The 55288-nt window shown below is 67.0% G+C and carries 54 protein-coding genes (1 of these 54 cut by a window edge); 32 read left to right on the top strand and 22 right to left on the bottom strand.

Annotation, left to right across the window (positions count from 1 at the left end; genetic code table 11):
* The 3 genes in view from DSX2_RS02890 to DSX2_RS02880 are tightly spaced (at most 11 nt apart) and all read left to right on the top strand, a layout consistent with a single transcriptional unit that may run on beyond the window.
* A protein-coding gene (locus DSX2_RS02890) for a chemotaxis protein CheA (protein WP_020879537.1) crosses the window boundary here: on the top strand, positions 1-1157 show its 3' portion. It extends 937 nt beyond the left edge of the window; the window shows 1157 of its 2094 coding nt (coding positions 938-2094); its start codon lies beyond the left edge, outside the window; its stop codon occupies positions 1155-1157.
* 11 nt (positions 1158-1168) lie between these two features.
* Entirely contained in the window at positions 1169-2053 is an 885-nt protein-coding gene (locus tag DSX2_RS02885) for a protein-glutamate O-methyltransferase CheR (protein ID WP_020879536.1), read from the top strand.
* Positions 2050-3126: a chemotaxis response regulator protein-glutamate methylesterase gene (locus DSX2_RS02880; RefSeq protein ID WP_020879535.1), complete on the top strand. Its 1077-nt coding sequence runs from the start codon at positions 2050-2052 to the stop codon at positions 3124-3126. The genes DSX2_RS02885 and DSX2_RS02880 overlap by 4 nt, the downstream gene beginning before the upstream one ends.
* Positions 3127-3135: 9 nt before the next feature.
* Here DSX2_RS02880 and DSX2_RS02875 read toward each other — a convergent pair whose 3' ends face one another.
* Together DSX2_RS02875 and crcB are read right to left on the bottom strand one after the other, a co-directional pair.
* Complete coding sequence (locus DSX2_RS02875; RefSeq protein ID WP_020879534.1) at positions 3136-3483, bottom strand: DUF190 domain-containing protein; 348 nt, start codon at positions 3481-3483, stop codon at positions 3136-3138.
* A gap of 19 nt (positions 3484-3502) precedes the next feature.
* Positions 3503-3877 (bottom strand): fluoride efflux transporter CrcB, encoded by a 375-nt coding sequence (gene crcB / locus DSX2_RS02870; protein WP_020879533.1) that lies wholly within the window; start codon positions 3875-3877, stop codon positions 3503-3505.
* A 50-nt stretch (positions 3878-3927) separates the two neighbouring features.
* Here crcB and DSX2_RS02865 point away from each other — a divergent pair, with 50 nt between their 5' ends.
* The 5 genes from DSX2_RS02865 (at position 3928) to DSX2_RS02845 (ending at position 8833) form a co-directional block, all read left to right on the top strand.
* The gene (locus DSX2_RS02865) at positions 3928-4554 is read left to right on the top strand and encodes a class IV adenylate cyclase (RefSeq protein ID WP_020879532.1); all 627 of its coding nucleotides are present in this window, start codon (positions 3928-3930) and stop codon (positions 4552-4554) included.
* Between the two features lie 136 nt (positions 4555-4690).
* Complete coding sequence (gene clpS, locus DSX2_RS02860) at positions 4691-5005, top strand: ATP-dependent Clp protease adapter ClpS (RefSeq protein WP_020879531.1); 315 nt, start codon at positions 4691-4693, stop codon at positions 5003-5005.
* 3 nt (positions 5006-5008) lie between these two features.
* Complete coding sequence (gene clpA / locus DSX2_RS02855; protein WP_020879530.1) at positions 5009-7342, top strand: ATP-dependent Clp protease ATP-binding subunit ClpA; 2334 nt, start codon at positions 5009-5011, stop codon at positions 7340-7342.
* Positions 7343-7346: 4 nt separating this feature from the next.
* Positions 7347-8057: a leucyl/phenylalanyl-tRNA--protein transferase gene (gene aat, locus DSX2_RS02850; RefSeq protein ID WP_020879529.1), complete on the top strand. Its 711-nt coding sequence runs from the start codon at positions 7347-7349 to the stop codon at positions 8055-8057.
* A 56-nt stretch (positions 8058-8113) separates the two neighbouring features.
* The gene (locus DSX2_RS02845; RefSeq protein ID WP_020879528.1) at positions 8114-8833 is read left to right on the top strand and encodes a hypothetical protein; all 720 of its coding nucleotides are present in this window, start codon (positions 8114-8116) and stop codon (positions 8831-8833) included.
* Here DSX2_RS02845 and DSX2_RS02840 read toward each other — a convergent pair.
* Both DSX2_RS02840 and DSX2_RS02835 read right to left on the bottom strand, forming a co-directional pair.
* Positions 8830-9882, bottom strand: coding sequence for a glycosyltransferase family 9 protein (locus tag DSX2_RS02840; RefSeq protein ID WP_020879527.1), 1053 nt, complete (start codon positions 9880-9882; stop codon positions 8830-8832). The two genes, DSX2_RS02845 and DSX2_RS02840, sit on opposite strands and share 4 nt — an antisense overlap.
* Before the next feature lie 28 nt (positions 9883-9910).
* A complete protein-coding gene (locus DSX2_RS02835) occupies positions 9911-10384 on the bottom strand; it encodes a hypothetical protein (RefSeq protein WP_020879526.1) in 474 nt (157 codons plus the stop codon).
* Between the two features lie 113 nt (positions 10385-10497).
* Between DSX2_RS02835 and uvrB the strand changes: the two genes are divergently transcribed.
* The 5 genes from uvrB (at position 10498) to DSX2_RS02810 (ending at position 19175) form a co-directional block, all read left to right on the top strand.
* Positions 10498-12507, top strand: coding sequence for an excinuclease ABC subunit UvrB (gene uvrB, locus DSX2_RS02830; protein WP_020879525.1), 2010 nt, complete (start codon positions 10498-10500; stop codon positions 12505-12507).
* A gap of 3 nt (positions 12508-12510) precedes the next feature.
* A complete protein-coding gene (locus DSX2_RS02825; RefSeq protein WP_020879524.1) occupies positions 12511-13551 on the top strand; it encodes a TrkA family potassium uptake protein in 1041 nt (346 codons plus the stop codon).
* Positions 13552-13559: 8 nt separating this feature from the next.
* The gene (gene ligA, locus DSX2_RS02820) at positions 13560-15950 is read left to right on the top strand and encodes an NAD-dependent DNA ligase LigA (protein WP_020879523.1); all 2391 of its coding nucleotides are present in this window, start codon (positions 13560-13562) and stop codon (positions 15948-15950) included.
* A 22-nt stretch (positions 15951-15972) separates the two neighbouring features.
* On the top strand, positions 15973-16755 hold the full coding sequence (dapB, locus tag DSX2_RS02815) for a 4-hydroxy-tetrahydrodipicolinate reductase (RefSeq protein ID WP_020879522.1): 783 nt from the start codon (positions 15973-15975) through the stop codon (positions 16753-16755).
* A gap of 176 nt (positions 16756-16931) precedes the next feature.
* Entirely contained in the window at positions 16932-19175 is a 2244-nt protein-coding gene (locus DSX2_RS02810) for a methyl-accepting chemotaxis protein (RefSeq protein ID WP_020879521.1), read from the top strand.
* A gap of 178 nt (positions 19176-19353) precedes the next feature.
* Here DSX2_RS02810 and DSX2_RS02805 read toward each other — a convergent pair whose 3' ends face one another.
* The 4 genes from DSX2_RS02805 to DSX2_RS02790 all read right to left on the bottom strand — a co-directional run bounded on the left by DSX2_RS02805 (position 19354) and on the right by DSX2_RS02790 (position 25094).
* Positions 19354-21669: a response regulator gene (locus DSX2_RS02805; protein ID WP_020879520.1), complete on the bottom strand. Its 2316-nt coding sequence runs from the start codon at positions 21667-21669 to the stop codon at positions 19354-19356.
* Positions 21670-21753: 84 nt separating this feature from the next.
* A complete protein-coding gene (locus DSX2_RS02800) occupies positions 21754-23226 on the bottom strand; it encodes an RtcB family protein (protein WP_020879519.1) in 1473 nt (490 codons plus the stop codon).
* Positions 23227-23298: 72 nt separating this feature from the next.
* On the bottom strand, positions 23299-23730 hold the full coding sequence (locus DSX2_RS02795) for an ACT domain-containing protein (protein WP_020879518.1): 432 nt from the start codon (positions 23728-23730) through the stop codon (positions 23299-23301).
* Between the two features lie 53 nt (positions 23731-23783).
* A complete protein-coding gene (locus tag DSX2_RS02790) occupies positions 23784-25094 on the bottom strand; it encodes a phenylacetate--CoA ligase family protein (protein ID WP_020879517.1) in 1311 nt (436 codons plus the stop codon).
* A gap of 582 nt (positions 25095-25676) precedes the next feature.
* Here DSX2_RS02790 and DSX2_RS02780 point away from each other — a divergent pair.
* Genes DSX2_RS02780 through pgl form a run of 4 tightly spaced genes read left to right on the top strand, consistent with a single transcriptional unit; the run spans position 25677 to position 29663 of the window.
* The gene (locus DSX2_RS02780) at positions 25677-26429 is read left to right on the top strand and encodes a DUF547 domain-containing protein (protein ID WP_020879515.1); all 753 of its coding nucleotides are present in this window, start codon (positions 25677-25679) and stop codon (positions 26427-26429) included.
* Between the two features lie 11 nt (positions 26430-26440).
* Positions 26441-27358 (top strand): phosphogluconate dehydrogenase (NAD(+)-dependent, decarboxylating), encoded by a 918-nt coding sequence (gene gnd, locus DSX2_RS02775; protein ID WP_020879514.1) that lies wholly within the window; start codon positions 26441-26443, stop codon positions 27356-27358.
* Positions 27358-28935: a glucose-6-phosphate dehydrogenase gene (zwf, locus tag DSX2_RS02770; RefSeq protein ID WP_020879513.1), complete on the top strand. Its 1578-nt coding sequence runs from the start codon at positions 27358-27360 to the stop codon at positions 28933-28935. The genes gnd and zwf overlap by 1 nt, the downstream gene beginning before the upstream one ends.
* Positions 28932-29663, top strand: coding sequence for a 6-phosphogluconolactonase (gene pgl, locus DSX2_RS02765; RefSeq protein WP_020879512.1), 732 nt, complete (start codon positions 28932-28934; stop codon positions 29661-29663). Before zwf ends, pgl begins: the two co-directional genes overlap by 4 nt.
* A gap of 96 nt (positions 29664-29759) precedes the next feature.
* On the opposite strand, the gene serB is transcribed toward pgl, so the two are convergent.
* Complete coding sequence (serB, locus tag DSX2_RS02760) at positions 29760-30974, bottom strand: phosphoserine phosphatase SerB (protein WP_020879511.1); 1215 nt, start codon at positions 30972-30974, stop codon at positions 29760-29762.
* 192 nt (positions 30975-31166) lie between these two features.
* On the opposite strand from serB, the gene DSX2_RS02755 reads away from it, so the two are divergent.
* From DSX2_RS02755 to kdsB, 7 genes are read left to right on the top strand one after another with little or no spacing between them, the layout of a single operon-like run.
* Positions 31167-31760 (top strand): nitroreductase family protein, encoded by a 594-nt coding sequence (locus DSX2_RS02755; protein WP_020879510.1) that lies wholly within the window; start codon positions 31167-31169, stop codon positions 31758-31760.
* A 53-nt stretch (positions 31761-31813) separates the two neighbouring features.
* Complete coding sequence (gene rsfS, locus DSX2_RS02750) at positions 31814-32149, top strand: ribosome silencing factor (RefSeq protein ID WP_236615065.1); 336 nt, start codon at positions 31814-31816, stop codon at positions 32147-32149.
* Entirely contained in the window at positions 32133-33671 is a 1539-nt protein-coding gene (gpmI, locus tag DSX2_RS02745) for a 2,3-bisphosphoglycerate-independent phosphoglycerate mutase (protein WP_020879508.1), read from the top strand. Before rsfS ends, gpmI begins: the two co-directional genes overlap by 17 nt.
* Before the next feature lie 7 nt (positions 33672-33678).
* Positions 33679-33924, top strand: a complete 246-nt coding sequence (locus DSX2_RS02740) for a hypothetical protein (RefSeq protein ID WP_020879507.1) — start codon at positions 33679-33681, stop codon at positions 33922-33924.
* A 19-nt stretch (positions 33925-33943) separates the two neighbouring features.
* The gene (locus tag DSX2_RS02735; RefSeq protein ID WP_020879506.1) at positions 33944-34942 is read left to right on the top strand and encodes a glycosyltransferase family 4 protein; all 999 of its coding nucleotides are present in this window, start codon (positions 33944-33946) and stop codon (positions 34940-34942) included.
* Positions 34943-34946: 4 nt separating this feature from the next.
* On the top strand, positions 34947-35717 hold the full coding sequence (locus DSX2_RS02730) for an HpcH/HpaI aldolase/citrate lyase family protein (protein WP_020879505.1): 771 nt from the start codon (positions 34947-34949) through the stop codon (positions 35715-35717).
* 15 nt (positions 35718-35732) lie between these two features.
* A complete protein-coding gene (kdsB, locus tag DSX2_RS02725) occupies positions 35733-36503 on the top strand; it encodes a 3-deoxy-manno-octulosonate cytidylyltransferase (RefSeq protein WP_020879504.1) in 771 nt (256 codons plus the stop codon).
* Positions 36504-36596: 93 nt separating this feature from the next.
* On the opposite strand, the gene DSX2_RS02720 is transcribed toward kdsB, so the two are convergent.
* Genes DSX2_RS02720 through DSX2_RS02705 form a run of 4 tightly spaced genes read right to left on the bottom strand, consistent with a single transcriptional unit; the run spans position 36597 to position 39780 of the window.
* Positions 36597-37241, bottom strand: a complete 645-nt coding sequence (locus DSX2_RS02720) for an HAD family hydrolase (protein ID WP_020879503.1) — start codon at positions 37239-37241, stop codon at positions 36597-36599.
* Entirely contained in the window at positions 37238-38167 is a 930-nt protein-coding gene (locus tag DSX2_RS02715) for a phosphoglycerate dehydrogenase (protein WP_020879502.1), read from the bottom strand. The genes DSX2_RS02720 and DSX2_RS02715 overlap by 4 nt, the downstream gene beginning before the upstream one ends.
* Positions 38168-38219: 52 nt before the next feature.
* On the bottom strand, positions 38220-39107 hold the full coding sequence (locus tag DSX2_RS02710) for a DMT family transporter (protein ID WP_020879501.1): 888 nt from the start codon (positions 39105-39107) through the stop codon (positions 38220-38222).
* A 13-nt stretch (positions 39108-39120) separates the two neighbouring features.
* The gene (locus DSX2_RS02705) at positions 39121-39780 is read right to left on the bottom strand and encodes a TIGR00730 family Rossman fold protein (protein ID WP_020879500.1); all 660 of its coding nucleotides are present in this window, start codon (positions 39778-39780) and stop codon (positions 39121-39123) included.
* Positions 39781-39990: 210 nt separating this feature from the next.
* Here DSX2_RS02705 and DSX2_RS02700 point away from each other — a divergent pair, with 210 nt between their 5' ends.
* From DSX2_RS02700 to miaA, 4 genes are read left to right on the top strand one after another with little or no spacing between them, the layout of a single operon-like run.
* Positions 39991-41598: an MBL fold metallo-hydrolase RNA specificity domain-containing protein gene (locus DSX2_RS02700; protein WP_020879499.1), complete on the top strand. Its 1608-nt coding sequence runs from the start codon at positions 39991-39993 to the stop codon at positions 41596-41598.
* 41 nt (positions 41599-41639) lie between these two features.
* Positions 41640-42212, top strand: coding sequence for a 16S rRNA (guanine(966)-N(2))-methyltransferase RsmD (rsmD, locus tag DSX2_RS02695; RefSeq protein WP_020879498.1), 573 nt, complete (start codon positions 41640-41642; stop codon positions 42210-42212).
* A complete protein-coding gene (gene coaD / locus DSX2_RS02690; RefSeq protein WP_020879497.1) occupies positions 42209-42709 on the top strand; it encodes a pantetheine-phosphate adenylyltransferase in 501 nt (166 codons plus the stop codon). The genes rsmD and coaD overlap by 4 nt, the downstream gene beginning before the upstream one ends.
* Positions 42706-43674, top strand: coding sequence for a tRNA (adenosine(37)-N6)-dimethylallyltransferase MiaA (miaA, locus tag DSX2_RS02685; protein WP_020879496.1), 969 nt, complete (start codon positions 42706-42708; stop codon positions 43672-43674). Before coaD ends, miaA begins: the two co-directional genes overlap by 4 nt.
* A 33-nt stretch (positions 43675-43707) precedes the next feature.
* Here miaA and DSX2_RS02680 read toward each other — a convergent pair whose 3' ends face one another.
* The 9 genes from DSX2_RS02680 to sixA all read right to left on the bottom strand — a co-directional run bounded on the left by DSX2_RS02680 (position 43708) and on the right by sixA (position 50954).
* A complete protein-coding gene (locus DSX2_RS02680; protein WP_020879495.1) occupies positions 43708-44094 on the bottom strand; it encodes a hypothetical protein in 387 nt (128 codons plus the stop codon).
* 121 nt (positions 44095-44215) lie between these two features.
* Complete coding sequence (locus DSX2_RS02675) at positions 44216-44923, bottom strand: tetratricopeptide repeat protein (protein WP_020879494.1); 708 nt, start codon at positions 44921-44923, stop codon at positions 44216-44218.
* A gap of 175 nt (positions 44924-45098) precedes the next feature.
* Complete coding sequence (locus DSX2_RS02670) at positions 45099-45536, bottom strand: 4Fe-4S binding protein (protein ID WP_020879493.1); 438 nt, start codon at positions 45534-45536, stop codon at positions 45099-45101.
* A gap of 13 nt (positions 45537-45549) precedes the next feature.
* Positions 45550-46626 carry a nickel-dependent hydrogenase large subunit gene (locus DSX2_RS02665; RefSeq protein WP_020879492.1) on the bottom strand — a complete coding sequence of 359 codons (1077 nt, stop codon included), beginning with the start codon at positions 46624-46626 and terminating at the stop codon, positions 45550-45552.
* A gap of 17 nt (positions 46627-46643) precedes the next feature.
* On the bottom strand, positions 46644-47009 hold the full coding sequence (locus tag DSX2_RS02660) for an NADH-quinone oxidoreductase subunit C (RefSeq protein WP_020879491.1): 366 nt from the start codon (positions 47007-47009) through the stop codon (positions 46644-46646).
* 12 nt (positions 47010-47021) lie between these two features.
* Positions 47022-47468, bottom strand: a complete 447-nt coding sequence (locus DSX2_RS02655; protein WP_020879490.1) for an NADH-quinone oxidoreductase subunit B family protein — start codon at positions 47466-47468, stop codon at positions 47022-47024.
* 1 nt (position 47469) lies between these two features.
* Positions 47470-48324 (bottom strand): respiratory chain complex I subunit 1 family protein, encoded by an 855-nt coding sequence (locus DSX2_RS02650; protein ID WP_020879489.1) that lies wholly within the window; start codon positions 48322-48324, stop codon positions 47470-47472.
* Positions 48324-50222, bottom strand: a complete 1899-nt coding sequence (locus DSX2_RS02645) for an NADH-quinone oxidoreductase subunit L (RefSeq protein WP_020879488.1) — start codon at positions 50220-50222, stop codon at positions 48324-48326. Before DSX2_RS02645 ends, DSX2_RS02650 begins: the two co-directional genes overlap by 1 nt.
* Before the next feature lie 246 nt (positions 50223-50468).
* Entirely contained in the window at positions 50469-50954 is a 486-nt protein-coding gene (sixA, locus tag DSX2_RS02640) for a phosphohistidine phosphatase SixA (protein WP_020879487.1), read from the bottom strand.
* 26 nt (positions 50955-50980) lie between these two features.
* On the opposite strand from sixA, the gene DSX2_RS02635 reads away from it, so the two are divergent.
* The 4 genes from DSX2_RS02635 (at position 50981) to DSX2_RS02620 (ending at position 55223) form a co-directional block, all read left to right on the top strand.
* Positions 50981-52159, top strand: coding sequence for a tetratricopeptide repeat protein (locus tag DSX2_RS02635; protein ID WP_084486388.1), 1179 nt, complete (start codon positions 50981-50983; stop codon positions 52157-52159).
* Positions 52159-52974, top strand: coding sequence for a lipopolysaccharide assembly protein LapB (locus DSX2_RS02630; RefSeq protein WP_020879485.1), 816 nt, complete (start codon positions 52159-52161; stop codon positions 52972-52974). Before DSX2_RS02635 ends, DSX2_RS02630 begins: the two co-directional genes overlap by 1 nt.
* Before the next feature lie 44 nt (positions 52975-53018).
* Positions 53019-54179, top strand: coding sequence for a hypothetical protein (locus DSX2_RS02625; protein ID WP_020879484.1), 1161 nt, complete (start codon positions 53019-53021; stop codon positions 54177-54179).
* Between the two features lie 138 nt (positions 54180-54317).
* A complete protein-coding gene (locus DSX2_RS02620) occupies positions 54318-55223 on the top strand; it encodes a hypothetical protein (protein ID WP_020879483.1) in 906 nt (301 codons plus the stop codon).
* The last annotated feature ends 65 nt before the right edge of the window (positions 55224-55288 follow it).

Here is a 55288-nt window from a genome sequence, read left to right as displayed (position 1 = left end):
TGCAGGCCGCCAGCATCCGTGTGGCCGCGGAAAAGCTCGACCATCTCGTCGATCTCGTCGGAGAGCTGGTCACGGTCCAGGCCAGGCTCTCCCAGGTGGCGAGCGGCCGGGAAGACCCGGTTCTGACCGCGCTCACCGAGGAGCTCGAACGCCTGTCCGACGAACTGCGCGACTCCACCCTGGGCATCCGCATGCTGCCCATCGGCACGACCTTCAGCAAGTTCAGCCGCCTCGTGCGCGATCTTTCCGGCGAGCTCGGCAAGGACATCGAGCTGCGCACCGAGGGGGCGGAGACCGAGCTGGACAAGACGGTCATCGAGCGGCTGGGCGATCCCCTGGTGCACCTCTTGCGCAACAGCATCGACCACGGCATCGAAACCCCGGATACCCGTGCGGCCGCGGGCAAGCCCTCGACCGGGACGATCCGGCTCGTGGCCGAGCACTCCGGCGGCGAGGTCGTCATCCGCGTGGAAGACGACGGCCGGGGCATGGATCCGGCCAAGATCAAGGCCAAGGCCGTGCAGAAGGGCATCGTCTCCCCGGACGCGGACCTCACGGACAAGGAGTGCTACGCCCTGATCTTCGAGCCCGGCTTCTCGACCGCCGAAACCGTGACCGCTGTGTCCGGCAGGGGCGTGGGCATGGACGTGGTCAAGCGGGCCATGGAGGAGCTTCGCGCCAGCATCGACATCGAGAGCGCCGTGGGCCGGGGAACGGTGATCACCATCAAGCTGCCCCTGACGCTCGCCATCATCGACGGGCTGCAGGTCAGGGTGGAGCAGGAATTCTACATCATCCCGCTCTCGGTGGTCGAGGAATGCGTCGAGCTGGCACGGAGCCAGGTCCGCGAATCCAACGGCAGGCAGATCGTCAATCTGCGCGGGGAGACCGTTCCCTACGTGCGCCTGCGCGAGTGGTTCCAGTGCGGGGGGGACGCGCCGTCCATCGAGCAGATCGTGGTCACGCACACCGGAGAGAACCGCACCGGCATCGTGGTCGACGAGGTCATCGGCGAGCACCAGACCGTGATCAAGTCGCTCGGCAGGGTCTACCGCGACGTGGAGGGCATCTCCGGGGCCACGATCAAGGGCGACGGAAGCCTGGCGCTGATCCTCGACATCCCGCGGCTGCTCCGCGATGTCATGGCCCACAGGTAGGCGGAGAAGGCATGGTGACGACCGCCTCCAGTGCAGCCGAACCCGGCGATTCCCAGTCCTACCGCATCGGGAGCATGACCGAACGCGACTTCAAGCGGTTCAGCGAGTTCATCCACCGCGAGTGCGGCATCAAGATGCCGCCGGGCAAGAAGACCATGCTCGAGGCAAGGCTGCAGAAACGGCTGCGGGCCCTGGAGCTCGAGAGCTACGCCCAATACTGCGACTACATCTTCAGCCCGGGGGGGATGGAGACCGAGCTCATTCACATGCTCGACGTGGTGACCACCAACACCACGGACTTCTTCCGCGAGCCCCGGCACTTCGATCTCCTGCGCGATTCCGTCCTGCCCGCATGGCACGGCCGTTTCGGCAACAGCCGCGAGATGCGCTTCTGGAGCGCGGGCTGCTCCACGGGCGAGGAGCCCTATACCCTGGCCATGGTCCTCTCCGAGTACGCGGCCGCGAGCTCGGGCTTCCACTTCTCCGTGCTGGCCACGGACATCTCCACGCGCGTCCTGCAACACGCCCTGCGGGCCGTCTACAGCATGGACAAGGTCGAGCCCGTGCCCATGCCCCTCAAGAAGAAGTACCTCCTGCGCAGCAAGGACAAGTCCAAGGCCCTCGTGCGCATCGTGGGCGAACTGCGGAGCAAGATTTCCTTCGGGCGTCTCAATTTCATGGAGTCCTTCAGTTTCGACCAGCCCATGGACGTCATCTTCTGCCGCAACGTGATGATCTACTTCGAGCGCTCCACCCAGGAGGAGCTGTTGACCAAGTTCTGCGCCAACCTCCGCGCAGGCGGGCACCTGTTCATCGGCCATTCGGAGAGCCTCACCGGCATGAACCTGCCGCTGCGGCAGATAGCGCCAACCGTCTATGAACGGGAGAAGCGATGAGCAGGGGTGGAAAGCTGCGCGTGCTGGTGGTCGACGATTCGGCCCTGGTGCGCAAGACCATGGTGGAGATCCTGACCAGCGATCCCGACATCGAGGTCATGGGGGCTGCCTCCGATCCCTATGCCGCGGCGGGAATGATGGAGCAGGAGGTCCCGGACGTCGTCACGCTGGATATCGAGATGCCGCGCATGGATGGCCTGACTTTCCTGCGCAAGATCATGTCCCAGCATCCGCTGCCCGTGATCATCTGCTCCACGCTGGCGGAGAAGGGGGGCGACGCCTGGCTCAAGGCCCTGGAATACGGGGCCGTGGACATCATGACCAAGCCCAAGGTGGGGACGCGCCAGTTCTTCGAGGAGTCGCGCATCCGCATCTGTGACGCCGTCAGGGCGGCGGCCAAGGCCAACCTCAAGCGCCTCACCCTCAAGCCGCGCGGAGTTGGTCCGGCTCTGTCCGCGGACGCAGTCATCGCCAAGGCCACACGCCCCGTGCTCACCGAGACCACGGACAAGGTCGTGGCCGTGGGCGCGAGCACGGGCGGCACCGAGGCCCTGCGGGTCTTCCTGGAGGCCTTGCCCGAGGACAGCCCGGGCGTGGTCGTGGTGCAGCACATGCCGGAGAAGTTCACCGCGGCCTTCGCCAAGCGGCTCGACTCCATCTGCCGGGTCACCGTCAAGGAAGCCGCGGACGGGGATTCCGTGCTGCGCGGGCAGGCGCTCATCGCGCCGGGCAACAGGCACATGCTGCTCAAGCGCAGCGGTGCCCGTTACCACGTGGAGGTCAAGGACGGCCCCCTCGTGCGCCGCCACCGCCCCTCGGTGGACGTGCTCTTCCGCTCCACGGCGCGTTACGCGGGCCAGAACGGAGTTGGGGTGATCATGACCGGCATGGGCGACGACGGCGCGAGCGGCCTTCTGGAGATGAAGGAGGCCGGAGCCTACACCATCGCCCAGGACGCCGAGACCTCCGTGGTCTGGGGCATGCCGGGCGAGGCCGTGAAGCTCGGCGCAGCGCAGAAGATCATGCCGCTCGATCGCATCGCGGCAGAGGTCGTGCGCGCCTGCAAGGCCTGAGACGCCGGGCTAGTGCTTCTCGCCGTCCTTGTGGCGGTAGGCGAAGACCTCGACGTTCTCGACGGTCACGAGTCCCTCGCGGACCACGCCGTCGAGCCATTCGAGAAACGGCTTTATCTTCTCTTCCGTATCCACGATCTCGATGACCATGGGCAGGTCCTGGGAAAGGACCAGGATCTTGTCCGACTTGACCCGGCTGTTGGCTCCGTAGCCGGACATGCCGCGCAGCACCGTGGCGCCCGCCAGGTGCCGTCGGGCGGCCTCCTCCACGATGAGATCGGAAAGGGCCTGGGAGCCGTGGCGGTCCATCTCGCCCGTGTAGATGCGAAGCCTCTTGGCGTTGCTCGGTAGAATCATTGCTCCTCCGCAGACCGGGTTAGATCGCCCGGGCGATGTTCAGACCGATGAACACGGCCGCAAGGCCCACGACCACCTGCCCGGCGATGTTCACCGCGGCGTAGAGCCACTGGCCCTCGCGCAGCAGCATGCTGCTCTCGAAGGCGTAGGTGGAGAAGGTGGTGTAGGCCCCGAGGAAGCCCGTCATGACGGCGAAGCGCAGCTCGGGCGGGAGTCCTAGGCGGCCTTCGAAGAGGCCCGTCATGAGCCCGAAGAGAAAGCAGCCGCAGATGTTGACCACGAAAGTGCCCAGGGGGAAGCCTATTCCCGCGATGCGCTGCACTGCCGAGGCCATGCCGTAGCGGCAAAGCGCGCCGGCGGCTCCGCCCGTGGCGATGAGGGCGAGTTTTTGCATTCCGGTCCCCCTTGGCGTAATCTGCCCAAATGGGCGAAAATTCATCAGACATGAAATACGAGATCGAGGTCAAGTTCAAAAATGCGGACTTGGCTTCGGTCAGGCGGAGGCTTGCCGCGGCAGGCGGCGTGCGCCTCGGACGCCGCTTCGAGCGCAACGAGGTCTTCGACGACGCGGCGCGTTCCCTGCGCGGACGGGGGGTGCTGCTCAGGCTGCGCGACGACGGACGGGCGCTGCTCACGATCAAGGCGCCGGTCCCCGCAGGGGAGGGCGGCCTTCTCTCCGCCGCGGGCACGGGCGGAGGGCTCAAGATCCGCCAGGAGTATGAGAGCGGGGTCACGGACCTCGCCGCGGTGCGAGCGGGCCTTCTGGCGCTCGGCTACGAGGAGGCCCTGGCCTACGAGAAGGTGCGCGAGGAGTGGTCCTTCATGGACTGCCACGTCTGCCTCGACCGCCTCTCCTTCGGCGACTTCCTGGAGGTCGAGGGCGAGGAGGAGGCCATCCGCGCCTGCGCCGCGGCGCTCGAGCTCGACCCGGCGCAGGCGAGCGCCGAGAACTACCACACCCTTCATGCGCGCTGGCGCGCCGCCCAGGGCCTTTCACCGCAGGACTCCTTCGTCTTCGTCGGGGCGGCCCGCGAGGAGGCCCTGGCCCTCTTTCGGGAAGATTTCACCTGAGCGCCACTTTACCTCGCCCCCTGAGCAGGGTTACTCTGTGACAGACGAAAAAAGGCGTCCCGATGCGCCCTCCCTCTTCACATTCCAGCGGCCGGACTTAGGTTGATGTCCGGACATCGGTAAACGAGGATACGAAATGTCGGAGAAGCTTCCCCAGGAACGCCACGATACCACGACGTTCGTCGAAGACGAGGTGCAGGAGCCCAGACGCTACAAGGTCCTGCTCCACAACGACGACTACACGACCATGGAATTCGTGGTGAAGGTCCTCAAGGAGGTCTTCCACAAGACCGAGGCCGAGGCAACGCGCATCATGCTCAACGTGCACAACAGCGGCAAGGGCGTGTGCGGCGTGTACACCGTCGAGGTGGCCGAGACCAAGGTGACCATGGTGCACAACCTGGCCCGCCAGGCCGGATATCCGCTGCGCAGCAGCATGGAAGAGGTTTGATAGATGCTCAGCAAGAGACTGGAGAACGTCCTCACCACAGCCGTGCGTGAAGTGAAGCGCCGCAACCACGAGTTCCTGACCCTGGAGCACCTGCTCTACGCCATGGCTCAGGACGATTCCGGCCAGGACATCCTGTCCGGATGCGGCGCGGATACGAAGAAGCTCAGGCACCAGCTCGAGCGATTCTTCATCGATCATATGGAAGTACTGCCCGAGTCGCACCCCACCGAGGTCGTGCAGACGCTGGGCGTGCAGCGCGTGCTGCAGCGCTCGATCATGCACATGCAGTCCGCGGGCAAGGAGAAGGTCGAGGTCGGCGACGTGCTGGCCGCGCTCTTCGACGAGGAGGATTCCTACGCGGTCTACTTTCTCAAGTCGCAGGGCGTGAGCCGTCTCGACGTCCTCGAGTTCATCTCCCACACCATCACCGAGAGCCTGGACGACGAGGCGGAACAGAAGACCGGACCGGCCAAGGAGGCCGAGAAGGAGGACAAGTTCCTCGAGCAGTACACGGTCAACCTGACCGAGAAGGCCAAGCGCGGTGAGATCGACCCGCTCATCGGCCGCGACGAGGAGATGAAGCGGACCATCCAGGTCCTGGCCCGGCGCCGCAAGAACAACCCCATTTACGTGGGCGACGCGGGCGTGGGCAAGACCGCCATGGCCGAGGGGCTGGCGCTGAAGATCGTCTCGGGCGAGGTGCCCGAGTCCTTCGCAGACGTCTCCATCTACGCCCTGGACATGGGCGCGCTGCTCGCGGGCACCAAGTACCGCGGCGATTTCGAGCAGCGCCTGAAGGGCGTGGTCGGGGCCATCAAGAACCGGCCGAGCGCCATCCTCTTCGTCGACGAGATCCACACCATCATCGGCGCGGGCGCCACCAGCGGCGGCACGCTCGACGCCTCGAACATCCTGAAGCCGCTTCTGGCCTCGGGCGAGATCCGCTGCATCGGCTCGACCACCTACGAGGAGTACAAGAGCGTCTTCGAGAAAGACCGCGCCCTGTCGCGCCGGTTCCAGAAGATCGAGGTCGCGGAGCCGACCGTGGAGCAGACCGTGGACATCCTCAAGGGCCTGAAGCCCTACTACGAGGACCACCACGGCGTGCGCTACACCGTCTCGGCCATCAAGGCCGCTGCCGAGCTCGCGGCGCGCTACATCAACGACCGCTTCCTGCCGGACAAGGCCATCGACGTCATCGACGAGACCGGCGCGCTCTGCAAGCTCGAGCGCAGCTCCTGCAAGGACAAGGTCATCTCCGTGCGCGACGTGGAGCAGGTCATCGCCCGCATGGCACGCATCCCGGCCCGCCGCGTGAGCATGGCCGACCGCAGCAAGCTGCAGGACCTCGAGGGCGAGCTCAAGAAGCGCGTCTTCGGCCAGGACAAGGCCGTGGAGATCATCTCCCGGGCCATCAAGCGCTCGCGCGCAGGGCTCGGCAACGAGACCAGGCCGCTCGGCAACTTCCTGCTCATGGGCCCCACGGGCGTGGGCAAGACCGAGCTTGCCAAGCAGCTCGCAGGCGTGCTCGGCGTCTCCTTCATGCGCTACGACATGAGCGAGTACATGGAGAAGCACGCCGTGGCGCGGCTCATCGGCTCGCCTCCGGGCTACGTGGGCTTCGAGCAGGGCGGGCTCCTGGTCGACGACGTGCGCAAGAATCCCTACAGCGAGCTTCTGCTGGACGAGATCGAGAAGGCGCATCCCGACGTCTTCAACATCCTGCTGCAGATCATGGACTACGCCACCCTGACCGACAACAACGGCCGCAAGGCGGACTTCCGCCATGTGGTCATCCTCATGACCTCCAACGCGGGCGCGCGGGAGATGTCCAAGTCGAACCTCGGCTTCGGACAGAAGGGCGCGGCGAGCACGGACGTGGAGAAGGGCATGAAGGAGGTCGAGCGCCTCTTCAGCCCCGAGTTCCGCAACCGCCTCGACGCGGTGGTCCAGTTCGGTCCGCTGTCCCAGGAGATCATGGAGATGATCGTGGACAAGTTCATGGCCGAGCTGAACACCCAGATGCAGGCCAAGAAGATCGAGGTCCGCCTGGATCCCGAGGCGCGCGTCTATCTGGCCGACAAGGGCTTCGATCCGGCCTTCGGCGCCCGCCCGCTCTCGCGGGTCATCCAAACCGAGATCAAGGATTCCCTGGCCGACCAGATCCTCTTCGGCGATCTCAAGGCGGGCGGCACGGCCCTCATCGCCGTGGGCGAGGACGAGAAGGGCGAAAAGAAGCCGGTCATCCGCGTGCTTTCCGCTGCAGAGGCCGCAGGCAAGGCCACCGGCAAGCCGGGCGGCAAGAAAAAGCGCGCAGCGGAGAAGGAGCCCGCGTAGCAGCATGGCCGTATTCATGCTGGGCGACGAGCCCTGCTTTCCGGACCCCGCCCTGGCCGAGCCCGACGGGCTTCTGGCCGTGGGCGGGGATCTCGGCATAGAGCGGCTGGTCTGCGCCTACGCCCAGGGCATCTTCCCCTGGTACGGGCCGGACACCCCCATCCTCTGGTGGTCGCCGGACCCGCGTCCCCTGATCGAGCCCGCGCATGTCCACGTTTCCCGCAGCCTGCGCCGCCAGCTCAACCGCGGCGAGTTCCAGGTGACCTTCGATCAGGAGTTCGAGGCGGTGATCGGCGCCTGCGCCCGCTCGCCCCGGCCCCAGGGAGAGGGCACCTGGCTCGTCTGGGACATGATCGAGGCCTACTGCGAGCTGCACGAGCACGGCCTGGCGCACAGCGTGGAGGCCTGGAAGGACGGGCGGCTGGTCGGCGGGCTCTACGGCGTGGCGCTCGGGCGGGCCTTTTTCGGAGAATCCATGTTCCACAAGGAGTCCGGCGCCTCCAAGACGGCCTTCGTGACGCTCTGCCGCGTGCTCGCGCGTTGGGGCTTCGACTTCGTGGACTGCCAGCAGGTCACCCCGCACATGACGGCGCTGGGCGCCGTGCCCACGCCGCGCCGGGAGTTCCTTTCCCGCCTGCGCGCGGCCATCGACCATCCCACGCGCAAGGGCTCGTGGAGCGACGCGGGCGGAGAACTCTGCGCCTGCAGCGCCTGATTCTTTCGAGTATTCCAAACCGGATATCCCAACAATAAGATTGCAAGGACATCGCCATGCGTGACTGCCTTCGCATATTCCTGCTCGTCCTCATCCTCACGGCGGCCGCGACGCACGCCGTGGCCGCCGATGCTCCCGACGCCGCCTCCGACGCGCCCGATACGGGAGACGGCGCGGCCGTCCAGAGCCAAAGCAGCGGCGGCTCCGTGCTCTCCTCCCTGCTCGCGGCGAAGCTCTATGCCCAGGCCGCCCTGGATGTGCAGAACCTCTCGCAGCAGTACGAGGGAGAGCTGGACAAGGCGGGCTTCTACAAGCTCCTGAACCCCCAGCGCCTGAGCAGTGACCCCGACCTTTCCAAGGGCAAGGCCATCGTCGCCCGCTCGCGCAGCCTGGCCAGGACCTACCGCGGAAAGAGCTACGACCTCCTGGCCCAGGGACAGTCGCAGATCACCGCCCTGGACACGGACGAGGAGACCCGCGCGCGCCTCTCCGCCGCCTGGGAGCGCCGCCGTCCGGAGGCCAAGGCCCAGGTGGCCGAGGCCTGGAAGCTCGAGGACGCGGTCATCGACCGCATGGCCGACCTGGTGGATTTCCTGGCAGACCGCAAGGGCGCGTGGCACGTCAGGGGACAGACCCTGTCCTTCGACAGGAGCGCGGACGTGGACACTTACCGTCGCCTGTGCGACGCCTCGAACAAGGCCATGCAGGCCGAGGACGACTTCCAGGCCGAGGCCCGCAGCAAGGCCTTCAAGCAGTTACTGGAACTGGCCCGCTAGGTTTCGGGAGGCAGGTGCGGGAGCAGGGCGAGCAGCTCCGGGGCCACCCGCTCGGGCGTGAGGCCCGTCAGGCACTCGTTGGTGCCCTTGGGGCAGACGTTTTCGTTGCAGGGCTGGCATTCGAGCCCGGCCTTGATGCTCACGTGCTCGGGCGAGGGGAAGCGCCAGGCGTCCGAGGTGGAGCCGCGCACGATGAGCGAGGGCGTGTCCACGGCCACGGCCATGTGGCTCGGGGCCGAACAGTTGCCCGCGTGCAGGGCCGCGGCGTCGATGACCGCGGCCAGCTCGCGCAGCGAGAGTATCCTGTTCGGCACGACCAGATTCTCCGGACGGCGCACGCGGCCCGCGAGGTCGCGGGCGACGTCCTCCTCGCCGGGCCCCACCAGGACCACGAAGCGAAGCTCCGGCCGGGCCTCGGACGCGATGTCCACGAGCCTGGCCCAGTGCTTTGCGGGCCAGCGCCGCGTCTCGCGGCGGTGCGTGGGGTCCAGGGTCACGACCAGATGCTCGTCGGTGAGCCCGTGCTGCTGGAAGAAATGGCCCGCCCAGGCGCGCTCCAGCTTGCTCAGGTACAGGCGCGGCCGTTCGCCGTTCCATTCGATGCCGAGCGGAGCGAGCACCGAGGCCTTGCACATGGCGGCGTAGCCCGGCAGCATGGGGGCGGTGTGGGTGTAGAGCCAGCGCGTGTACCACGGCGCGGTGTAGCTGAGCCGCACCTTGGCGTGCGAGAAGCCCACCACCCAGCGGATGCGCGGCAGCTGCTGGAAGTCCACCACCAGGTCGTAGCCCTCGGACGCCACGCGGCGGTAGAAGGCGATCTCGCGCCGAAGGCTCGTGAGCTCCTTCTTGTCCACCTGCCAGACGCGCGCCAGGTGGGGATTGTTGGCCAGCATGGGAGCGCACTTCTTCTCGGTGAAGAAGTGTATCTCGGCGTCCGGATAGCGCCGTCTGAGCAGCTCCACCGACGGGGTCGCCAGAAGCACGTCCCCGATCTGGCGGAGCTGACAGACGAGTATCTTCCTGAAGTCCAGGGGCAGGAGGGCGCTCAAGCGTTTCCTCTGTCTGGTCCGTAGCGGGCTAGGCCATGGGCTCGTGCTGCGAGAGGTCGTAGAGGCCGTGCAGCGGGATGCCCAGGTCGTAGCTCGGGATCTTCTCGAAGCGGATGATCCCGATATCCTTGCCCTCGGGCACCGAGGACAGCGGCACGAGGCCGAGGGGGATGGGGAAGGACAGCGGGGCGGAGTAGATGGCCACCAGCTTGTCCTCGTAGGTCTTCTTCAGGAATTCGATGATCGCGTCGCGTTCGCCCGGGCCGAAGCTCTCCATGAAGACCTGCTTGCTGCCGACCGGATCGGGCGGCACGTTCGGGGCCACAGGGCCGCCGAGCATCAGCTCCCAGCGGTAGTTCTCCTGCTCCTCGGCGGTCCACTCGGGGCGGAAGAGGTGGACTTCCACGTTGCGGCGCCCCTTGAAGCTCTTGATGACCATGGAGAGGGAAAAGCCCCGGTCGATATCGGGCGAAAAATCATGTTCAATGATGTTCAATTCCATGCTACACCTCCAAAACGCTGTGCTCGGGTTGGACACGGACCTGCCGTCGGCTGTCCGCCGCCGGATTGGGGCCTCATAAGCGCCCGGGCTCGCGGCCACCCCTGCATACGTGTATGAGCGATACATTTCAACTCGTCAGCGAGTTCAACCCCACCGGCGATCAGCCCCAGGCCATAGCCGCCCTCGCCGAGGGCGTGCTCTCCGGGCAGCGCGACCAGGTCCTGCTCGGCGTCACCGGCTCGGGCAAGACCTTCACCATGGCCCAGGTCATCGCGGCCACGGGCAGGCCGTCGCTGGTGCTCGCGCCCAACAAGACCCTGGCCGCCCAGCTCTACAACGAGTTCCGGGCCCTCTTCCCGCACAATGCGGTCGAGTACTTCGTCAGCTATTACGACTACTACCAGCCCGAGGCCTATCTCCCGCACTCGGACACCTACATCGAGAAGGACTCGCAGATAAACGAGGACATCGACAAGCTGCGCCACGCGGCCACGCACGCGCTGCTCACGCGGCGCGACGTGCTCATCGTGGCCTCGGTGTCCTGCATCTACGGCCTGGGTTCGCCGGAATACTACGCGCAGATGACCGTGCCCGTGGAGGTCGGCCAGCGCATGACGCGCGACCGGCTCGTGCAGCGGCTGGTGGAGATCCACTACGAGCGCAACGAGTACGACTTCGCGCGCGGCACGTTCCGCGTGCGCGGCGACGTGCTCGAGATCATCCCGGCCTACACCCAGGAGCGCGCCCTGCGCGTGGAATTCTTCGGCGACGAGATCGACGCCGTGCACGAGCTCGATCCCCTGACCGGGGAGATCACGGCGAAGATGCACAAGACGCTCATCTTCCCGGCCAGCCACTACGTCTCGGACCGCACGAACCTCGAGCGCGCCATGGAGGCCGTACGCGGGGAGCTGGCCGAGCGGCTGCGTTGGTTCCACGAGCGCAACATGCTCGTGGAGGCGCAGCGCCTGGAGCAGCGGACCATGCTCGACCTCGAGATGATCGAGGAGGTCGGCACCTGCAAGGGCATCGAGAACTACTCCCGCCACCTCGACGGGCGCCCGGCGGGCTCGCCGCCCTCCACGCTCCTCGACTACTTCCCGGACGACTTCCTGCTCTTCGTGGACGAGTCGCACATCACCATCCCCCAGGTGGGCGGCATGTTCAACGGCGATCGCTCGCGCAAGACCACGCTCGTGGACTACGGCTTCCGCCTGCCCTCGGCCCTGGACAACCGCCCGCTCAGCTTCGCGGAGTTCGAGGAGCGGGTGCATCAGTCCGTCTACGTCTCGGCCACGCCCGGGCCGTGGGAGATGGAGCGCGCGCAGGGCAGGGTGGTGGAGCAGATCATCCGGCCCACCGGACTCATCGACCCCGAGGTGGACATCCGTCCCGTGAAGGGCCAGATGGACGACCTGCTCGGCGAGTGCAAGGCGCGCCAGGCGAAGAACGAGCGCGTCCTGGTGACCACGCTCACCAAGCGCATGGCCGAGGACCTGACCGAGTATTTGAACCAGATGGGCGTGAGCGCCCGCTACCTGCATTCGGACATCGACACGCTCGAGCGCATGGCCATCATCCAGGCGCTTCGGCGCGGCGACTTCTCCGTGCTCGTGGGCATCAACCTGCTGCGCGAGGGGCTCGACATCCCCGAGGTCGCGCTCGTGGCCATCCTGGACGCGGACAAGGAGGGCTTTCTGCGCTCCACGCGCTCGCTCATCCAGACCTTCGGCCGCGCGGCGCGCAACGTGGGCGGCAGGGTGGTGCTCTACGCCGACCGCATCACCGAATCCATGCGCGAGGCCGTGCAGGAGACCGAGCGCCGCCGCATGGTGCAGGACGAGTTTAACAAGGCGCACGGGATCACCCCGAAAAGCGTCAGGAAAAGCCTGGAAAACGTCCTGGAAAAACTGTACCCCGGAGCGGACGAAGGCGCGCAGAGCCTGCTTCTGGCGGCCGAGGAGGCTTCCCGTTACGGACACGACCCCAAGGACGTGGGCCGGGAGATCAAGAAGCTCGAGCGGGAGATGCGCAAGGCGGCGGAGGCGCTGGAATTCGAGCGGGCCGCGGAATTGCGCGACCGCATCGCCAGGTTGCGCGAAATTCTCCTGGAACTGGGCTGAGCCATGAAGACCAGCGCATCGCTCCTGCGCCTGAAGACCAAGTACGGGCCCCTCTGGCAGCTGCTCGTCGGCTTCGGCGTGCTCTTCCTGCTGTTCCTGGGCGGAATCAGCTTCTACATGTTCCACGAGGGCTGGCCGCTGCTCGACAGCTTCTACATGGTGGTCATCACCCTTTCCACCGTGGGCTATACGGAGGTCAACCCGCTGACCCCCGTCGGGCGCGTCGGCACCGCCTGTCTCATCCTGGGCGGGGTCAGCGCCTTCCTGTACATCGCGGGCAACTTCACGCAGCTCGTGGCCGAGGGCCAGCTGCATCGCTTCATGGCGCACCGGAGGGTCAAACGCATGATCGACTCCCTGAGCGATCACTTCATCGTCTGCGGGTACGGCCGCATCGGCAGCGTGGTCGTGGACCAGATCACGCGCGAAGGGCACCCCCTGGTGGTCATCGAGAAGGACCCGGAGATTTTGGGCAAGCTCCAGGACCAGGGCATTCTCCATCTCTCCGGGGACGCCACCTCGGACGACGTGCTGGAGGCCGCGGGCATACGCCGCGCGCGCTCGCTGATCACGGCCCTGACCCAGGAGGCGGCCAACGTCTACGTGACCCTCACCGCGCGCCAGCTGAACCCGGGCATGATGATCGTGGCCCGGGCGGACAACACGAGCAACATCGCCCGGCTCGAGCGCGCGGGCGCGGACCGCGTGGTCATGCCCCACGTCATCGGCGGCGTGCGCATGGCGCAGAGCGTGCTCAGGCCCTCGGTGACGAACCTCTTCGATCTCGCCATGCGCGGCGTGAACCTCCAGATGGAGGAGCACGCCGTGGCCTCGAATTCCGAACTCGCGGGCAAGAACCTCATCGATTCCAACATCCGGCCGCGCTTCAACGTGATCATCGTGGCCATCAAGAAGCCCGACGGCGACATGCTCTTCAACCCCGGCTCCGATTCGGTCATCGAGGCGGGCGACACCCTGGTCACCGTGGGCAAGCCCGAGAACATGAGGCGTCTGCGCGAAGTCTGCCTGGGCAACGGCGCGTAGGAGCGGCCATGAGCGACTGGCCTCTCGTGCCCTCGCCGGACGCCCCGTCCGGCCCATCCGCTACCGATTCCGGCGATGCCGCGGCGCGCGTGAGCGAGCTGCGTCGGCTGCTCGAGTACCACAGCCGCCGCTACTACGTCCTCGACGACCCGGAGATCTCGGACGCCGAGTACGACACGCTGTTTCGCGAGCTGCAGGCCCTGGAGAAGGCGCATCCCGAGCTCGACGATCCCAACTCGCCGACCCGGCGCGTGGGCGCGCCGCCGCTCGAGGGCTTCGAGGAGTATGTCCACGCCCTGCCCATGTACTCCCTGGACAACGCCATGTTGCTCGACGAGTGGCGGGAGTTCGCGGCGCGCGCGCCACGCTTCTTCGCGGACGAGGCCGCGCGCTCCGTGACCCTGGACGTGCGCCGCATCGTCGGCCGGGAGCTGGACGAGAAGGCCGAGGACAAGTGCCGCAAGAGCGTGAAGAAGGCCGTGGAGGAGCTTCTTTCCGCCGCGCCGGGGACGGAGTACGCGAAACGCTTCGCCGAGGCCGCGCGCCTGGGCGCGCGCGAACTGCTCGGCAACTCCGCGCCGCTGTTCATGAACGATTTCGCCCCCTCCCTGCTCGCGCAGATTCCGGCCGATGCCTGGGCGGAGCTGCCCGAGGCGCTCGGACGCTATTGGGCCGACCCCAAGATGGACGGGCTGGCCATCGAGATCATCTACGAGGACGGCCGCTTCGTGCGCGCTGCCACGCGCGGAGACGGCGTGCGCGGCGAGGACGTGACCGCCAACGTGCGCACCATCCGCACCCTGCCCATGCGGCTCGCCTCCGCGGACGGAGCTCCCGTGCCGCGCCTGCTCGAGGTGCGCGGCGAAGTGATCATGACCAAGAAGGATTTCCATGCCCTGAACGAGCGGCAGGCGGAGCGGGGCGAGAAAGTCTTCGCCAACCCGCGCAACGCCGCGGCGGGCTCGCTGCGCCAGCTCGACTCCTCGGTCACGGCCCGGCGGCCGCTGCGCTTCATGGCTTACGGTGTGGGGCGTGTCGAGTGGCCGGACGGCGCCGAAGCGAGGTCGGAACGCTGGGCCAGCCAGGCCCAGCTCATGGAAGGGCTCGCCGCCATGGGCCTCCCCATCCCGCCGGAGGTCAAGCTCTGCGCTTCCCCGGAGAAGGTCGCAGAGCGCTTCACGCTGCTCGGCGAGGAGCGCGACTCGCTTCCCTTCGAGATCGACGGGCTTGTGGCCAAGCTCGACTCCCTGGCGCTGCAGCGGGTGCTCGGCTTCACGGCCCGCGCGCCGCGCTGGGCCCTGGCGCTCAAGTTTCCCGCGCACCAGGCCGAGACCGTGCTCGAGCGCATCGAGATCCAGGTCGGCCGCACCGGCGTGCTCACCCCGGTGGCCAAGCTCACGCCCGTCGAGGTCGGCGGCGTGGTGGTCTCGAGCGCGACCCTGCACAACGAGGGACTGATCCGCGAGAAGGACCTGCGCGAGGGTGACCACGTGCTGGTGCAGCGCGCGGGCGACGTCATCCCCGAGGTCGTGCGGCCGCTCGTCGAGAAGCGCTCCGGGAAGGAAGAGCCCTACGAGTTTCCCTCGACCTGCCCGAAATGCCACAGCCAGGCGGAGCTCGAGGAGAACGAGAAGACCGGCACGCGCATCTGGCGCTGCATCAATCTCGCCTGCCCGGCCACGCGGCTGCGCGGCCTGGCGCACTTCGTCTCCAAGGCGGGGCTGGACATCGAGGGCCTGGGCGGGAAGTGGATCGAAACCCTGGTGGACAAAGGGCTTCTCACCTCTCCCGCGGACCTCTTCACCTTGCGCGAGAAGGATCTTTTGGAGCTCGACCGCATGGGCGAGAAGCTGGCCTCCAACTTCGTCGCGAGCATCGAGGACGCAAGGAAGCAGGCTGCGCTCGACCGTCTCGTGGCCGCGCTCGGCATCCGCCACGTGGGCGAGGAGATCGCCCGCCTCCTGGCCGAGCGCTTCGATTCCCTGGATGCCATGGCCGAGGCCACGACCGAGGAACTGTCCGAGGTGCCCAAGGTGGGGCCGGAGATCGCGGCCTCGGTGGCGGACTTCTTCGCCAACGAGGAGAACAGGAAGCTTCTGGCCCGGTTCAGGGAGCTCGGGCTCTGGCCGACGGCCGGGGAGACGGAATCTACGGGCCCTCGCACCGCCTTGAGCGACAGGAAGGTGCTCTTCACCGGCTCTCTGCCGGACATGCCCCGCTCCGAGGCGGAGCGCAGGGCGCGGGAAGCCGGGGCCGTGATAGCTTCGGGCGTGAGCAAATCCCTCGACTACCTGGTGGTGGGCGAGAAACCCGGCTCCAAGCTCGCCAAGGCCCAGACCGCGGGCGTGCGGATCATAGATCTTTCCGAATTTCTCGAACTATGCCGTCCGATCGCCTGAGGACGGCGCCAAGGAGGTCGTCATGAGCGTTCCCGTCATCATCATCCACGGCGCAGCCGGACGCATGGGCCAGACCCTGTGCGCTGCGGCGCAGGCCGATCCCGCCCTCGAACTCGCCGGCGTGGTCGACCGCCCCGGCAACGAGGCCAAACTCGCCGCCTGGGGTTGCCAGATGAGCCACAGCCTGGTCGAAATGCTGGACAAGGTGCCGAACGGCGTGGTCATCGACTTCAGCGCGCCGGAAGCGAGCGTCGCAGTGGCTCGTACCGTGGCCGAGAAGGGCGCCTGCGCGGTCATCGGCACCACGGGCCTCAAGGAAGAGCAGGTCGCCGCGCTGCGCGACGCCGCGAAGAAGGCCCGGATCTTCTGGTCGCCGAACATGAGCGTGGGCGTCAACGTCCTGCTCAAGATCCTGCCCGATCTGGTGCAGAAGCTCGGCCCGGCCTACGACATTGAGCTCACCGAGATCCATCACAACAAGAAGGCCGACGCGCCGAGCGGCACGGCCATCAAGCTCGGCCAGGCCCTGGCCGAGGCGCGTGGCTGGAAACTCGAGGAGAAGGGCAATTTCGCGCGCCACGGCATCATCGGCCCGCGTCCCAAGGAAGAGATCGGCGTGATGACCGTGCGCGGCGGCGACGTGGTCGGCGACCACACAATCTATCTGCTCGGCCCGGGCGAGCGCATCGAGGTCACCCACCGCGCCCATTCCCGCGAGACTTTCGCTCAGGGGGCGCTGCGAGCGGCCAAGTGGCTCGTGGGGCAGAAGCCCGGCAGGCTCTACACCATGGCCGACATCTTCTAGGTCGCGGCGGGGCCTGCCGCCCCGCTTGCCGCAGTGCGGGATCGCGCCGGGAGGAATCCCGGCGCGACTTTTTTTTCTTTCATCTCCGTGGGACACGAGCCAGGCATTATTTTCTGAATGCCAGGCGTTTACAGGGCGCAGGCGAATGCGGATACTGGTTCCCTTAAGGGGGAACCATGAAGAAAGGTCTGTCGTTCAAGCTGCTGCTCCTCGTCGGGGGCGCCCTGACGCTCACCATCGCCTCGGCCCTGACGGTGCTCTATCTTGGGTCGGACGCCTTTTCCCGCCGCGAGGTCTCGCAACTGCGCGAAGACATGGTGCAGCGCGAACGCGAGTGCCTGCGCGACCATGTGCAGCTCGCCTACACGGCGGTGCAGGGATACTACGAACGTTCGCAGGATATCGCGCGGCTCAAGGAATACAAGGCGGCGGACTTGAGGCGCGTCGTGGACGCGGTCGTCTCCCAGGCCGAGGCCTTCTACCGTGCCAACAAGGGCGTCATGCCCCGGGAGGAGATCGAGCAGGCCATCAAGGCCATGGTCGCGGGCGTGCGCTTCGACGACGGCAACTACGTCTGGATCAACGACACGCGGCCGGTCATGGTCATGCATCCCATCAAGCCCGACCTGGACGGCAAGGACCTCTCGGGCTTCGCGGACAAGAACGGCACCAAGCTCTTCATGAAGATGGTCGAGGCAGTGCGGAAGGACGGCTCGGGCGTCGTGGACTACATGTGGCCCAAGCCCGGGGAGACCCAGGAGAAGCTCAAGGTTTCCTACGTGAAGCTGATGCCCGAGCTCGGCTGGATCTTCGGCTCCGGCGCCTGGGTCGAGGACATCGAGTCCGCCATGAAGGCAGAGGCCCTGCGCGAGGTCGGCAGGATGCGCCTCACGGACGGCAACTATTTCTTCGTCACCGACCTCGAGCCGCGTATGGTCATGCACCCCTTGTCGCCCGAGCTCGACGGGAAATCCCTCAAGGACTTCAAGGACAAGAAGGGCGACCTGCTCTTCGTGGAAATGGCCAAAAAGGCCGCCGAGGACGGCTCGGGCTACGTTGAATACCTCTGGGGCAAGCCGGGCCAGGACGGGGACTTCCCCAAGCTCTCCTTCGTCAAGCTCTTCAAGCCCTGGGGCTGGGTCATCGGCACGGGCGTCTACGTGGACGACATCGACGCGCAGCTCGCGCGCCAGCGCGAGAAGTTCACCGCAGCCCTGGGAGTCATGACCCGCGAGGCCGCGTATGCCTCCCTGGCCGTGCTTGTCCTGACCCTGGTCGTGGTGGTGCTCTACTTCCGGCGTAACCTGAGCGCGCCTCTGCAGGGGCTCGTGAACTTCGCCTCGCGTGTCGCGGCGGGCGACCTCGAGGCAAGGCCCACGGGACGATACGGCGACGAGATGCTCGTGCTCAAGGACTCCATCGCCTCCATGGTCGGGTCGCTCGAAAGGAGCCTCTCCGAGGCCAACGAGAAGACGCACCGGGCCGACAAGGAGGCCGAGCGTGCCCGCGAAAGCATGCAGGCTGCGGAAGAGGCACGGAGCGCCGCGGAAAACGCCAGGCGCGAGGGAATGCTCGAGGCGGCCGGAATGCTCGACGAACTGGTCGAGCGGCTGGTGGTGGCCTCGCGCGACCTCGAATCCGTGGCCCGCGTCTCGCGTGAGGGCGCGCAACGCCAGCACGACCGCACTGTCGAGACGGCCACGGCCATGGAAGAGATGAACGCCACGGTCCTCGAGGTGGCGGGCAACGCCTCGAGCGCGGCCGAGAACTCGGATCAGGCCCGCGACAAGGCCCTCAAGGGCAGCTCGGTCGTGGCCGACGCCGTGGCCGCCATAGCCAAGGTGGAGGAGCATGCCGCGGGGCTCTCGAGGATCATGGACGACCTCGGCTCCCAGGCGGAGGGCATCGGCCGCATCATCACGGTCATCGAGGACATCGCGGACCAGACCAACCTGCTCGCCCTGAACGCGGCCATCGAGGCCGCCCGAGCCGGCGATGCCGGACGGGGATTCGCCGTGGTGGCCGACGAGGTGCGCAAGCTCGCCGAGAAGACCATGGTCGCCACCAAGGAGGTCGTCGGGGCCATCCAGAGCATCCAGAACGGCACCCGGGCGAGCCTCGTCGCCGTGAAGTCCGCCTCGGAAGCCGTGGCCAGCAGCACCGGCCTGGCGCAGGAGTCGGGCAAGGCCCTGTCCGAGATCGTCACCTTCGTCGACGACTCCGCAGACCGGGTGCGCTCCATCGCCACGGCCAGCGAAGAGCAGTCCGCGGCCAGCGAAGAGATCAACCGCGCCGTCGAGGACATCCGCTCCATATCCTCCCAGACCGCATCGCAGATGGAGGATGCCGAACAGGCCGTGTCCGCCCTGAAGGACTTGGCCGAAAGCCTGCAGCGGGTCATCGCCCGCATGCGCACCTGATGAAGCTGTCCGCGCGATAGATGAATGGATCAGATGAAGCGTGCCTTGTGGAGCGCGCCGCACGGCCGGGAGAGTGGAACGCTTTCCCGGCCGCCGCGTTTGCAGCGGCGGCAGGGGAGATGGTCCGAAAGGGGCGGTGGAAAGGCCGAGCGGGGACGGTGGGCGGAGAGGGAGGCTGCTAGGGCGCGCTCACGAAGGCCTGCATGAACTCCAGGAGTCGGTCCATCTCCGTTTTCAACGACTGATGGTAGCGGCGGCAGGCTTCGATGTCGCCCGACTTGGCCGCCAGGTCGAGGGCCGCGGCCTGCTCCCTGGCTGCTCCCGCGCCGAGCGTGGAGGTCGCTCCCTTGAGGGAATGGGCCAGAAAGCTGATGCGCTTGAGATTCCCCTCCTTCACCGCCTCCTCGAGCGCTCTGAGGCGCGCGGGCTCTTCGCGCACGAAGACGTCGAACATGCGTTTGAGGAAATCGTGCCGCGTGGTGGACATCTTCTCGAACCACGCCTTGTCCATGACCTCCATGACGTCCGGAATCTTGGGGGCGTCCACCGGGGCTTGGGCAGGCGCCTCGGTGGCCTCGGGCGGGGTGCCGCCGCGCCTGAGGGCGCGGACCATGGCCGCGTGGACCTCCTCCGTGTTCATGGGCTTGGAGACGTAGTCGTCCATGCCCGCTTCCAGGAAGCGCTCGCGGTCCCCCTGCATGGCGTGGGCGGTCATGGCGATGATCGGGACCCTGGGGTTTCTCGCCTTTCCTTCTCCATTGCGCACGAGCCTGGTCACCTCCAGGCCGTCCATGTCCGGCATCTGGATGTCCATGAAGACCACGTCGAAATCCGAGCTCGCGAGCAGAGCGATGGCCGTGCGTCCGTTGTTTACCGGCACGACGGTGTGCCCAGCCTGCTGCAGGATCTCCGTGGCGTAGATCTGGTTCACGGCGTTGTCCTCCACCAGCAGAACCCGGACCGGCTTCAGCTCGGTCGTGTCCGGCATTTTGTCGTCCGTCAGGGGAGGGGGGGCGGAGAGGGGGCTCGCGACGCTCAGCATGGCCGTGAATACGAAGGTGCTTCCCTCGCCGCGCACGGAGCTCACGCGGATGTCTCCGTCCATGAGATGCACGAGCTGCTTGGAGATGGACAGGCCGAGACCCGTGCCCGCCTCGGGCCGCTCACGGCCGTTGTCGAGTTGCGAGAAGGAGTCGAAGATGAGCCCCTGCTTGTCCGCGGGGATGCCGACACCCGAGTCCCGCACGGAGAATTCCAGGCGCACTGCGGTTCCCGGTTCGAGGTCTTCCGGAAGGCCGTGTTCTGGCTCCACCAGACGGACGGAGAGGACCACTTCCCCGTGGTCCGTGAACTTGATGGCGTTGGAGAGCAGGTTGTTGATGACCTGGCGCAGCCGACCGGCGTCGCCTACCAGATGGCGGGGCACGAAGCCCTCGACCCGGCTGATGAGCTTCAGCCCCTTCTTCCGCGAAAGGTTCTTGAAGATCTGGATGGAGAGGTCGAGCGTGCGGTAGAGGTCGAAGGGCTTTTTCTCGAGCTCCAGCCGTCCGGCCTCTATCTTGGAGAAATCGAGGATGTCGTTCAGGATCGAGAGCAGCGAGTTGGCCGATTGGCGGACCATTTCCAGGTATTCCCGCTGCTGCGGCGTCAGCGTGGTGGCCAGGGCCAGCTCGGTCATGCCCACGACGCCGGTCATGGGGGTGCGCACCTCGTGGCTCATCTTGGCCAGGAAGTCGCTTTTGGCCCGGTTGGCCGTCTCCGCGTCCTCCTTGGCCTTGGCCAGCTCCATCTCCATGTGCTTGCGCCCGGTGATGTCGCGCAGGGAGGCGAGGTAGGCCAGCATGCCGTCCCACTCGATCTCCACGACGCGCATCTCCACGACCTTGGTGCCGTGCTGCGTCAGGATGTCGAGTTCGGTGGACTCGCCGTCCGTGACCGGGAAGCCGAAGTTCTGCCCCACCAGTTCCTCGGCCTTCAGGCCGAAGATGTCCTCGGCCGCCGGGTTGGCGAAGAGGAGGCGCCCGTCGCTGTCCATGATCAGGATGCCGTCGGCGTTGTGGGCGATGATCTTCTCGACCCAGTGGTCGCTGTTGCCGAAGACGCCGTCGATGCGCCCCTTCTCGGCGCGCGAGAGGATGAGGTGGATGGAGCGCAGGAGCTCAGTCGGCATGGATTCGTCCTTGGCGATGACCTGGGTCACGCCCATGGAGCGGGCCAGCGCCGAGATGCGCTCGTCGCCCGGTGCCGCGAGGACCAGGACCGGCAGGGCCGGGGGCAGGGCGAAGAGCCGCTGCAGCAGGGCGGTGGCTTCGGAAAAATCGAGAGGCAGGCCGACGACGAGGGCGACATAAGGCTGTTTCGGGGCCGTGGCGAAGCACTGCTCGAGCCCCTCGACATGGCGCAGCCGCAGCCCTTCCACGGATTTGAGCGCCGTGGTCGCGGTTGCGGCGACCTTTGTGTCGGGTTCGACGAAGAGGATCGAGCGGGATGGCATTTTTGCGGCGTCTCCGGATAGGCCTTCAGTGTTAGTCTCGAATCGTCCGTTTTGCAATGCCGGTATGAAAAAACTCCGTTCTTTCTACCCCTTCACGCAACACAGGGGACGCAGCCTGGCCACGGCTGCGGCGAGACCTGCCCCGGTAGTGGCCCGGATCACCGCCTCGATGTCCTTGTAGGCGCCCGGGGCCTCCTCGGCCACGCCGGAGAGCGAGCCGCTGCGCACCACGATGCCTCGGCTGCGCAGGGAGGAGACCACGTCCTTTCCCTTGAAGCCGGCCCTGGCCTGGCCGCGCGACATGAGACGGCCCGCGCCGTGGCAGGCGGAGCCCCAGGAGAGGGCCAGCGCCCCCGGAATGCCCGCCAGTACGTAGGACGCCGTGCCCATGCTGCCGCCCACGGGAATGGGCTGGCCGTGGGGCGCAAGCTCGGGCGGCAGGCTCGGATGGCCTGGCGGGAAGGCCCTGGTGGCTCCCTTGCGGTGCACCCAGAGGCGCATGGAACGGCCGTCGACCATGTGCTCCTCGACCTTGCAGGTGTTGTGGCTGACGTCCCAGAGAAGCGGCATCGCTCCCACCCTCCGGAAGAGTCCCTGGACCACGTTGCGCACGCGCTGGCCGATGATCTGGCGGTTGGCCATGGCGAAGTTGGCCGCGGCCTGCATGGCCCCGAAATAGGCCTGACCGAGCTCGGATCCGATGGGCGCGCAGGCCAGGTTCCTGTCCGCGAGCACGAGGCCGTGCTCCGGCGCCTGGGCGTTCATGCGCGCCACGAAGTCCGTGGCCACCTGATGCCCCAGGCCGCGCGAGCCGCAGTGGATGCTGACCACCACCCGGCCCCGGCGCAGCCCGAAACCGTCCGCCAGCTTTTCGTCCAAGACCTCCTCCACCTCCTGCACCTCGAGGTAGTGGTTGCCCGAGCCGAGCGTGCCGAGCTGGCCTCGTCCCCGCTTCAATGCCTCGGCCGAGACCTGGGCCGGATCGGCGTCGCGAAGCGTTCCCCGCTCCTCGATGCGCAGAAGGTCCTCTTCGCTCCCATGCCCTGCCCGTACGGCGTATGCCGCGCCCTCGGCCAGGGCATCGTGCAAGGACTGCGGCCCCGAGGGCCCGGCGCTGCTTCCTACGCCCGAAGGCACGGCGGCATAGAGCGCCTCGGCCAGTTCCGCGAGGCGCGGCGTGATGTCCTCGGCCGCAAGATCCGTGAGGTGGGTGCGCACCCCGCAGGCCATGTCGAAGCCCACGCCGCCTGCCGAGATCACGCCGTCTTTCGGGCGGAAGGCGGCCACGCCGCCGATGGGAAATCCGTAGCCGGAATGGGCGTCGGGCATGGCGCAGACGCGCCCGGCCAGGCCTGGCATGCAGGCCACGTTGTAGAGCTGGGTCAGGGTCTGGGGGTCGAGGCGGTCTGCGATTTCCGGGCCTCCGAAGACCACTGCCTCGGCGCGCATGGGCATGGAGGCCCCGGGCGGCAGATCGAGCCGCCATTGGAAGGCGGACATCCGGGTAAGAGAAAGGGCGAGGGGAGGGGATTTGGGGGCCACGGTCTTTTTTTTCATAGCTGCGGCTCCCTGCCGCGGCGCCTCCTTCTGAGAGGCGCCGCGGCGCGCGGCTTTCGGATCGGAAGGAGCCTACATGGCGTAGAGCTTGTCGCCCGGGATGATGGGAATCCCGTTCTGCTGCAGGATCTCGATGGCCTGGTCGATGCGGTCGAAGCGGAAGATGATGACCGCGTTCTTTCCGCTCTGCTGCACGAAGGCGTACATGTATTCCACGTTCACGTTGTGCTTGCCGAGCATTTCGAGCAGGCGATGCAGCCCGCCGGGGGTGTCGTCCACCACCACGGCGACCACGGAGGTGCGGCCCACGGTGAAGCCGTTCTCCTTGAGCTTGGCGCGGGCCTTCTCGAAGTCGCTGACGATCAGCCGCAGGATGCCGAAATCCGAGGTGTCCGCCAGGGACAAGGCGCGGATGTTGATGCCGTTGTCGCTTAAGACCTTGGTCACCTCGGCCAGGCGCCCGGCCCTGTTTTCCAGGAAGATGGAGAGTTGATCGACCTTCATAGCGTCCTCGCTTTCATGTTGCCGCGGGGCGTGTGTCGCCGCCGTGCCTGACGTCAGTTCTTGCAGTCCTTGCGTTTGTCCAGGATGCGTTTGGCCTTGCCTTCGCTGCGCGCTATGCCCTTGGGCTCCACCAGCTTCACCTTCGCCGAGACGCCCAGGAATTCCTTGATGTTCTTTTGTATCTGCTGTTCCAGGCGTTGTAAATTCTTGATCTCGTCGGAGAAGAGCTTCTCGTCCACCTCCACCTGCACCTCCAGGGTGTCCAGGGGGCCGTCGCGATCGACGATGAGCAGGTAGTGCGGGGTGAGGCCCTGGGTTTCGAGCAGGATGGATTCGATCTGGGAGGGGAAGACGTTGACGCCGCGGATGATGAGCATGTCGTCGGAGCGGCCCATGATCCGGCTCATGCGCGCGAAGGTGCGGCCGCACGTGCAGGGCTCGAAGGAGAGCGAGGTCAGGTCGCGCGTGCGGTAGCGGATGAGCGGGATGCCTTCCTTGGTCAGGGTGGTGATGACCAGTTCGCCCACGCTGCCTTCAGGCAGGCTCTCGCCGGTCAGCGGGTCGATGATCTCGCAGAAGAAGTGGTCCTCCTGCATGTGCAGGCCGTTTTGGGCCTCCACGCATTCGATGCCCACGCCGGGGCCCATGATCTCCGAGAGGCCGTAGATGTCCAGGGCCTTGATGCCCAGCTTGCCCTCGATGTCGCGGCGCATCTCGTCGGTCCAGGGCTCGGCCCCGAAGATGCCGATGCGCAGGGGCAGCTTCTTGATGTCGATGCCGACCTCGAGGGCCGCCTCGTGCAGGTGAAGGGCGTAGGAGGGGGTGCAGCAGATGACGTCGGAGGCGAAGTCGCGCAGGAGCATTGCCTGGCGCTTGGTGCCGCCGCCCGAGACCGGGACGACCGTGGCGCCCAGGCGCTCGACGCCGTAGTGCGCGCCCAGGCCTCCTGTGAACAGCCCGTAGCCGTATGCGTTGTGGATGGTGTCGCCGCGCTTGGCCCCGGCCGTCATGAAGCAGCGGGCCATGCACTCTGCCCAGGTCTCGATGTCGCGCTGCGTGTAGCCCACGACCGTGGCCTTGCCCGTGGTGCCGGAGGAGGCGTGCAGGCGCACGATGTTCTCCCTGGGCACGGCGAAAAGGCCGAATGGGTAGTGGTTGCGCAGGTCCTGCTTCTCGGTGAAGGGCAGCAGGCTCAGATCCTTCAAGGTCTTGACGTCGCTCGGCTTGATTCCCAGCTCGTCGAATTTCTTGCGATAGAAGGGGACCGTGGCGTAGACGCGCTCGACCTGCGTCTTGAGCCGCACGAGCTGCAGCTCCCGCAGCTCCTCGCGCGGCATGGTCTCCTTTTTGATGTCGAAGATCATGATTCCTGCCTCCTTGCCGTATGCATGGCCGTTCGAACGCTTCGGCACGCCTGCCGGACGCTTGGCGATGTTCCTGTGGAAGGTGGCGGGCCCGTCCTCGGACGCATGCGACCTGTCGGCCGCGAATCGGGCTCGACCGCTGCTGTTCAAGTGCCTGAAGCGGGAGGGACGCGTCAATAGCTTTCCCCCTCCCCGCCTTCTGCCGTGCGCCAGGCCGGGGGCCTTTGCATCGCTCCCGGCGGGGCAGGGGGGTTGCGCACGCCGTGGAAAAAGATCATACAATCGTCGGTAAGTCCCTTGCCGCGCCTTTTCCCGGCGTCAGCCCGGCCCTGGCCGCTAACCTTGCAGGGAGTCAGGAGTTTGAGCAGGAGAGAGCCCATGCCCAGCCCGTGTCGCGCCGCCTTCCGCTCCCCGTTTCCGGGGATGGCGCGAGCCATGGCCATGGCTCTTGTCCTGGCCCTGGGCCTTCTCGCTGCGCCCGCCGTGCAGGCCCGGACAGAACAGACAGGGCAGGAGGGACAGGGCGCCCGGCCGTCCGATGCGGCTCCTCCTTCGCCTGCTGCCCCGTCCCCGGCGGCCTCTGTGAATGAACACGCCCCCGAGGCCTCGGCGGCGACTGGGAAAGAGGCGGTCCAGCCTGCTCCGCGAATCGACGACACGCTCTATGCCGGGCTGCTCGCGCGCAACGTCAGCCACGGACTGGTGGACTACCCGGGACTGCTGCGGGAGGAGAAGACGCTCGACACCTATCTGGACGCCCTGGCCCGGGTGAATCCGGAAGCCCTCGACCGGGCCGGACAGATGGCCTACTGGATCAACGCCTACAATGCCTGGACCCTGAAGCTCGTCCTGGACCACTATCCCGTTTCTTCCATCAAGAAGATCGGACCGTTCTGGTCCACGCCGTGGAAGATCGAGTTCGTGCGCATCAGGGGAAACGGCGGCAAGGAGCGCACGGTGGCGCTCGACTACATCGAGCACAGCATCCTGCGACCCAGGTTCAAGGACCCGCGCGTCCACTTCGCGGTCAACTGCGCGTCGAGGAGTTGCCCTCCGCTCAGGGCGGAGCCCTACGAGCCGGACCGCCTGGACGAGCAGCTCGACGATCAGGCCTCACGCTTCCTCAATTCGCCGGACGGCGCCCGGCTCGTGGACGACGAGCTGTACGTCTCGAAGATATTCGATTGGTTCGGCGGGGATTTCGGCGGCGAGGAGGGAGTGCTCGGGTTCGTGCGGCGCTACGCGCAAGGAGATTTCCGGACGAGACTTATAGCTCTGGGCGAAAAAGTCCGTCTGCGGTATATGGACTACGATTGGTCCCTCAACAGCAAATAAGGGAGACACGTATGCGCATCGGCATGATCGGTCTTGGACGCATGGGTTTGAACATGGCCCGCCGTCTGCTCAGGAACGGCATCGAGGTGGCGGCCTACAACCGCAGCCCCGAAAAGACGAAAGAGCTGGCCGCTGACGACGGCGCGGTGGCCTGTTTCTCCCTCAAGGAACTCGTCGAGGCGCTGCCCGCGCCGAGGGTCCTTTGGGTGATGCTGCCCGCGGGCAAGGTGGTGGACGAGCATCTGGACGAGCTCTTTCCGCTGCTCTCGCCCAAGGATCTGGTCATCGACGGCGGCAACTCCTGGTACAAGGACGACATCCGCCATGCGTCCAAGGCCGCCGACCTCGGCCTGCGCTACATGGACGTGGGCACGAGCGGCGGCATCTGGGGCCTCGAGAAGGGCTACTGCCTGATGGCCGGCGGCGGCGAAGACTCCTTCGCCCTGGTCGAGCCCGCCCTCAAGGTGCTCGCGCCCAAGGACGGCTACATGCACTGCGGTCCCGTGGGCTCGGGCCATTTCGTGAAGATGGTCCACAACGGCATCGAATACGGCATGATGCAGGCCTATGCCGAGGGATTCAGCATCATCGAGCGTTCACCCTTCGGCGAGGGGCTCGACTATTCCGCGCTTTCCCATCTCTGGAACCAGGGCAGCGTGATCCGCTCCTGGCTGCTCGAACTGGCCGAGCAGGCTTTTGCCGACGACTCCCGCCTGACGTCCATTAGGGGCTACGTGGAGGACTCGGGCGAGGGACGCTGGACCGTGCAGCAGGCCGTGGAGAGCGGCGCCAGCGCGCCGGTCATCACCCTGGCGCTCATGGAGCGCTTCCGCTCGCGTGATGAGGACGCCTTTGGCGACCGTGTTCTGGCCGCCTTGCGCCACGCGTTCGGCGGCCATGCCGTGAAGCACAGCGGGGAGGGCGAGTGATGGCTGCGAAGACGGAGGACTTCTGGACGCACATACAGGCCGAGGTGATGGACAAGGCAAAAGGGGCCTCCGGGGAAGCGACCAGCTGCGGCATCGAGCACGCCGAGAATCCCTGCGCCATCGTCATCTTCGGGGCCACGGGCGACCTCACGGCGCGCATGCTCCTGCCCGCCATGTGTCGACTGATGCGCTATGGCGCCATGCCGGACAACTTCGCGATCATCGGCGCGAGCCGCACCGAGCTTTCGAGCGAGGCCTTCCGCGAGCGCATGCGCGGGGCGCTTACCGAGGAGGGGCAGGAGTACGAATACCTCGAGACCTTCGGCGATCTCGCCAAACGCCTCTTCTACTGTCATGTGCAGTTCGACGACCCGTCCTCGTTCAAGGGATTGGCCGACTGTCTGCAGGAGAAGGACAAGGAGTTCGGCCTGGGAGGCAATCGCGTCTTCTACCTGGCCGTGCCGCCCGAGGCCTACGAGGACATCTCGAGGGGACTCGGCGAGGCCGGTCTTTCGCGCTCCGAGGGCAACGGGAGCTTCGCGCGCATGGTCGTGGAAAAACCCTTCGGCCATGATCTGGCCTCGGCCCAGAAGCTCGACCGGGTCCTGCACAAGTCCTTCGACGAGGACCAGATATTCCGCATCGACCACTACCTGGCCAAGGAGACGGTCCAGAACATCATGATCTTCCGGTTCGCCAACTCGATCTTCGAGCCCATGTGGAACCGGGACTTCATCGAGTCCGTGCGCATCACCGCCGTGGAGAGCCTCGGCGTGGAGCACCGGGCCGGCTACTACGACCACGCGGGCGTGTTGCGCGACATGTTCCAGAACCACATGATGCAGCTCCTCTCCCTCTCGGCCATGGAGCCGCCCTCGGCCTTCGAGGGCAACATGATCCGGGACGAGAAGTCCAAGGTCTTCCGCTCGCTCAGGCCCTTCTCCGAGGAGACCCTGGCCCGCCATCTCGTGCTCGGGCAGTACACCTCCGGCTCCATCGAGGGGCACAAGGTGCCCGCCTATCTCGACGAGCCCGGCGTGGCGGCCGATTCCAGGACCCCGACCTTCGCGGCCATGAAGGTCTTCATCGACAACTGGCGCTGGCACGGCGTGCCCTTCTACGTGACCTCGGGAAAGAGGCTCGCGGCAAAACGCACCGAGATAGTGGTCAAGTTCCGGGAGGTGCCGTGCTCCATGTTCGGCCGTCAACTCGGCGACCAGATCTCGGGCAACACCCTGACGCTGGGCATCCAGCCGCGCGAGGAGATAAGCCTGACGTTCCAGACCAAGATGCCCGGCCCCAAGGTCTGCCTGCGCTCCGTGCTCATGAACTTCGACTACAACCAGGGCGTCACCGGGCCCTTCCTCGAGGCCTACGACAAGGTTCTGCTCGACTGCATGCTCGGCGACCATACGCTGTTCTGGCGCCAGGACGGGGTCAACCTCTGCTGGAGCTTCCTGGCGCCGGCGCTCGAGGCCGCTGACTCCGCGCGCAAGGACGACCTCCTTTCCTTCTACCGCGCCGGTTCCTGGGGACCGCAGGAGGTCCGCAGGCTCATGGAGGGAGCGAAGGGATGATGCGCCATCTGGACATGTGCGAGTCGCGCGAGGAGTTCGTCTTCACCGCCGCGCAGGTGGTGCACGAGGCGGCCCGGGATGCCGTCGCAAAGCGAGGACGTTTTCTCCTCGCCCTTTCCGGCGGAAGCACCCCGGGCCCGCTTTACGAGGAACTGGCGCGCGGCGAATTCCGCATGCCCTGGGAGAAGACCCACGTCTTCTTCAGCGACGAGCGGGCCGTGCCGCCCGACGACGCGCGAAGCAACTTCCACATGGCGCGCGAGAGCCTGCTCGACCGCGTGCCCTTGCCCGAGGGGCACGTGCACCGCATCAAGGGCGAGCTCGGGGCCGCGGCCGCGGCCGATGCCTACGAGGCGGAGGTCCGCGAGGTGGTGGCTGCGCCGGGGGAGCAGGGGAGCCTCGTCCCTGAAGCCGTTTTCGACCTCGTGCTGCTCGGTATGGGGCCGGACGGCCACACGGCGTCCCTCTTCCCCGGCGCGCCCACCCTCGGCGAGGAGGCGCGCTGCTTCGTGGCCGCGCCCGTGCCCGCGCTCGAACCGCACGTGGAGCGCGTGACCATGACCCTGCCATGCATCGCCTCGGCGCGGCGCGTGGCCGTGCTCACCGGAGCCAAGGGCAAGCGCGAGGCGCTGGAGGCCGTGCTCGGGGGCGCTCCGGGCGCAGCCGAGCGCTACCCGGTCGCGCGCGTGTCCGCGGCCGAGCGTCTCTACTGGATCGTTCGTCCCTAGAAAGACTGAGGAGTGGAGCGAAGACCGCCCGGGGCCGCATGAACGTGGCCCCAGCGTGCAGTCCTCTCTGACATTATTTGTCCCGATCGGGCCGGATCAGGCGGTGGTGTCGCGCTCGCGCAGGCCGACGAGGAAGAGGATGGAGTCCAGCCCGAGTGTGGAGATGGACTGGCGCGCCCCTTCCTTGACCACGGGCTTGGCGTGGAAGGCGATGCCGAGCCCAGCTATGTTCAGCATGGGCAGGTCGTTCGCCCCGTCGCCCACGGCGATGACCTGCTGCAGGCTGATCTCCTCGCGCTCGGCGATCTCGCGCAGCACCTCGGCCTTGCGTGCGCCGTCCACGATGCGGCCCACGACCTCGCCCGTGACCGTGCCGTCCTTCACTTCGAGCTCGTTGGCGTAGAGGTAGTCGATGCCCAGGCGCTGCTGCAGCTTCCTGCCGAACCACGTGAACCCGCCGGAGATGATGGCGATCTTGTAGCCGAAGCGCTTGAGGTTCGTGATCAGCCGCTCCGCCCCTTCGGTCATGGGGATGCGCGCGGCCACGCGCTCGAGCGCCTCCGCGGAGAGGCCCTTGAGCAGGCGCAGGCGCCTGCGGAAGCTCTCCTGGAAGTCGATCTCGCCGCGCATGGCGGACTCGGTGATGGCCGCGACCTTCTCGCCCACGCCCGCTTCCTTGGCCAGCTCGTCGATGACCTCGGCCTGGATCAGGGTGGAGTCCATGTCGAAGGCCACGAGGCGCCTGTTGCGGCGGAAGACGTTGTCCTCCTGCAGGGCGATGTCCACGCCGCGCGTCTGGGCGATGCGCAGGAACTCCTTGCGCAGGGCCAGCGCGTCGTCGGGCGTGCCCTGCACGAAGAACTCCACGCAGGCCGGGCGGCTCTCCCCGTTCGGCACGAGCGGCGCGCGGCCCGAGAGCCTCGTTATGACCTCGATGTTCAGGCCGTGCTCGTTCAGCGTCTGCGTCAGCTCCGAGACCTGCACCGAGCCGATGGTCCGGCCGATGAGGGTCACGATGTAGCGCTTCTGGTCTTCCAGGGCGGCCCAGCGGCCGTACTCCTCCTCGCTCACCGGGATGCAGCGCAGCCGCAGGTCCAGTTCGTGGGCCAGGAAGAGAAGATCCTTGACCACGGGCGCGGATTCGGCCTGCTCCGGGATGTGCACCAGGATGCCGAGCGAGAGCAGGTCGTGGATCACGGCCTGGCCCATGTCCAGGATGTCCAGGTTGTAGCGGGCCATTCGGGCGGTGATGGCCGCGACCAGGCCGGGGCGGTCCTCGCCGGTGAACTGGAAGAGAAGGATTTCGTTCATTCGCTCAGGGCTCCTCGGAAGACGTGCCGGGCCCCGAGGGGGGCGTGCAGGCCCCGGAATCTTCCATAAATCAGGCCCATGGTAAAGCACCAACGACCGGTGACATCCGCGGGCCGGAAGCGCCGCGCGCATTGCGGGACGCCTGGCTTTGGGCTAGACTCCCCGCGGCCGATACGGCCCCTTGGAGGAACAGTGGATTTTCGGACATTGGTAGCCCGCACCCGCACGCATCGCCGTTTCAGGCAGGACCGTCCCGTCTCGCTCGAGACGTTGCGGGGCCTCGTGGACATGGCCCGGCTCGCGCCCTCGGCGGCGAACAAACAGCCGCTCAAGTACGTCCTGATCAACGAGGCCGCGCCCTGCGCGAAGATTTTCGCCCACCTTGGATGGGCCGCCTATCTCAAGGACTGGGCCGGCCCGGCCGAGGGCGAGCGTCCCGCCGCCTACGTCGTGGTCTGCGGCGACAAGCGGGTGAGCTCGGAGTGGGGCTGCGACCACGGCTTCGCCATCCAGAACATGCTGCTCGGGGCCATGGACCAGGGGATCGCGGCCTGCGTTCTGGGCGCCATCAAGGACAGGCCCGGCCTGCACGACGAGCTCGGCCTCCCGGACGAGATCGAGGTACTGCTCGTGGTCGCCTTCGGCGAGCCGGGCGAGGAGGTCGCCATCGACGAGCTTGGCGAGGACGGAAATGTGCGTTACTGGCGCGACGCGACTGGAACGCACCATGTGCCCAAGCGGTCGCTGGCCGAGATCGTGGTGACCGAAAACCCGGAAATGAACTGATGCCGAAAAAGCCCAAGAAAGAAACAAGCAATATTCCCTCCCAGGAAAAGGCCGTGCTCGTTGCGGGCTGGCTGCGGGACAAGAAAGGCCAGGACGTGATCGTGCTCGACGTCACGGGCATCTGCCCCATCACCGAAATGCTCGTTCTGGCCTCGGCCACCAGCCCCCGCCATGCCAAGGGCCTGGCCTCGCACGTGCTGGACATGGCCGCGGAGCAGAAGCTCGAGTACCTGGGCATGGAGGGACAGGCCGAAGGCGCCTGGATCCTCGTGGACCTGAACGACGTGCTCGTGCACGTCTTCTCCGGCGACAATCGCGAACTCTTCGACCTCGAAGGCCTGTGGTGCGAGGGCGCGCGCGTGGGGCTTCCCGATGACGCGACGGCCTAGGCCCCTGGTCCTGCTCATCCTGGATGGATGGGGCATTGCGCCGGACGGACCGGGCAACGCAGTGTGCCAGGCGGGCACGCAGCACCTCGATGCGCTGAAGGCTGCCTGGCCGCACACCGCCCTGGCCTGCTCCGGACGCGACGTGGGGCTGCCGCGCGGCTTCATCGGCAATTCCGAGGTCGGCCACATGAACATCGGCGCGGGGCGCGTCGTCTTCCAGGACATGACCCGCATCGACGTGAGCATCGAGGACGGTTCGTTTTACGAGAACCCGGCGTTCCTCGACTGCATCGCCAAGGTCAAGGCCTCGGGCGGCAGGCTGCACCTCATGGGACTGCTCTCCGACGGCGGCGTGCACAGCCATCAGGAGCACCTGAACGCCCTGCTGCGGCTGGCCCGCGAGCAGGGGCTTCCCCAGGCCTACGTCCACTGTTTCATGGACGGCCGCGACACCGCGCCTCAAGGTGGGCTCGGCTACATGAAGAAGCTCTGCGGCCACATGGCCGAAACCGGCTTCGGCCGTGTGGCCACGGTCATCGGCCGCTACTGGGCCATGGACCGCGACAGGCGCTGGGAGCGCAACCAGCGCGCCTTCGAGGCCATGGTCCTCGGCCGCGGCGAGCGCACGGACGATCCCCTGGCCGCCGTCCAGGCGGGCTACGACGCGGGCAAGACCGACGAGTTCATCGAGCCGACGGTTATCACGGAAGAGGGCAGGCCGGTCGCGCTCATCGAGGACGGCGACGGCGTCATCTTCTTCAACTTCCGCTCGGACCGCGCGCGGCAGATCAGCCGAAGCCTGTTCGAGGGGAATTTCGCCGAATTCCCGCGCGAGCGCAGGCCGAAGCTCGCCTCCTTCGTCTCCATGACCCGGTACGAGGCCACATTTCCCCTGGCCGTGGCCTTCCCGCCCTCGTCCGTGGCCAAGACCCTGGGAGAGGTCGTTTCGGAGGCGGGGCTCAAGCAGCTGCGCATCGCGGAGACCGAGAAGTACGCCCACGTGACCTTTTTCCTCAACTGCGGCCGCGAGGAACCCTTCGCGGGCGAGGAGCGCATCCTGGTGCCGAGCCCCCGAGAGGTGGCGACCTACGACCAGAAGCCCCAGATGAGCGCGGACGAGGTCACGGAAAAGCTGCTCGCGGCCCTGGCCGACTACGACATGGTGGTCTGCAACCTGGCCAACCTGGACATGGTCGGCCACACCGGCGTCATGGACGCGGTCAAGCAGGCCTGCCGCACCGTGGACGCCTGCGTGGGAAGCATCGTCAACGCCGTGCTCGGCCTCGGCGGAGCGGTGCTGCTCACGGCGGACCACGGTAACTCCGAAGAGATGCTCGATGCCGATGGCGGCGTGCAGACCGCGCACAGCACCAATCCCGTGCCCTTCGTGCTCATCGGCGAGGGACTTGCCGACGCGCGCCTGCGCGCCGAAGGACGGCTGGCAGACATCGCGCCCACGGCGCTCGCGCTCCTGCGCATCCCTCAACCGGCCGAAATGACCGGCCGTTCACTCATGGCGTGACCCCAGGATGTCCGAGACCAACCACAAGCCCCTGACCCCGGTCAAACCGTCGGGGCTCGAGCTCATCTATCTCTACCCCTGTCCCTTCTGCGGCCGCGAGGTGCCCATCATCGCGCCGGTCCGTCCGGCCATGGCCCGGTGCGACGCCTGCCGCCAGAATTTTCCCATCGTGCCCGTGGACGAGCGCAGCGTGCGCTACGTGAAGATCATGCTCGGCGGGGGCAAGGCGGCCATCGACCCGGACTTCCTCTAGCGGAGGCTGCGCGTCGGCCATGCCCCGGCTCCTCTACCTCACCCAGTCCGGTCCCACGCTGCCCTCGGTGCGCTTCCGCGTCCTGCCGTTCGTTGCCGCCGCACAGCAGGCGGGCATCGCGGCCGAGTACCGGGTCATCCCCAAGGGGAGTCTCAAGCGCATTCCGTTCTTTCTGGGACTTCCCCGCGCGGACGTGCTCGTTCTGCAGAAGAAGCTCCTGAATCCCTTCGACCTCTTTCTGGCCGCACGCGCTGGCAGGCGCTTCGTCTACGACTTCGACGACGCGGTCTGGACCTCGCACCCGGGCGTCACGGACGAGGCCAGGCGCAGGCGCGAGCATGCCAAGCAGGTGCCGCGTTTTGCCGCCGCCTGCCGCCGGGCGGATCAGGTCGTCGCGGGCAACGAATTCCTGGCCGAGCGGGCGCGCGTCTTCAACGCGAACGTCGCCGTGCTGCCCACGCCGCTGGACACGGACCGCTACGTGTCCGCCCCCAAGGGAGGCGGTCTGCCGGTGATCGGCTGGATGGGCACGGCCTGCAACCAGGTCTTCCTGCCTGAGTTGTTCGCCGCCCTGGCGCCTTTTTCGGACCGCATGCGCCTGTCCGTGATCTCGGATGAGCCCTACGCCGACGAATCGTGGCGGGACGTGGGCTTCGAGAAGTGGAGTCCCGAGCGCGAGATCGCCCAGCTGCAGGCCATGGACATCGGCCTCATGCCCTTGTCCGACGACGAATACACGCGCGGAAAATGCGGCTTCAAGCTCCTGCAGTACATGGCCTGCGGCGCCGTGCCCGTGGCCTCCGACGTGGGCTTCAACCGCGAGATAGTGGAACACGGCCGCACCGGCTTCCTGGTCAGGAGCCCGGAGGAGTGGCGCGAAGCCGTGGCCGTGCTGCTCGACGACCCGGCCCGTCGTACCGTGATGGCCGCCGCCGCCAGAGAGGCGGTGGTGGAGCGTTTTTCCCTGGCCGCCGCTGCGCGGCGGCTGTTTTCCATCCTTGGACTCATGGAGGCATAAGCCTATGGCATCCCTCAAGAAGACACTGGCATCGGGCGGCTCGGCGCTCGGCTCCTGGCTGACCCTGCCGTCCCCCGCGATTCCCGAGATCATGGCCAACGCCGGCTATTCCTGGCTGGCCGTGGACATGGAGCACGCGTCCATAGACCTCTCCCAGTGCGCCGAGCTCATGCGCGCGGCCTCCCTGGCCGGTGCCGAGCCCCTGGTGCGCCTGCCGATAAACGACCCGGTGATCATCAAGCGGGTCATGGACGCGGGCGCGCACGGCATCGTGGTGCCCATGGTCAACACCGCGGACGAGGCGCGCGCCGCCGTGGCCGCCATGCACTATCCGCCGCGGGGAGTGCGCGGGGTGGGGCTCTTCCGCGCCCAGGGCTACGGCGCGACCTTCCCCGAGTACAAGCGCTGGCTGGCCGAGGATTCCATGTGCATCGTGCAGATCGAGCACATCGAGGCCGTGAAAAACCTCGAAGAGATCCTGGCTGTCGATGGCGTGGACGGCTACATCATCGGCCCCTACGACCTCTCCGCCTCGCTGGGCGTGCCGGGCGAGTTCGACCGTCCCGAGGTGCAGGAGGCCCTGGCCGAGATCGAGGCCAAGGGGCCGAAGTCGGGCAAGGCCCCGGGCATCCACATCGTGGAACCGGACCTCGACGCGCTCGGCAAGCGTCTGGCCCAGGGCTACCGTTTCGTGGCCTTCAGCCTGGACATCCGCATGCTCGACGTCTTCGCGCGGCAGGGCATGGAAAAATTCAAGCAAAGCGTCAACAAATAGGACAAGGAACTGAAAATGGGCAAAATCGTCGCCGTCATCCCGGCCCGCATGGGCTCCTCGCGTTTTCCCGGCAAGCCGCTGGCCGACATCCACGGCGTGCCCATGGTCGGCCACGTCTTCTTCCGCACGCGCATGTGCGACCTGCTGGACGAGACCGTGGTCGCCACCTGCGACCGCGAGATCGCCGACTATGTCGAGTCCGTGGGCGGCCGCGCGGTGATGACGCTGGACACGCACGAGCGCTGCACCGACCGCACGGCCGAGTGCATGCTGAAGGTCGAGGAGGCCGTGGGCGAGGACGTGGACATCGTGGTCATGGTCCAGGGCGACGAGCCCATGGTCACGCCCGAGATGATCTCCGCCTCGCTCGAGCCCATGCTCGCCGACCCTGCGCTCGGGGTGGTCAACCTCATGGCCGACCTAGGGAGCGTGGAGGAGTTCGAGGACCCCAACGAGGTCAAGGTGGTCACGGACCTTTCGGGCAACGCGCTCTACTTCTCGCGCGAGCCGGTGCCTTCGCGCAAGAAGGGCGTGCTCGACGTGCCCATGAAGAAGCAGGTCTGCATCATTCCCTTCCGCCGCCAGGCGCTGCTCGACTTCAACGCCCTGCAGGAGACCCCGCTCGAGCGCATCGAGTCTGTGGACATGATGCGCCTGCTCGAGCACGGCAGGCGCGTGCGCATGGTCCAGACGGACGCACGCACCAAGAGCGTGGACACGCAGGCCGACCTCGAGCTCGTCAGGAAGCTGATGGCCGACGACGGACTGCGCGGCAGCTACTCGTAGCCCCGACGCAGAAGCGGATCGTACGAAAAACGCCCGCCCCGGCATGCCGGGGCGGGCGTTTCATTTTTTGCCGCGAATCGGGATTTCCCGGGATCAGCCCTTGTTGCGCTCCTCGATGAACGCGCCGAGCCCGGTCAGGTCCTCGCCCCAGGGCAGGGGCGCGGGGAAGCTGCCGCGGCCGTAGAAGAGGGTGCCCACCGCTTCGGCCGCCGCGAGGTCCGTGCCCGAGTCGCCGACCATGAGCGTCTCGCTCGGTCCGGCCGTCTCGTTCGCCACGATGTTCGCCAGGAGCTCGGTCTTGGGCGTGGGCGAGCCGAAGATGCCCTTGAAACAGGCGTCCACGCCCTTTATGCGCAGGATGCCCTTCAGCTCCTCGTCCGGCGCGCCGGAGGCCACGTAGAGCGGCAGGCGCGTGCTCCACTCCTCGATGAATTCCCTGGCCCCGGGCACGAAGGGCGCGCGCTTCAGCGCCTCGGCCCCGGCTTCCACGAAGCGCCGCACCATGTCGTCCATCTCGGGATCGGTGATCTCCCGGCCGAAGAACTCGCGCCACAGGTGGCGGAACTTCTCGAACCGGCTGACTCCGCCGTGGGCCACGTGGAAGTCCACGAGCACCTGCACTGCCTTTTCCCCGAGATGCTCCGCGCATTTGGCGAAGGCCTCGGTCTTGAGCGTCACGGTCTCCAGGATCACGCCGTCGCAGTCGAGGACCACGCACCTGATCTTGGGGCGGCTCACGGCCGCACCTCGGGGGGCACGGGCACGCCCAGCGCCTCCAGGAGGTTCTTCGCGGCGTCGAACTCCATGCGCGAGCGACCTTCCTTGGCGTAGGAGCCGATGTGCGGGGTGATGATGATGTTGTCGAGCTCGGCCAGCGGGCCCTTGTAGGGCTCGGCGGAGAAGCAGTCCATGGCCGCGCCCGCGAGATGGCCGGAAGCGAGCAGGGCATGCAGCGCCTCCTCGTCCACCAGACCGCCGCGTCCGGCGTTGACGAGCCAGGTGCCGGGACGCATGAGGCGAAGGCGCTCGGCGTCGATCAGGTAGCAGGCGTCGCCGGGCTTGGAGCAGTGCAGGCTCACGATGTCCGCCCAGGCGAGCAGGGAGTCGATCTCCATGCGCTCGCCGAGCACGCATTCCACGCACGGGTCGGCATAGGCGATCTCCGCGCCCAGGGCGGAGAGGAGTTCGCCCGTGGCCTGGCCGATGCGCCCGAAGCCGATGATGCCCACGCGCTTGCCGAGCAGCAGGTTGCCCATGCGCTTCTTCCACACGCCGCCGCGCATCTCGCGGTCCATGCGCGTGACCTGGCGCAGGAGGTCGAGGATGAGGCCCACGGTCAGCTCGGCCACGGAGCGCGTGGGGCCGAAGGGCGTGTTGCGCACGGTGATGCCCTGCGCCGCGCAGGCCGTCTGGTCCACGCTGTCCATGCCCACGCCGCAGCGCGAGATGGCCTTGAGCCTGGGCAGTTTTGCCAGCACGTCGCAGGAGAGGCTTTCCGTGCCCGCGAGGATGCCCTCGCAGTCGGCGCACAGGGCCACGGTCTCCTCGGGAGTTAGCTTGCGGCCGTGCGGATTCAATACGATTTCCGCCCCGGCCCGTTCGAGCAGTTCCAGGGGGGCGCGTCCATAGACGGCGAAAGAAGATGTCGTGATTGCGATACGCATGACGTTGTACCAGTGATGTCGGTGATTGTCGGCAGGAGGCGCGCGTTCCGCCCTACGCGGCGGCGCGCCGTCCCGTCTGTTGCAGGATGAGTCCGGCCACGATGCACGAGAGTCCGGCAAAGGTCGAGGACAGGATGGGCTCGCCCACCAGGAAGTGGATGAGGAGCAGGGAGACGAAGGGCGAGATGAAGATGAGGTTGCCCACGCGCGAGGTGTTCTCGGCCAGGCGCAGGGCCGTGATCCAGGTGATGAAGGTCACGCCCATCTCGAAGAGGCCCACGTAGGCGGCGCCCGCGAGGCCCGCCGCGCTTCGGGGCAGGGGCGAGGAGACGAGGCATGCCCAGGCTAGGCAGAAGGGCAGGGAGCAGAGGAAGTTCATGGCCAGTCCGGCCACTGGGTCGCGGTGGTCGCGCGTGGAGAGCAGCCAGTAGAGCGACCAGATGACCGTGCTCGCGAGCGCGCAGGCCACACCGAGCGGGCTTGCGAAATGAAGTCCCGCGAGGTCGCCGTGCGTGGAGATGACCAGCACCCCGCCCCAGCTGACCAGGGTGGCGGCGATGTCGCGCCAGGAGAGGCGCTGCCCGAGGATGGGCACGGAGAGGAGCGCCAGGGTGATGGCCCAGGTGTAGTTGAGCGGTTGCGCCTCCTGGGCCGGCAAGAGGTCGTAGGCCTTGAACAGGATCAGGTAGTAGACGAAGGGGTTCAGCAGGCCGAGGCCGAGCGCCCTGAGCCACTCGGCGCGGCCGTAGGAAAGGAGAAGGCCGAGGCGGCCCTGGATGGCCAGGGCCGCCAGCATGACCATGGTGGAGACCAGCGCGGACCAGAAGAGGAGCTGGGCCACGTCCATGTGCCGAAGCGAGAGCTTGAAGGCCGAAGCCACGGTGGACCACAGCGCCACCGTGACCAGGCCGTAGGCCATGGCCCGGCGCTGGTTCTTCATTGCAGGGCCTTCATCAGACGATGACGTGGCGCTTGATGTGGCTCACGACCTCTTCGGGCGTGTCGAGGATCGTCAGGAGGTCGAAGTTTTCCGGGCTCACGTAGCCGCGCTTGAGCAGCGAGGACTTGAACCAGTCGATGAGCCCGCTCCAGAAGTCGCTGCCCATGAGGATGATGGGGAAGGGCTTGATGCGCCTCGTCTGGATGAGCACCAGGGCCTCGGCCATCTCGTCCAGGGTGCCGAAGCCGCCCGGCATGGCGATGTAGGCCATGGCGTATTTCACGAAGACGAGCTTCCTGATGAAGAAGTAGCGGAAGGTGATGCGCTCGTCGAGGAAGTCGTTGCTCTTCTGTTCGAGCGGCAGCTCGATGTGCAGGCCGATGGATTTTCCCTTGCCGCCTGCCTTGGCGCCCTTGTTGGCCGCCTCCATGAGTCCCGGTCCACCGCCGGTGATGATGTCGTACCCGGCGGCCGAGAGCTGGCGGGCGACCTCTTGGGTCAGCTCGTAGTCCTCGTCTCCGGGCTTGGCCCTGGCCGAGCCGAAGATGGAGACCGCGGGCCCCACGTCGGTCATGTCCTCGAAACCGTCGACGATCTCGGCCATGATGCGGAAGAGCCGCCAGGATTCGTGCATGGAGAGGTTGTCGATGACGAACTGCCTGGAATCTATCACATGTTCCTCCTAGGATGCCGGGGATGTGCCCGGGGCATGACGGCCTCGTGACGGCCTTTGCCTGGTCGTGCGTCTTCATGCGCCCTGCCCGGAATCCGACCCGGCGCAGGAAGAAGATGGACATGGGGTGTTTACCCTCGGCCGGTGGCGGTGTAAACACCGAGAGCCCGCCCTGCGGCGGGGTCATCGTTCTGCAACAAGGAGACGTGCGTGAAGATCAATTTTCTAGGGGCAGCGCGGACAGTCACCGGCTCCTGTTACGTCCTCGAGGCCGCAGGCCACCGCTTCGCCGTGGACTGCGGAATGCACCAAGGCAACAAGGAGATCGAGAAACGCAACCAGGACATGGGGCCTTACGATCCCGGCCATCTCGACTTCGTCCTCATCACCCATGCCCACATCGACCACACCGGCCTTCTGCCGCGCATCGTCAAATACGGCTTCAAGGGGCCCATCTACTGCACCGCGGCCACGGCCGATCTCATGGACATCATGCTCCAGGATTCCGCCCACATCCAGGAGATGGAAGCGGAATGGGAAAACAGGAAACGCCAGCGACACGGCCGCCCGCCGGTGGAGGCCCTCTACTCCCTGGACGACGCCGCGAAGACCCTTCCGCTCCTGAAGCCCGTGGAATACGGCAAGGAGTTCGAGCCCGTGCCGGGCGTGAAGGTCACGTATCGCGATGCGGGTCACATCCTGGGTTCGGCCTTCATCAAGATCGAGATCCACGAGAACGGCAAGCCCACCTCGTTGCTCTTCTCGGGCGACCTGGGCAGGCCGCACCAGCTGCTCATAAGCGACCCTGCCGTGGCCCACACGGCGGACTATCTTTTCGTCGAATCCACTTACGGCGACCGCAACCACAAGGACGAGGGCAGCAGCCGCGAGGAACTGGCCGCGGCCATCGCCTACGCCTACAAGAACCGGGAGAAGTGCATCATCCCGGCCTTCGCCGTGGAGCGCACCCAGGAGATCATCTTCACCCTCTGGCAGCTTGCCAAGGAAGGGAAGCTGCCCAAGGACATCCCGGTCTTCCTGGACAGCCCGCTGGCCATCAAGGCTACCGAGATCTTCAAGAAGCATCCCGAGTACATGGATGCCGAGACCCGGGCGATGATGACCAACGGCGACAATCCGCTGAACCTGCCGAACCTCGTGTACACGCGGACGCAGGCCGAGTCGCAGAAGATCAACGAGCACGACGGCCCGGCCATCGTCATCTCGGCCAGCGGCATGTGCAACGCCGGTCGCATCAAGCACCACCTGCGCCACAACCTCTGGCGCCACGGAGCGGCCGTGGTTTTCGTCGGCTTCCAGGCCCAGGGCACGCCGGGCCGCCACATCGTGGACGGGGCCTCCAAGATCCGCATCCTGGGCGAGGAGGTGGCGGTTCACGCCAAGATCTTCACCATCGGCGGATTCTCGGCTCACGCTGGCCAGAGCCAGGTGCTGGACTGGATCTCCAACCTCTCCAACAAGGCCATGGAGATCTTCCTGGTGCACGGCGAGGCATCGGCCCAGGACACCCTGGCGGGGCTCATCCGCGAGCGCTTCGGCTTCACCGTGCACATCCCGGACTACCTCGAGGAGGTCGAGCTCAAGCCCGGCAAGGAGCCCGCCGTGCAGCTCCATCCGGAAAAGGCCCAGCCAGCCATCGACTGGGGCTATCTCGTGGGCGAGACCGAGCGTCTGCTCACCACCTTCAAGGGCAAGCTGCCCGACGTGCAGGGCAAGGCCTGGGTGGACCAGACGGAAATGCGCGAGCGCCTGCTGGACGCCCACCGGGCGCTCCTCGAGCTCGTTTCCCAGAGCTGAGCCTCGGCCGGAACACCGTTGATTATGAGATTGTCGAAACCATGATGCGCATCACCGGCGGCGCGCTCAAGGGGCGCCGCATAGCCACAAGCGAGGGGCCGGGGTATCGCCCGGCCACCTCGCGCGTGCGCGAGGCGCTCTTCAGCATGCTCGCGGCCCGCGGACTGTCGTTCACGGGGCTTCGCGTCATGGACGTCTTCGCAGGCTCGGGCAGCCTGGGAATCGAATGCCTGAGCAGAGGCGCCTCCTTCTGCCGGTTCATCGAGAAGGACCGCGCCGCGGCAGCCTTGATCAGAAAAAACCTTGTCGATCTCGGGATAGAGCGCGGCCGCTTCAGCGTGGCAGCCGAGGACGCGCTCAAGGTTCTCACCGGCAAGGGCGATTCCTCCTACGGCCTCGTTTTCGTTGACCCTCCGTATGGCAAGGACCTTTTCGCGCCTGCCCTGGCCCGCCTCGACGCGGGCGGCTGGCTCGCCCCGGACGGCTTTCTGGTCGCCGAGGTGGAGTCCGGTCTTTCGGTGCAGATCGGGGAGCCTGGCTCCGGGTTCAGCCTGGAAGCCGACAGAAACTACGGACAGACGCGTATTCTGCTCTGTCGGAGGACAACATCATGAGCATGGCCATCTATCCCGGCACCTTCGACCCCCTGACCTTGGGCCACGTGAGCCTCGTGCGCCGCGCGCGCACCGTGTTCGGCCGCATCGTCGTGGCCGTGGCCAAGGACACCTCCAAGACCCCGCTCTTCAGCCTCGACGAGCGCGTGGCCATGGCCCGCGAGGTCTTCGCCTTCGACGAGGGCATCGAGGTGGAAGGCTTTTCCGGCCTGCTGGTCGACTACGTGTCGCGCCGCGGCGCCAACGTCATTTTGCGCGGCTTGCGCGCGGTCTCTGATTTCGAGTACGAATTCCAGATGGCCCTCATGAACCGCAAGCTGCACCGCGAGATCCAGACCGTCTTCCTGATGACCGACTACCGCTGGATGTACCTGAGCTCCACGATCATCAAGGAGGCGGCCAAGCACGGCGCCAACATCAAGGGCATGGTCCCTGACCAGCTCGTGCCCCACGTCTATGCCCGCTTCGCGGAGCTCAGGGCGGAAGGGAAGCTGTGAGCACGGCCCAGGGCGAGCCGCGGCGCCTGCCCGGATCGGTCTGCATCGTCGGCCCCACGGGCGCCGGAAAGACCGACCTCGCCCTGGCCCTTGCCGAGCGCTTTCGCGGCGGCGTGGTCAACATCGACTCACGCCAGCTCTACAGCGGTCTCGAGATCGTCACCGCCCAGCCCACCGCCGCGGATCAGGCGCGTTGCCCGCACCTGCTCTACGGCGTGCTCTCGCCCTGCCAGTCGGTCAGTGCCGGGGCCTTCACGGTCATGGCCGAGGAGGCCATGCTGGAGCTGGCGGAGCAGGGTTGTCTGCCGCTCCTGGTCGGGGGAACGGGACTTTACCTGGATGCGCTGCTCTACGGCCTGTCGCCCATTCCCGAGGTGCCGGACGTGACCCGGCAGCAGCTCCAGGAGGCCTGGGAGGTCTTCGGCGGGGAGACGCTGCACTCCTGGCTCACGCAGATAGATCCGGTCTACGCGGCCAAGATCCATCCCAACGACCGGCAGCGCATCACACGCGCCCTCGAGGTCTTCGAGAGCACGGGCCGCGTCTTCTCGAGCTTCCACCAGCAGGAGGACGAGCCGCCGCGTTTCGACGCCTTGAAGCTCGGCGTGGGCATGGACCTGGACGAGCTCACCCCGCGCCTTGCGCTACGCATCGAGAGCATGCTCGAGGCCGGGGCCGCGGCCGAGATGGAGCGGGCCTTCGCCGAATGTCCGCGCGTGGACGCGCCCGGCTTCACCGGCATCGGCTCGCACGAACTCCTGGAATACATCCGGGGGCGGCTGGACATCGAGCAGGCCAAGTCGCTCTGGCTCAAGCGTACGCGGGCCTACGCCAAGCGGCAGATGACCTGGTTTAAGCGCGACGAGGCAATCCAGTGGCTCAGGCCGGACGACACGGAAAAAGCCATATGGTTGGTCGAGGAGTGGCTGGCGCGCGCCGTGCACAGGCAACCTGACGCCGAGTAATCCTCCGGCCTTCCGTCCCCTCTCTTCCGCTTCCTACTGCGCTCCCGGTTCCTGCCCTGCCTGGCGCAGCTTTTCGAGCAGCTCCTCCACCTGGGCGAGGGTCTCCTTCTGCGCCGGATCGTCGAGCCGCGTGTCGAGCAGCTTGGCGCGCAGGGACATCTCCTCCACCAGGGCCTGCGCTGCCTGGCGGCGCAGGGTGCGGGGCAGGGCCTCGACGGAAGCCAGCCGGTTCTCGAGGCCGTCCACGCGCTGCGTGAGCGACGCGCTCGCGGCGCGCAGGTCGTTGTTGCTGTTCCTGGACGTGATGAAGAAGGCCCCGGCCACGATCAGGGCCAGGAAGGCCAGGACGAGGGCCGTGGCGGCCATGTCGCGGGCGGAGCGGGAGAAGCTGAGGTCGAGGGGCGGTTGATTCTCGGTCATGACGGCTACCTCCGGTGCGCGTTCCCGTCCCCCGTGACCGGGGGACGGTTCTTCATGCTTACTTATGAACGCGCGGGGAGGCGCCTGTCAACGGCAGGCGTCTGACGGTCGCCGGGACGGCCTACTGCTGTTCCACTGAGTCGATGAGCTGGCCGAGCGGCGTCCCGTTGGGGGCCTTGGCATTGGGATTGATGGCCAGGAGCTCCTTCCAGACCGCCACGCCCTTGTCCTTCTGGTTCAGGTCGAAGACCAGGACCACACCCTTGTTGAAGTGCGCCACCTGGTGCTTGGGATCGAGGGCGAGGGCCTTGTTGAAGCAGTCCAGGGCCTGCTGGTACTGCGTCAATTCGCGGTACATCACGCCCAGGTCGGTCCAGACGTCGGGCTGCGCGTCCTTGATGGCCAGCGACTTCTTGTAGGCATCCACGGCCTCGGCGGGCTTGTCGTGGTCGAAGTAGAAGTTGCCGAGCTGGTTCAGGGCGTTGACGTTGCCCGGCTGCTTGGAGACGGCCATTTCGAGCTCGAGAAGCTTGGCGCGCTCGGCCGGTGAGAGCTGGTCCTGCTGGGCTGGCTGCTGCTGCGCACCCTGCTGGGGCGGCATCTGCGGCATCCCCTGCGGCATCCCCTGGGGCGCTCCCTGGCCCATCCCCTGGCCCATGCCCGGAGGCATGCCGCCGCCTCCCATGCCGGAAGGCTGGGCCGGGCGCGGCGGATTGTACATGGTGCCGGTGATGACCCCGGCCGCGAAGCCGAGGGCCAGACAAAAGAAGATGACGACGTAGAACATGTCCTTGCGGACGAAGCCCTTGGGGCTGGATTCGGGACTCATGAAACCTCCTGTGTCCGGTCGCTCCACATAGCCTGTTCCGGCAGCGCAGGCAATCGCGCCGGGCGTGTATCCCACGTCCGCGCGACCGACCTCCGGATGCGAAAAGGCCCCGCGCGCTCCCGGGTGTTTCCGGGAGCGTGCGGGGCCTCGGCATGTCATGCCGGACAGAGGGAGGCTATTCGGCCTTCTTCTTGTCCGCCTTCTTGGCGGGCGCCTCGGCGTTTTCGGCCGCGGAGCCGCCCTGGGGGACTTCCTTGGGGGCCTTCTTCCTGGGCGCGGGCGGGGTGCCGTGCTGCACGATCATCTGGCGCTCCGTGGCGACCTTGCGCCAGGCCGTGCGCATGTGCAGGCAGTTCACGGGGCAGGAATCCACGCAGATGCCGCAGTAGACGCAGGCGAACGGGTCGCAGGTCCACTCGCCCGTCTCCTTGCTCACGGTGATGCACTGCGAGGGGCACTTGCGGGCGCAGGTCTGGCAGAAGATGCACTTCTCGATGTCGTTGTAGAGCTCGCCGCGGTATGCCTCGAAGGGATCGCGGGTCTCCACGGGGTAGAGGCGGGTGCTGTACTTTCCGAAGAGGTTGCGCAGCACGTTCGGTGTCATGAACGCCATAGTAGAGCCTCCCTTAACGCTCGGTGCAGGAGATGCACGGGTCGATGGACAGGACCACCACGGGCACGTCGGCCAGCTCGATGCCGGGCAGCATGGCCAGCAGCGGGGGGATGTTGGCGAACGTGGGCGTGCGGATGCGCACGCGCTCCATGAACTTGGTGCCGTTGGCCTTCAGATAGTAGAAGAGCTCGCCGCGCGGCTGCTCCACGCGGGAGACCGCCTCGCCCTCGGGGTTGCCCTTGACCTTGACCTGGGTCTCGCCCCCGGGGAGGTGGGCGATGGCCTGGCGCACGAGGTCCACGGACTGCAGCGTCTCCCGGAAGCGGACCTTGCCGCGGGAGTAGGAGTCGCCGCCGTATTCCACCACCGGCTCGAAGTCGATGGCGTCGAACGCGGCGTACTTGAGCTGGCGCATGTCCTGGGCGATGCCCGAGCCGCGCAGCGTCGGACCCGCGGCGCCGAGCTCGTAAGCCTGCTCCTTGGAGAGCACGCCGATGCCCACGGTGCGCTTCTTGACCGTGTAGTCGTCGAGCATGGTCTTCTGCAGCCGCAGGATCTCCTTTTCGACGAAGTCGAGCTCGGAGAGGATCCAGTTGATCTGGTCGGTGGAGAGGTCGGCGCGGGTGCCGCCCACCACGTTGACCGAGACGATGACGCGGTTGCCCGCGGTGGCCTCGTTGATGTCCATGATCTTCTCGCGGATGCGCCAGAACTGCATGAACAGCGACTCGAAGCCGAAGGCGTCGGCGAAGAGGCCGAGCCAGAGCAGGTGGGAGTGCATGCGGTGCAGTTCGGACCAGATCACGCGCAGGTACTTGGCCCGGGGGGGAATCTCCACCCCCATCATGGCCTCTATGCCCTGGCAGTAGCACATGGCGTGGATCTTGGAACAGATGCCGCAGACGCGCTCGACGATCTGGATCATCTGGTTGTAGTCGCGGATGTCCACGAGCTTCTCGAGTCCGCGGTGGACGTAGCCGAGCTGCGGCAGCGCCTCCTTGACGATTTCGTCCTCGACCACGAGCTTCAGGTGGATGGGCTCGGGCAGGACGGGATGCTGGGGACCGAAGGGTATGATGGTGCGGGGCATGTGTTCTCTCCGCTCGCTTACTGTTTACGGACCGTGCCGTATTTGCAGAAGGGCGTGGCCTTGACCTCGTCCTCCAGGTAGAGCCTGCCGTCGAAATCGAGCGGCAGACCATCGAAGCAGACGCCGTAGTGGTCCTTGATCTCGTTCTCCACGAGCACGGCCATGAACAGGGTCGGCGTGATGCTCGGCGCGGCCTGCCCCTTGGGCAGGTTCATGCGCAGGTGGCGCTCCGCGAGCTCCTTGTCGAAGTGGTAGAGGAGCTGGAACTCCTCCTCGCTTACGTCCACGCAGGTCATGGTGACCATGCGCCAGCCGTCGTTCTTGAGCTTCGCGACCTCGCCGATGAGGGTGTCGGGGGTGACGGTGATGGTATCGAGTTGCATTATCGGTGCCTCCTAGCCTGCGGCCTGCTTCTGCAGCTCGGCCAGCTTGCCCAGTCCCGCCACAACGCCGTCGATGATCGCCTCGGGCTTGGGCGGGCAGCCGGGCACGTACACGTCCACGGGGATGATCTTGTCCACGCCGCCCACGACGTTCGGGGCCTCGCGGAAGACGCCGCCGGACAGGCCGCAGGCGCCGATGGCGATGACCAGCTTGGGGCCGGGCATCTGGTCGTAGATGTTCTTCAGGACGTGCTTGTTCCTGTGGTTGACCGTGCCGGTGACCAGGAGCACGTCGGCGTGCTTGGGGTTGCCCACGTTGACGATGCCGAAGCGCTCGACGTCGTACAGGGGCGTCAGGCAGGCCAGGACCTCGATGTCGCAGCCGTTGCAGGAGCCGCAGTCGAAGTGGATGATCCACGGCGACTTCAGCTGCGATTTCTCTATCATCTTCTTGAACATCTTAGGCCCCCTTGAAGGTGATCCAGACGAGGTTCACGGCGGACATGGCCAGGCCGATGCCCCAGACGTAGCCGAGCATCCAGCGCCAGGTCATGCGCGCGGTGACGTTGTCCAGGAGGATTTCCGCGAAGTAGGTGAGCACCAGCAGGACGGCCATGCCGATGAGCGAGGTGTGCCAGAAGAGCGCGCACAGGCCGAGGACCAGGATGGTCTCGTACCAGTGGGCGACCTCGACCAGGGCGAGGTAGGGGCCCGAGTATTCGATGAGCACGCCCTTGACCAGCTCCTGGTGGCCGTGGTGGCTCGTGGAGAGGTCGAAGGGGGATTTGCGCAGCTTGATGGTCAGCGCGTAGCTGAGCGCCAGGAAGAGCAGCGGCAGCTGGGGCAGCAGCGGCTGGTTCTGGGCCAGGATGGCCGAGATCTTGAACGATCCCGTGGTCAGGTAGATGCCCACGAAGACCAGGATGATCAGCGGCTCGTAGGCCAGGATCTGGAGCAGCTCGCGGTTCGCGCCGACCTGGGAGTAGGGCGAGGGCGCGGACAGGGCGCCGAAGACCAGGAAGACCGCGCCGACCGCCTGCACGAAGAAGAGCAGGAGCAGGTCGGAGCCCGCGAAGAGCAGGCCCACGGAGATGGCCGCGGCCGCGAGGTAGGTATAGGCGCAGAAGACCTGCCACACGTTGACGATGGCGGCTTCCTTTCCGAAGAGCTTGAAGACGTCGTAGAAGGGCTGGAAGATGGGCGGGCCGAAGCGCGACTGCATGCGCGCCGTGACCTTCCTGTCCAGTCCCGCGATGAGGCCGCCTACGAGCGGGGCCAGCACGATGCCGATGATGCCGAGTATGATCGCGGTCATTACAGCGCCCCCCCGATCATCATGGCGAGCAGCATGGCCGCTCCCATGTTGATCCACAGTGTCAGCTTGTCCTCCCCGAAGATGGCGGTGAGGTAGTAGTTGGAGCTCTCATAGGCCACGGGCGCGCCCAGGGGGCCGGTGAAGCCCGAGGAGTCCGGCAGGTTGATGCCCGCGAAGTAGGGCGGGATGTAGCGGGTCTCCTTGGAGCGCAGCACGGCGCGCATGGCGAAGAAGAAGGCCACGGCGAGCAGCAGGAACAGGGGGTAGATGGCGAAGGCGCCCACCGGGCTCGTCAGCGTGCCTTCGGCCACCTGATAGGGGGCGGAGGCCAGCAGCGGCATGACGAGGCGGGTGTAGAGCAGCGGCGCGGCCAGGGAGAGCACGAGCGCTCCGATGGCCATGGAGAGCAGCGGGATGGCCGTGAGCACCGGCATGGCCGGGTGCTTGGGCTCCGCCTTGTAGGGCGCGCTCATGAGGTTGCCGCCCCAGCGCGCGTAGATGAGCACCGTGAGCGCGCTGCCCACGGCGAGCATGATGATCACGAAGAGGTTGTGTCCGGCCGCCTCGATGGCCATCCACTTGGAGAGCAGCACGCCGAAGGGCGGCAGCATCATGGTGATGAGACCGGCGATGGTGATCAGCGCCGCGCGCGGCATGGTCGCGGAGAGGCCGCGCATGGCTTCGATGTCGCGGCTGCCGATATGCTGCTCGATGTGGCCCACGCAGCAGAAGAGGAGCCCCTTGGACACGGCGTGGAAGACGAGCAGGAGCACTCCGGCGGTGATGGCCTGGGCCGTGCCCAGACCGGCGCAGGCGATCATCAGGCCGAGGTTCGAGATGGTCGAGTAGGCCAGGATCTTCTTGGCGTTGGACTGTCCCACGGCCAGCGCGGCCGCGGCCACGAAGGTGAAGGAGCCGCACACGGCCACGGCCGTGCCCAGGAAGGTCCCGGCGTAGATGGGGGCGAAGCGCAGCACGAGGAAGACGCCTGCCTTGACCATGGTCGAAGAGTGCAGCAGCGCGGAGACCGGCGTGGGCGCGACCATGGCGCCGAGCAGCCAGCTCTGGAAGGGCAGCTGCGCGGCCTTGGTGAAGCCCGCGAGGCAGATGAGGGAGACCGCGAAGAGCAGTCCCGGGGCGATGGAGCCGCTGTGCAGGAGCTCCTGGATGGACATGGTCTGGGCCGACGCATAGATGCCGATCATGCCCAGGACGAAGGCCACGCCGCCCACGCCGTTCAGCACGAGGGCACGGGTGGCGTTCTTCTTCGCCTCGTCGGTCTGGTCGTGGCCGATGAGCATGAAGGAGCAGAAGGTCGTGATCTCGAAGAAGAAGTAGACGAAGGAGATGTCGTCCGCCAGCACCAGGCCGTTCATGGCGCCGAGGAAGCCCACCAGGAAGAGGAAGAAGCGGGGCTGCCGGCTCTTCTCCAGATGGAGGTGCTCCTCGTGGGCCTTCATGTAGGGAATGGCGTAGAGGCAGATGAGCGAGCCGACGATGGAGACCACCAGGACCATGATGATCGACAGGGTGTCGACGTAGAAGGTCTGCGCGTTCGTGTGGTGCGCCTGGAACAGCTCATAGAAGGCCAGGGCCACGATCTGGAAGCCGAAGATGACCTTGAGGAGGCCGTTCTTCAGCCGGAAGGCGTACCAGAGGATGACGCCGAGCAGAGCGAAATCGAGCAGGGTGATCAGCCCGCGCACCGGGATCAGGAACAGGGACTCGGGAGTCGTCTGCGATGAGCCGTGCATGAGCAGCGCCACCGCCGCCGCCGCGGTCAGGGCGCAGGTGCCGACTATGACGGCCCCGCGCAGCAATCGCGTCGGAACGATGTAACAGGCCAGCCCACCCAATATTGGGAAGACGATGAGGAGAAAGAGCAGGGTTTCCAACATGCGGTCCTCACTTTGAAGTTATCGCCCCCCGGAAGGATGGAGCCATCCTTCCGGTCGGAGGACGAAAGGCGACGCCACATCGCCGATCGAACGCCGAATAAACCTTTTTGAGGATGCGTCGGAATCAGCCGCCCTCGACGAGCGAGGAGCCGGTTCCAGATTGTTTTGAGACTGGAGCAAGGTCGTGGAAAACGCCAGAAAAGTCAAGAGATAGCGTGAAAATTCACGTACCTGCGTATGTATTAATCATTTCAATAGGGTATATAGAAATGGTTTGATGTGCCAACTGATTCTTCCCTGCCCAGGCAAGGGCTGCGTAAGGTCGATACGGGTCAAGCCCGCGTTCTCGACGCTCAGGTTGACCTCGCCGCTCCGGCAGGCGAGGCGCGAGACGAAGTGGTTCAGATGGGGGAGGTGCCCGACGAGGAGCACGCTTTCCGCATCCCAGGCCTCCTTGAGCAGCGAAAGGGCCTCGTCCGGCTTGCCCATGGGGTTCAGGGAGTCGTGCACGGCGAGCTGCGCGGCCGGGTACTCCAGCTCCCTGGCCACGATGGCCGCGGTCTGGCGGGCTCGCAGCTTGGGACTCGAGACGATCAGTCCCGGCCGGACGCCGAAGGCGCGCAGGGTCCTGCCCGCCTTGGCGGCGGTGTCCGAGCCGACAGGTGAAAGGGGCCGTGCGGGGTCGATGTCCTCGGAGAGGCATGCGCCGTGTTGCATGAGGTAGAGTTCCATGGGCCACCCTGGTACAAGCGTCTCGGATGCGGGGACGTCCCCCCTGTCCGCACATCATTGCATCAAAGCGGCGAGCCATGCAACGTTTTCCATATATTTGTGAGTTTTGGAACCAGAGACCTGCTTCCCTCTCGCGGCGCGCCTTTCTGCGCACGGCGGCGGTCTGCGCGGCCGGGGCGGCGCTGCTTCCTCTGCCCGGTCTGGCCCGGGCCGCCTCCGAATCCGCAGCGGCGGCCAACAAGGGACAGGAACTCCTACTTGCGGGACGCTATGCGGAGGCGGAGCAGCTTCTGGCCGAAGCGGTCGCGGCCGCTCCGGAGAACGAGTGGCTCTGGGGACTGCTCGGAAAGGCCAGATTCTTCGGGGGGAGACCGCGGGAGGCGCGCGAGTGTTTTCGACACGTGCTGCGCCTGCATCCGGGGGACGTGCAGGCGCGCATGATGCTCGAGCGCATCGCCATGCACGCCCTGCCTCCGGCGCCCGTCGGACAGAGGACGAGCATGCCGCAGCCCGCGGAATCCGAGCAGCGGGCCGCGGCCGAGATCGCTGCGCTCCGGGCGGAGCCGGAAGGAAAGGCGCGTCTGTCCCGGCTGGTCATCGACCCGGGCGGACCGGCCGCTCCCGACCCGGGACTGCATCTCGCCCTGCGGCTGCAACGGGCACTGCGGGACGCGGCGCCCTCCCTGCGCGTGGACCTGACACGATCGAACGGTCTGAGCCTGCCGCTGTCCGAGCGCGCCGCGCTGCCCGGGCGGCAGTGCGCCGACCTGCTGCTCTGCCTGCGCGTGGCGGTGGCAGGGCAGGGGAGCGGAGCAGCCGGAAGTGCGGAGTTTTTCACCTGGGCCGAATATCCTTCGTCGCCTGCAGCCGGGATCGTGGCCGTCAGGGAGAACGCCCTTTCGGCTGGACGGGGAGCGGTCGCCTCTCCAGGGCCATCCGTCACCGAGCCTCTTGAGCGCCTTCTCCAGAGCCTCACCGCGGCTCGTTCGCGCCGTGTCGCGCAAGCCCTGCGCGGCGTTTCGGCGGAAGGGCCGGGGAGTCAGGGGGCCGGGCTGCAGGCCGCGAACATCTTTCTGCTCGGCCTGTGCCGGGTGCCGGGAGTCCTAGCCGTTCTGCCGCCGGATGCAGGGGACGAAGCGCAGGGCAGCGGACAGATCGGGGCCCTGGCTGCTCGTCTGGCGGCACTGCACAAGGGGGAGGGATGATGCTCGCATTCGTCCTGGCCGTCGCCTGCCTGCTCCTCTGGCCCCGGACTGCCGGGGCGCAGGATCCCGAGGACCAGCTCGTGCGGGCCGCGGAGTGGGAGGCGAGGGGCCAGCCCGGACGCGCAGCCGAGGCCTATTCCAGGGTCCTGGCGGTGCGCCCCCGCGATCCCTACGCCCTCTACCGTCTCGGCGTGCTGGATTTTCTGGCCCGCCGCTACAGTGCGGCAGCCGGGCGTTTCGATGCCGTCCTCGCGGTCGATCCCGAGAACCTCCTGGCCCTGGCCATGCGCGGCATGCTGGCCCTGCAGACGGGGCAGCGCGACGCGGCGCGGCGCGATTTCACGCAGGCCCTGCGCCTGGATCCAAACGCGCCCCTGCCCGGCCTCGGGCTGACCTTCGTCCTCCTGGCGGACGGGAAAAGGGACGAGGCCCTGGCCTGCTTCGAGCGGGCCAGGAAAGACGCGCAGGACGATCCCGGCCTGCTCCGGCTGTGCGTGGAGCTGGCCCGGGCCGAGGCCTTGCCTGCAAATGCCCGCGTGGCGCAGGACGTGCTGGTCGAGTTGGCGCCGCGCGATGCGGGGGCCCTGATCGAACTCGGCTGGTGTCTGCTGGCCGTGGGCGAGCAGGAACTGGCCATGAACGCCTGGCGCCAGACGCTTCGTCTTGTGCCCGGAGAGGCGGGGGCGGTCTTCGCCCTGGACTGGAGCCTGCGCGAGGCGGCGGACCGGGCCGATGCCGCGGGCGACACCGCGCTGGCCGCGCGTCGGCGGCGTGAAGCGGACGACTTGCATCGTCCCGGGCCTGCGGCGTATTGAGCCGCACAAACGAGGCGGTCACCGCCTTCGAAGGAGTCGGATACATGTCGCAGACGATCCGCGCAGCCTTGGCCGCGCTGCTGCTCGTTCTTCTCCCCGCCGCGCTGTACGCCCAGGAGACGGGTGTGACGCATTTCTCCACCGGTGAGTCGGCGGACCTTCCCCCCTCGCCCGCACCTGCACAGGTGCCCGCTCCCTCGCCGGAGCAGCCCCAGGCCGCGCAGCCGGGAGCGATGCAGGGCGAGACGCCCGGACAGGCCGCGCCCGCGGCGCAGGCCCCCGGGCTGGTCCAGGCTCCGCCGACGTCGGCCGAGGGCGAGGGCGGGGCGTACGTCCAGCTGGTGAACGACGGCCGCATCGACTGGCAGGCGGGCATGATCACGGCCACCGGAACGGGCGCCCCGCCGCCCTACGTGAGCAGTCCGGCCCAGGGCCGGGCCATGGCCGTGCGCGCGGCCGAGATCGTCGCGCGCAGGAATCTCCTCGAGACGGTGCGCGGCGTGCGCGTCGACGCCGACGAGGCGGTGGGCGAGGCCATGGCGCACAACAGGACTGTGCGCTCCCGGCTCGACGGCGAACTGCAGAACTCCCGCATCCTCGAGACGAACGACCTGCCGGACGGCAGCGTGCAGGTGCGCGTGGGCATGAGCATGCGCGGCCGGTTCGCGGACGCCGTGCTGCCGCGAAGCGTCATGACAGGCGCCGTGTCCGTTCCGGCCGCATTGCCCGCGCAGACTCCTCCCGCAGCTTTTCCCGTAGCGCAGGCTCCGGCAGCTTCCGCGCCGCAGGCGACCGGGCAGGGCCCCGCGCAGTCGTCTGCCGCGGGGCAGGCCGCAGAGGAACAGGCCGCTCCCAAGTCCGCTGCCGCCTGGACCGGACTCGTGGTCGACGCCACGGGCGTCGACGCCGATCCGGCCATGGTCGTGCGCATCGTGGACGAGGAGGGACGTCCGGTATACGGCCCCTCGGGCGTGGACAGGCGCGTGGTCGCGGAGCAGGGCATGGCCGCGTACGCCAAGAACATGGACGAGGCCATGCACAACCCGCGGGTGGCCGGCAATCCTCTGTATGTGAAGGCCGTGCGCGCCGACGGGCCGCACGGCACGACCCTGGTCCTCACGGACGCGGACGCCACGACCCTGCGGGACGCGGCCGCGCGCCGCGACATTTTGGGGAAGTGCCGGGTGATCGTGGTCCTCAAGTGATCCGCACGGCTCGGAACCTGGCGCGGCAGTTGGCATCCTCCCGGCCCTTGCGGGCGATGCCGCGAAACAGTTAGTCTGTGCTTCACGACATGGCCCGCGTCGTGCGCGGTCCGAAAACCGAAAGCCCAAGGAATGAACGTGTCCAAGTCCTTTTGCCGCCTCTGCGCCGTCGCTGCGGTCTTTCTGGTCCTCCTGTCCTCGGCGGCCGTCTGCCGGGCCGACACCGTCACCGTGACCATCCCGCCCGACGCGCCCGAGGCCAAGGCCCCAGCCCGGGACAAGATCCTGGCCAAGGCCTTCGTGCAGGCCGTGCAGCAGAAGGCACGCGCCATCGTCGGGGTCGAGCTGCCGCCCGCCCGGCAGGCGCGGCTGGATGCGTTCCTCTCCGACCGCGCGCAGAGCCTGGTGCAGAGCTATTCGGAACAGTCCTTCCAGACCGGGCCGGACGGCGTGCAGGCGGTCTATGACGTGACCGTGGACCGCCAGGGCCTGCGCCGCCTCCTCGAGCAGACGGGCGTGCTGGCCACGGCGCGCACGAGCCAGCCGTACACGCTGTCCATGCTCGGCAGGGTTCCCGGCGACGCGCTCGCCGGGCTCGAGCTTCTTTCTGGCCTCACGCGGCAGAGCGGCGGGATGGGCGCGGACGTGCCCGCCCTGACGATCCAGCCGATCACCGGCGGCTACGCCGCGGAGCTGAAAAGCGGCGGCGACGACTGGAAGGCGGGGGGCGAGTCCCTGGAAACCGTCTGGCTCAGGGTCTGGGGCAACTATTTCAGCCACGAGCACACGGCCGTGGTCGCAAGCAGCGGCACCACCCTCGTGGTCAGCGGATGGAGCGCTGCGGATGGAGCGCAGTCCTTTGCCCGCAGCCTGGCCACGGCCCCGGGCGTGGGCGACGGCTCCACCCTGGAGCAGGTGACCCTGGCTCCGGAAGGCGTCTCGGCCCGCTTCCGCGTGCGCATCCGCGACCGTCAGGCCCTGGAGGGCTTCCTGCGCGAGGCCACGCAGGGCCGGGGGCTCACTTGGCAGATCGGCGGGGAATAGTGGGGCAGGTCTGAACGGCGCGGACCAGGGAATCGAGACCGCGCAACGACGAAGGGCCCCGGACG

The sequence above is a fragment of the Desulfovibrio sp. X2 genome, assembly GCF_000422205.1.
Lineage (GTDB): Bacteria > Desulfobacterota > Desulfovibrionia > Desulfovibrionales > Desulfovibrionaceae > Alkalidesulfovibrio.
The sequence above is the reverse complement of the archived record's forward strand: the minus strand, read 5'-3'. Positions and strand labels throughout refer to the sequence as shown.

Coding starts and splice junctions, on each gene's coding strand:
- DSX2_RS02885 (WP_020879536.1), top strand. CDS start 1,169: ATGGTGACGACCGCCTCCAGTGCAGCCGAACCCGGCGATTCCCAGTCC.
- DSX2_RS02880 (WP_020879535.1), top strand. CDS start 2,050: ATGAGCAGGGGTGGAAAGCTGCGCGTGCTGGTGGTCGACGATTCGGCC.
- DSX2_RS02875 (WP_020879534.1), bottom strand. CDS start 3,483: ATGATTCTACCGAGCAACGCCAAGAGGCTTCGCATCTACACGGGCGAG.
- crcB (WP_020879533.1), bottom strand. CDS start 3,877: ATGCAAAAACTCGCCCTCATCGCCACGGGCGGAGCCGCCGGCGCGCTT.
- DSX2_RS02865 (WP_020879532.1), top strand. CDS start 3,928: ATGAAATACGAGATCGAGGTCAAGTTCAAAAATGCGGACTTGGCTTCG.
- clpS (WP_020879531.1), top strand. CDS start 4,691: ATGTCGGAGAAGCTTCCCCAGGAACGCCACGATACCACGACGTTCGTC.
- clpA (WP_020879530.1), top strand. CDS start 5,009: ATGCTCAGCAAGAGACTGGAGAACGTCCTCACCACAGCCGTGCGTGAA.
- aat (WP_020879529.1), top strand. CDS start 7,347: ATGGCCGTATTCATGCTGGGCGACGAGCCCTGCTTTCCGGACCCCGCC.
- DSX2_RS02845 (WP_020879528.1), top strand. CDS start 8,114: ATGCGTGACTGCCTTCGCATATTCCTGCTCGTCCTCATCCTCACGGCG.
- DSX2_RS02835 (WP_020879526.1), bottom strand. CDS start 10,384: ATGGAATTGAACATCATTGAACATGATTTTTCGCCCGATATCGACCGG.
- uvrB (WP_020879525.1), top strand. CDS start 10,498: ATGAGCGATACATTTCAACTCGTCAGCGAGTTCAACCCCACCGGCGAT.
- DSX2_RS02825 (WP_020879524.1), top strand. CDS start 12,511: ATGAAGACCAGCGCATCGCTCCTGCGCCTGAAGACCAAGTACGGGCCC.
- ligA (WP_020879523.1), top strand. CDS start 13,560: ATGAGCGACTGGCCTCTCGTGCCCTCGCCGGACGCCCCGTCCGGCCCA.
- dapB (WP_020879522.1), top strand. CDS start 15,973: ATGAGCGTTCCCGTCATCATCATCCACGGCGCAGCCGGACGCATGGGC.
- DSX2_RS02810 (WP_020879521.1), top strand. CDS start 16,932: ATGAAGAAAGGTCTGTCGTTCAAGCTGCTGCTCCTCGTCGGGGGCGCC.
- DSX2_RS02805 (WP_020879520.1), bottom strand. CDS start 21,669: ATGCCATCCCGCTCGATCCTCTTCGTCGAACCCGACACAAAGGTCGCC.
- DSX2_RS02800 (WP_020879519.1), bottom strand. CDS start 23,226: ATGAAAAAAAAGACCGTGGCCCCCAAATCCCCTCCCCTCGCCCTTTCT.
- DSX2_RS02795 (WP_020879518.1), bottom strand. CDS start 23,730: ATGAAGGTCGATCAACTCTCCATCTTCCTGGAAAACAGGGCCGGGCGC.
- DSX2_RS02790 (WP_020879517.1), bottom strand. CDS start 25,094: ATGATCTTCGACATCAAAAAGGAGACCATGCCGCGCGAGGAGCTGCGG.
- gnd (WP_020879514.1), top strand. CDS start 26,441: ATGCGCATCGGCATGATCGGTCTTGGACGCATGGGTTTGAACATGGCC.
- zwf (WP_020879513.1), top strand. CDS start 27,358: ATGGCTGCGAAGACGGAGGACTTCTGGACGCACATACAGGCCGAGGTG.
- pgl (WP_020879512.1), top strand. CDS start 28,932: ATGATGCGCCATCTGGACATGTGCGAGTCGCGCGAGGAGTTCGTCTTC.
- serB (WP_020879511.1), bottom strand. CDS start 30,974: ATGAACGAAATCCTTCTCTTCCAGTTCACCGGCGAGGACCGCCCCGGC.
- gpmI (WP_020879508.1), top strand. CDS start 32,133: ATGACGCGACGGCCTAGGCCCCTGGTCCTGCTCATCCTGGATGGATGG.
- DSX2_RS02740 (WP_020879507.1), top strand. CDS start 33,679: ATGTCCGAGACCAACCACAAGCCCCTGACCCCGGTCAAACCGTCGGGG.
- DSX2_RS02735 (WP_020879506.1), top strand. CDS start 33,944: ATGCCCCGGCTCCTCTACCTCACCCAGTCCGGTCCCACGCTGCCCTCG.
- DSX2_RS02730 (WP_020879505.1), top strand. CDS start 34,947: ATGGCATCCCTCAAGAAGACACTGGCATCGGGCGGCTCGGCGCTCGGC.
- kdsB (WP_020879504.1), top strand. CDS start 35,733: ATGGGCAAAATCGTCGCCGTCATCCCGGCCCGCATGGGCTCCTCGCGT.
- DSX2_RS02715 (WP_020879502.1), bottom strand. CDS start 38,167: ATGCGTATCGCAATCACGACATCTTCTTTCGCCGTCTATGGACGCGCC.
- DSX2_RS02710 (WP_020879501.1), bottom strand. CDS start 39,107: ATGAAGAACCAGCGCCGGGCCATGGCCTACGGCCTGGTCACGGTGGCG.
- rsmD (WP_020879498.1), top strand. CDS start 41,640: ATGATGCGCATCACCGGCGGCGCGCTCAAGGGGCGCCGCATAGCCACA.
- coaD (WP_020879497.1), top strand. CDS start 42,209: ATGAGCATGGCCATCTATCCCGGCACCTTCGACCCCCTGACCTTGGGC.
- DSX2_RS02680 (WP_020879495.1), bottom strand. CDS start 44,094: ATGACCGAGAATCAACCGCCCCTCGACCTCAGCTTCTCCCGCTCCGCC.
- DSX2_RS02675 (WP_020879494.1), bottom strand. CDS start 44,923: ATGAGTCCCGAATCCAGCCCCAAGGGCTTCGTCCGCAAGGACATGTTC.
- DSX2_RS02670 (WP_020879493.1), bottom strand. CDS start 45,536: ATGGCGTTCATGACACCGAACGTGCTGCGCAACCTCTTCGGAAAGTAC.
- DSX2_RS02665 (WP_020879492.1), bottom strand. CDS start 46,626: ATGCCCCGCACCATCATACCCTTCGGTCCCCAGCATCCCGTCCTGCCC.
- DSX2_RS02660 (WP_020879491.1), bottom strand. CDS start 47,009: ATGCAACTCGATACCATCACCGTCACCCCCGACACCCTCATCGGCGAG.
- DSX2_RS02655 (WP_020879490.1), bottom strand. CDS start 47,468: ATGTTCAAGAAGATGATAGAGAAATCGCAGCTGAAGTCGCCGTGGATC.
- DSX2_RS02650 (WP_020879489.1), bottom strand. CDS start 48,324: ATGACCGCGATCATACTCGGCATCATCGGCATCGTGCTGGCCCCGCTC.
- DSX2_RS02645 (WP_020879488.1), bottom strand. CDS start 50,222: ATGTTGGAAACCCTGCTCTTTCTCCTCATCGTCTTCCCAATATTGGGT.
- sixA (WP_020879487.1), bottom strand. CDS start 50,954: ATGGAACTCTACCTCATGCAACACGGCGCATGCCTCTCCGAGGACATC.
- DSX2_RS02635 (WP_084486388.1), top strand. CDS start 50,981: ATGCGGGGACGTCCCCCCTGTCCGCACATCATTGCATCAAAGCGGCGA.
- DSX2_RS02630 (WP_020879485.1), top strand. CDS start 52,159: ATGCTCGCATTCGTCCTGGCCGTCGCCTGCCTGCTCCTCTGGCCCCGG.
- DSX2_RS02625 (WP_020879484.1), top strand. CDS start 53,019: ATGTCGCAGACGATCCGCGCAGCCTTGGCCGCGCTGCTGCTCGTTCTT.